Origin of the sequence: Lipingzhangella rawalii (genome assembly GCF_031628175.1) — a bacterium.
GTDB lineage: Bacteria > Actinomycetota > Actinomycetes > Streptosporangiales > Streptosporangiaceae > Lipingzhangella_A > Lipingzhangella_A rawalii.
Genome location: NZ_JAVLVT010000002.1, coordinates 57,672 through 115,342, shown reverse-complemented (window position 1 = coordinate 115,342; position 57,671 = coordinate 57,672). Strand labels below are relative to the sequence as shown.

Here is a 57,671-nt window from a genome sequence, read left to right as displayed (position 1 = left end):
CCAGCCAGCAGCCCCACGGTTGCGAGAAACCCCAGCGGAAGCTGACGCAGCCGACGGCCGCGAAACACCAGACCGGCCGGTTGGGGGGTGTGGCGGTCCGCGTGACGCAGGGTGCCGTGCAGCACCGCGGTCCGAAGGATCGAGACCTCCGACCGGCGTCGCATGTCGTACCGGATGTAGGCGAGACTGGCGCCGCATCCGCCCGCGACTGTGGCGATGGTCAGGCCCACCGCCGCGACCCGCGGTGGCAGCGCCGGATGTGCCAAGGACACCGCGGCAACGCCCAGCCCCAGCACAACGAAGAATGTGAAGGCCAGCACGTCTCCCAGGCTCCGCATGCCCGCACCGTAGCGGTCCGGCGCTCACGGCTGCCAGACGCGCGAGATACCTAGATGCCCTTACCCGCGCGGTGCAGTGCGTTGATCACCCACCGCGGTGGAAGCCCACAGCTCACGGCTAGAGCCAGGTAGGCGCGTGGCTCCACAGGCCGGGCCCACAGGGTCCGTGCGATCCAGCGCAGCGCCTTCAGGCGTCGCCGGGCCCCGGCCTCGGCGAAGGCCACCTGCCCGGTGATGCGAGCGTATCCGCGCGGCACCAACCGGAACTCGGGGTACTCGTTCAGCAGCCAGCGCAGCGCCTGGGAGATCATGCCCCACCGTCCGGAAAAGTGGGAGTTGCGGTGCCACAGCACCCGTGCCCCCACCTCCGGAAGGTTTCGGACCACCCCCATGCGAGCGGACCGCAGCAGCAACTCGTAGTCCTCCCCGTAGCTGCCGGGGATCGTCTCACTGACCAGGCCGATGTCGTGCACGAGCCGATCGGTGCGGAACAGGAACGTGGAGGGGTGCAGCTCGGTCAGCCGGGACTCCAACAGATCCCGCAGCTCCACCTGCCCCGTGTGCAGAACCCGGTCAATCTCGGTGTCCTCGTAGGCGACCTGCACGCCACAGCACACCAGGTCCGTGTTCGGATCCCGGTGGAGGAGCTCCACCTGGTGCCGCAGCTTATGCGGCAGCCACGTGTCGTCGTCATCGCAGAAAGCGACCAGTTCCGTGCCGCTGGCGAGGATGCCGGTGTTGCGGGCTCCGGCCAACCCCGGCTGTTGGGTGTTGCGCAGAACGCGAACCGGCCGTTCGGGGTCGTCGTCGGCAAGGCTGAGATCCGGGTCGTCGTGATCGAAGACGACCATGGTGCGCACGCGTCCCGGGTAGTCCTGACCCACGATCGAGCGCAGGGTGTGCCGAAGAAGCTCCGGACGGTCCCGGGTGGGGACCACCACGGTGACGTCGGGCCAGGGTTCCTCGGTCGTATGCACGGTGGCGGGCACCGTGGCCGGCGCGGGGGAGTGGTCGCTCCCGTCGGTTCCGGTGCCTCTGGCGCCGGGACGGAGCAGGTCGATGAGCTCACCGGCACGGCCGGCCGCCTCGACCGTGGCCGCACCTCCGGGGGGAACACGGAACTCGTCGGGCTGGGCCAGTGCCTTGTCCAGGACCGCGTGGAGTTGATCTTCGGTGGGGCAGGCGCGGGCGACACCGGCGGCATCCAGGCGTGCGACGAACCGGAACTGGTGGTCGTCGACATGTTCACCGAGCTCGGGGTCTCGTGCGACCACCAACGGTAGGTGCCCGGCGTGCCGGGCCTCCATGATCGTGGCGGGACCACCGTGGCACACCACCGCTGTGGCCTCGGCCATGGCGGCGCGTAGCTCGGTGTGGTCGAGAAACTCGACCCCGGAGGCGATATCCGGGGCGGGGGTCGCACCGTGCTGAAGCAGGACCCGGACCTCCGGATGCGCGGTGGCCCACGCGTCCAGCCAACGCACGAGCCGGGGAAAGGGGTGGTGGTCAGTTCCCAAGGACGCCAGGATCAGCGGTTGGTCTCTCACAGTAGTGGTCCCACGGTGATAGCGGTTGGCAGGAACGCGCGCTGCTCGGGCCACTGGGCCAGGAACAGCGTCGTGAGTGGACGGCACAGGCGCGTGGTGAGGGTGGGGGTGTCGATTCGGTCGTAGACCTCGATATAGACGGTCGGAATTCGACGCAGACGCGCCAGCAGGAAGAACGGGAACGCGACCCCCGCGCCGGTGGACACCACGACCTCGGGACGGTGCCGCGCGAGAACCCCGGCGGCCAGCCGGACGTTACGCAGGAGGTTGCGAAGGTTACGCGTGGTGGGATGGTGCGCCCAGTGCACCGTCTCCCCGGACAGCTGGGAACGTGCATCAGGGGTGGGGAAGGTCACCCACACCCGGCTGTTGTGTCGCCACCAGGGCCGTAGGGCGCGGAGCTGGGCCAGATGTCCCCCGCTGGAGGCGACGAACAGGACCGGGGCGGTGGCCTGACCATCGGGCTGGGAAGGCATGGTGCACATGCTTTCATGACTCAATGTGTTCGCAAAATCTCACACAGCAACTAAAGTCATGGTTCTCCGTGGCCGTGTGCAGACACGCAGCGTCGTGGGATCCTGGACAAGGTTCGGCTATCTTCGATAACGAGCCAAGTCCTGGCGCCGCAGCACGCATGGGCCCGGGGAACCTCGTCCGACTCCCCGGGGGTCATGGGCGCCGAGCTGGGCTGTGTTCGTGTTCACCCCGCTGTGCCCACCGATGCCCCCACCTCGTTCCCCCAGTTCCCCCACTACGGATCCCCGTCAAGGAGCCCCCATGGTGCCCAAGCTGCCCGGCCGGGCTGTGGCGACCGGTCTTGCGGCGATGCTGGTCCCGGCTCCTCTCGCGGCGCTGGTGTTGCCGGCGCATGCGGAGGAGGTCACGACGAGCTACGAATGTCACGGCCCCGGCGCCCCCGACGCCGCCGAGCTGTCCCTCGCCCCGCTTCGGGGGCTCGACTCCGTCCAGGTGGATGAGGAGGTGGATGTAGCCCTGCGGGTACGGGGCGCCGAATTTCCGGAGGAGGAATCCGAGGCGCTGGACGGCACCGTGTCCGCCATGGAAGTGCGCAGCGACCTGCTGATCGGGGGTGGAACCGAGGTTGTGCAGGTCAGCGGCAACCCGGACCCGGACCAGGACAGCTGGGTACTCGGCGGCGAACTCCGGGTCACCGAAGAGGGAACCTACACGGTCGAACCCGGGGATCTCCAGATCACCCAGGTGGTGATTCCCCCGGACACCCGCGCGGAGTCCGGCAGCACCGATCCACCAGCACAGCACCCCACCCCCAGCGACAGCCCCACGGCCACCCCCAGCGACAGCCCCACGGCCACCCCCAGCCCGCTCGACACCGGCGAACAGGCGGCCCTGTCCGCACCGGGCGACAGCGAGGCGGCGCACGAGACCGTCGTCACCGAATGTGTCGTGACGGAGACCTCCGCTGACCTCGGCGCGCTGGAGGTTGTCGACGCCGGGGACGCGGCGGATCCATCTCCGGGGGAAAGCCCCACCCCGCAGTCGGATCCCAGCCCCACCCCCCGCACGGACCCCGAGGTCACCACAGACGGCGGTTTCGTGTGGTTCGGCGATTGGGCCTGTACCAGCGACGCACCCGACCGTCTGGACAGTTTCACCGGCCCCGGATCGGCGAGCGCATCCCTGGAGACGGACCTTGTCGTGGGGGCGGCCAGCGAAGCGAACGCGGAGTTCTCCTTCGCGGACATGCCCGTGCGTGATGCGCGCATCGGGGCGGGGGACATGTCGGCCACACTCACGGTGGCCGTGTCCGGGGCGGCGGCCGCGGACACCGAGCTCGTGTTCACCACCACCAACAGCACCGATGTCACGGCCGCCGACGAGTGGATCGAGTTCGAGATTCTCGAACCGCGCCCAGTGACTCCACAACAGCCGGGCGAACTCCAGCTTGAGCTGGAACAGCTGGTGTTGACCACCGAACTGGACGACGGGGCAGGGGCCGTCACCCACATCTGCCTGCCCGACGGTGCGCTGCCGGCCCCGGACACCGAGTCCGGGAATACCGACGGCGAGGGTCAAGACCAGGACAACGGGGGGCTCGGGACCCCCGGCCCCGGGGATCGGCCCGAGCGTGACGACACGACCGGGGACACGGTGAGCCTGCCCTTGACCGGAAGTTCCATCGCCGGGCTGGCCACCGCCGCCATACTGGCACTCCTGGCTGGAAGCACCGCCGTGATGTTGGGGCGCCGCCGCGACAGCTCAGCGGATCTGCCCTAGGACGACGGCCCTGGGGCGAGTCCCCGGTGGGAGCTTCGGTATTGGGGCGTTGCCGGGGTCGCGCCCGGCCGGGGCCGTAGCGTCGTGTCGGGGTGGGAGTGTGGCAGGGACCGCCCCTGGGACACCCATGGGGCGGGAAGGGTCGATGGGGCGGCGGGTGCCGGATCCGGCCGCACGCCGTCTTGTGTGCGGCGGCAGCGACCCGGGACAATCCAGTGGATCCTGGTGCGCGTGGGCCGCCGAAACCAGGACGGCCCGGCCGCCCCCATACCCCCCGATCCCCCGCATTCCGGAGCACGACGTGACGATCCGACGCACGCTCGCCGCCACTTCTGTGGCCCTGTTCGGCCTCCCGCTGCTGCTGGTCACCCCGCTCGCCAGCCCCACCCACGCAGACACGGCGTCGGCCACGGCCACGCTGGCCTACGACTGTTCTGGTCCGGCCGGCCCCGACTCGACGGATGTTGACCTGACCGTTGCCCTGGATCCCGAGGAACCCGCCGGGGGCGAGGAGGCAGCCCTGACCGTCGATGTGGACGGAAGCGAGTTCGACCTGCGCCACACCCCACACTGGTACCTGCGGGTGACCAGCGCCCGGGTCGAACTACAGTTGTACTCCTCCCCGGACCAACAGGCAGCGGTGCCGCTGTCCACACGCCCCAGCCTCTTCGACGACACCTGGACCCTCACCGGCCAGACCACCGTCCCCGACACCGCCGACGAGTTCACCCTGGACGCGGGAGAGCTCGTCATCACCCAGAATCTCGTTGACGACACCGGAACCACCTCCGCACGTCCGACCCCGACTCCCGAACCCCTGGACGGTGCACGAACCGAGGAAACAACCTGCACCGTCGTGGGCGATGACACGCAGATCGCGGCCTGGCCGGTGGCCGGCGCCCCGGAACCCTCACCCACCCCGACCCCCAGCCCCACGCCGCCCCCCAGTCCGACCGGAAGCCCCGCGCCGAGCCCGACATCCGCGCCGCCGCAGGAGTCCCCCACGGATGACCCAACCCCGGAGGCCACCGCCAGCCCGTCCCCGGACGAGGCTGCGCCACCCCGGGACGGCGGGGACACCCTCCCGGTGTCGGGTACGGCCCTCACCGGGCTGATCATCGCCGCCGCACTGGTCGTTCTCGGTGGTGTGGGCGCGCTGTTCCTCGCTCGCCGCGGTCGCGGGTTCGGCCCCGACCCGGGCGTCGATCCCGACGGCCCCAGCGTGGGCGACAGCCGGCACCGGGTCGACTGACCCCGGGTGCGACGCTCGGTGTGGGGCTGCCGACCCGGTCGGCAGCCCCACACCGACGCGCGAACGCCCCCCCGTCGCCGGGCTGCTCACGCGGCGGGGGCCGGATCCCGCTCCCGCTCGTGGCGCCGCAGCACGTCCCGCAGACCCAGCGAGCTGCGCAACCGCCACACCGTCACCAGGTAGCCCAGCCCGCCGGCCAGCACCGAAACCACCAGTGCCGCCCAGCCCCCGACGAGTGCCCCGACCAGCGGAACCAGACCCATCCAGCCGCAGCTCGCGGCCGCGGCATTCACCGTGCCGCGACCCCAGGGGCGCAGCTCGTGCCAGTGCCAAAGCTGCACCAGGGCGGCCACGCAGCGGGTCAGGGTTCCCGCGACCCACGCCAGCGCGGCCCCGACCGCCCCCAGGACCGGGACCAGTGCCACGCACAAGGCCACATTGACCAGCAACGCCCCGAGATTGTTCACCAGGTTCCAGCCGGTGCGCCCCGTCATCGTCAACGCCAGGTCACTCATGCCGCAGGCGGCATTCAGCAGCATCCCGACCGCGACCACCACCAGCGCCACCGCCCCCACCGGGTAATCCGGACCGAACAGGCCCATCAGCACCGGCGCGTACACGATCACCGGAAGGTACAGCGGCCAGGTCAGCGCCACCAGCCACGCGGTACTGGCCTGGTAGAGCGTATTGGTTCCGGCCGTGTCCCGAACCGCGAGCAGTTCGGTCAGCCGTGGCTGCACCGCGAGCTGCACCGCCTGGGACGCGAACTGGCCGGCCACGACGAACCGGGTCACCGCCGTGAACACGGCCGCGTCGGCGGCACCCCGCAGCAGGGCCACCAGCACGATTCCGCTGCGCTGTATCCCGATCTGGGCAACATTGGCCACCGAACGCGGCAGAGCGAAGCCCCAGAACGTGCGCCCGTCCACGCGGGGCGCCGACGTGCCACCCGTCGCGGAGTGCCCCGGTACACCCGCCCTCGCGCTGTCGGCTGCGGACGGGGCCTGGTCCTGGCGGCGTAGGATCCAGCACAGCCACAGTGCGGCCACAACGGCCGCGGGAAGGTAGGGGCCGGCCCAGGCCACGGCCAGTGTCCCGGCCGCCCCGGTGGCCGCCGCCACCGCCAGCAGGGACAGTTGCGCCAGGGGGCGCGCCACCTTCTCCACCACCACGGTGGCCCGCATGTCGTGCAGCCCGCGCGTGGCTGCCAACAGTGTGTCCAGGAGCACCGCACACGGCAGGAACAGCGCCAGGATCCGCAGGTAGGCGCCCGCGGTGGGCTCGCCGAGCGCAGCGGCCAGGCTCGGTGCCGCAACCGCCAGCCCCAGCCCCAGCGCCACCGTGATCACCACCACCGGCCCGACGGCCAGGCGCAGCACCCGCGGCACGAGCTCCCCGGCGCCGAAGGCCCGCATCCGGGTCACGAAGTACACCATCGCGTTCGAGGTGCCGAGGTTGGCGACCGCGACCAGCATGATGAACAGTGAGGTGGCGAAGAAAAACACCCCGGCCTGCTCCGGTGCAAACCCTCGGGTGACCACCACCACCAGGGCGAGGTTCACGCCCGCGCCCACGAGGGCCCCCAGCAGGTTCAGCGCACCCCCGCGCGCCACCCGACGCAGGCCCATGGTGTCTCCGTCGCCGTCCCCGCCCCCGCGCGGTCCACGTTCCGTCACTGTCGCCAGGCCGGCGGGCGGCCCAGCCATTGGGCCAGCCGTTCGTCATGGGGTGCGAAGTACTCCCGGAGCTGGGCACGTAACCCGGGATCCATGGAGCAGCGCGGTTGGGCATTGTTCCGGGTGACCCGCGCTGCGGGGTGCGGCGGAAGCCCGAGGAACTCGAGCACGCCGGCCAGGGTCTGGTCGGGTTCGCGAAACAACAGTTCACTTTCCACGATGTGGATGCGCTCGCGTGGCACGTGCCGCGTCAACCGTTCCAGCTGCTCCACGTACTGGCCGCGGTGCAGGTAGGCATGGTGCTGGTGGGAGTGCAGTCGCAGATGCGGGTTCGCGACCAGCTGTTCCTCCTGGCCCGCCAGGCGTTGTTCCTCCAGTGCGATCGCCTCCGGGAAGTCCTCGGTTTCGAAACCGCGGGCGCGTTCGTGGCTGTGGGCGGAGTAGGCGCGTTCCACCGGATCCCGAAGGGCCACCAGCAGCCGCACCTGTGGCAGATCGCGGGCGATGCGTTCGGCCGCCAGCGGGTGGAACAGGTAGTAGGGGCTGGACTCGCCCACCTGCACCGCCGGTTCGTCGCTGGCGTCGAGGAGAGTGGCCCGGGTGCCGATCCGCAGCGGAAAGTGACCGCGGTACCAGTCCAAACCACGGTCGTAGGCAACGTCGAAGTAGTGCACGCCCTTGCGCAGCAGCGGACCGCGCACCTGGGGGTGCTGGGTGAGCGCCTTGAACAGCGAGGTGGTGCCGCACCGCTGGGCACCCACAATCAGGAAGGTCGGCAGCACCCGCCAGCTGCGCGTGGTCTGACCCAGCCGGTGGGCCAGCGACCGCCCGGTGTCCTTGAGGCCGGGCGGCAGGGACCGGGCGATCCGGTGCGCGGACACGCTTCGCAAGGCAACTCCTCACATGCCGAACATCGATCGAGGACCACCCCGCATCCCCACCCGCGGCGCCGGTATCCGGCGGGCCAGCTGGCCGCACCAGCACCGCGGGTGGGGATGCGGGCCGTGGGTCAGTCCGGTAGCGCCCGGACACTGTCGTGGGGGCGCGGACCGGGCACGGCCGCACCCGCCAGATGCGACAGCGCGGGCAGCAGCCACGTGTTCAGCTGGCCCAGCCGCCCACCCGCCTGGGCCTGCCCGTCATGCAGATAGCGGCTCGCCAACTCCACCAGGTACAGGGTCATCACCACCCGGGTGTGCTCCGGGCATACTCCCAGCCGTGCCAGCTCGGGCGCGTTGAGGAGCGACGCACCGGTGCGCAGCCACGCCATCGCACCGCGGCGGGCATCGCCACGCACCGCCTCGGTCAGGCTGAAGTGCAGCGCGTCGAATCCCACCGGCACATCCTCGGTGAGCCGCTCCCAGTCCCACACGAAATCCCGCCGCGGCGTACTCGCGATGTTCCACCGCGTGAGGTCGCCGTGCCAGGCTCCGAATGCCAGGGACACCGCCGGCAGCCGGGCCAGGGCCGACCGCAGCGCCTCGGTCTCCGGCAGGTCCGCCAGCCCCGAGAGCCGTTCGCACAGGCCCGCCAGATAGGGGCTGTTCGCGAGAGGCCGGTGCTTCACCCCGGACATTCCCGCGATCTGCGTCACGCAGCGCAGCAGCTGCCCCCGGTTGGGAACCTCGGTTTGGGAGCACACCGGAAGCGGTTCCTGGACCAGCAGGGGATGCCCGTTCCACATCCCCGCGTGCAGCACGCGGGGCACGGTGACATCCGGCAGGTCGGCACTGGCCAGCTGCCGCAGTGCCGCGGTTTCGGCGCGAACCAGCCGGTCCGTGAGACCGTTCACCCCGAGTTTGCCGAATCCGGCCGGACGCCCGTCCGGGGTCAGCAGCGCCAGCACCGGCTTGCGGTTGGCCCGCGGCGGGCCAAGATGCACCGCCAGCACCAGCTCCTGACCGAGAATCTGCGTCAGCATCCGCTCGATCCCGGCGTGCACCGAGAGCCGGCCCCGCAGCAGCCCGGTGCCGCCATAGTTGAGGGCGGCGCTCACCAGCCCGGCGCGCAGCCGGGTGTCGACACAGTGCCGGCCGGAGAACAGCTGTACGGCACGCGCGGCCGCGTGCCGATGACCCGCCGGCAGCAGCAGCCGCGGCTGACGTAACGACGGCAGCGCGACGTAGGCCCGCGGCCGGGGCGTGGCGCCGGTCTCCACCTCCGACACGGACGCGTCGGGCCACAGCACCGCCGCGGCCGCACCCAGCTGCGGCGGGCTGGCCGGTTGGATCCATCCAGGTAGCACGGTCGGTCACCTTTCCAAGGATGTGCGCTGCGGTGCCCGTGTGTCGGCACGCTCCGCGGCGCGGCGCCACAGCAGGGCGAGGGCGATCATCGTCGTGGCCAGAGGAGCGATCAGCGAGACGTAGAACAGCATGTACCAGAAGAACAGCAGGATCGTGAGTAGCGCGCCCCGTCCCACCAGCGAGGTGTCCCCGCGATACCGCCACGCCGCCTGGGCGAGGAAACCGAGAAACAGTGCGGCACCAACCCACCCGTGGGCGATCAGCAGCAGCCACAGCTGGCCGTTGTTGCCGATCGTGTTGTTGCCGCACTGTGGACAGTCGGGGGACTGGCCGATCGCGATCGAGGAGTTGCTGCCGCGGGCATCGCGGGTGGACCCCCACCCCACCAGCGGGGACTCGGTTGCGGCCGCAACGGCGGCGATACTGGCGGCGGCCCGCCCCTCGTCACTGTGTGGGTTCTCGGCGCGGTCGGAGATCGTGTCCCGCAGCGGCGACGCCAGCACAACCGTCGCCACCAACAGCAGCGCCAGACCGGTCCCCAGCACGGCGCGCAGGTGGCCGCGCCGGAGCAGCTGGTAGGCGGCGAAGGCCACCGACAGGGCCAGCCCCGCCCACAGGGCGCGGTTGAGCGAGTGCACCACCGGGATCACGGCCAAGCCCAGGGCGATCCCCGCAACCCAGCGCTGCCAGCCGGCCCCCAGGCACAGCCAGCCAACGACCAGCCAGATCAGCAGGAGTGACAGGTTGTTGCCCCAGGCGTTGGTGTACTCCCAGGGGGCCTTGGGGCGGGCCGCCTCGTAGCCCAGAACATCCATGATCTGCGCCGAGGCGGGACGGACCAGGGCCTGTACGTAGGAGTCGGCGGCGATGTGCGCCGGCAACAGCATCTCCATCGGGGAGGTGAACTCGAAACTGGGCGCGAAGGTGCCCAGTAGCCCACCGGCGACCGTGACAAGCCCGAGCCAGCCCAGCAGACCGGCCACCAGCCGGGTGGGTAGCTCCGTACTGCTGAGGTTGCCTACGTACAGCAGGAGGACGGTCAGGGTCAGGTAGTTGAGCAGGCGGGTGCCCGCGGCGACGTAGCCGGCGCCACCGGGCATGGCGCCGCTGGGGGTGAGCCCCAGCAGAGCGAGGCCAGCCACCGCCCACAGCACGAACAGCACCCACAGCCACATCCCCGGGGGGAGGCGCAGACCACCCGGGCGTTCCCGGTGAATGCGCACCAGGGCCCAGGCCATGGGAATCGCGAACAGCCAGTAGGCGAATTGGCCCACCCCCAGCGCCCACCACAGTGGATAGCCGACAAACAGGGCGATCAGGGGCCAGGCCGCGGGCATGCGCGCAGGCGCGACGGAGGGGCCCGACCGGGCCGCTGTGGGTGTACTCACCCCCGCGCCTCCGGGACACACGGGTCCGGCGCGCCGGGCACCGGGGTGGGAGCTGTCGGAACGTGGGTCATCGGTTCCTGGCCCTAGCGCTGCGGGGTGAGCTGCGTGGGGCTGGACTCGGCCGCACCGTCGAGCAGCTCCGGGCTCGCCTCGTCCCGGCTGCCCTGCGCGGGGACGGGAGCGGCGTTGTGTGGATCCGGGGCCGGGCGGCTCCGGTGCCGCGCGTAGCTCAACGCCAGCCCGGCGACCAGACCGAGCAGGCTACCGGCCACAAGCCACAGCTCGGCGCGGGGAGCACTGGGGCTGGGGGGTGCCGTGGCCTGGGTGAGGACACTGCCGGCGGACAGTTCCTCGTTGACCGCTGCCAGCGGTGTGCGCTGCTCGTGCAGGGTCTCGATCTCGGCGTGCAGGGTCTCCTCACGGGTCGGGGCGGGCGCGCCCGGGGCCGTGTCCGCGGGGCTGTCGTCGGTGGCCTCGTCCTGCTCGTCGGACAGCTGGGCGTATTTGGACTCCAGTTCCGCGTCCAGGCCAGCGAGGCGTTCTTCGACCCGTTCGGCCGTCCAGCTCGCGCGATGCTCCAGGTAGGCCTCGGCGAACGCCAACGAAATGTCGCGGGCCGTGCCCGGGTCCTCGGCGGCGTAGCTGATTTCCAGAACACTGCTGTTCGGGGGGACGGTCACCTCCAGCCGTTCGCGGGCCTGGTGCACGTCCGTGGCCGCGGGGTCGCGGTCCAGGAGCCGCAGCGCATCCGCGGTGACCGTCGCGGACCGGACCACCTGCGCCTCGGTGTCCAGGTTCACCTCGCCGTTGGTGCGACCGCCGGCCTCCCCGGTGAGGTTCTCCACCCCGGTGGGATGCACCTGGACGGCGGTGGTTGCCGTGTAGGTGCGTGGCACTACCAGGAGTGCGGCCCCGGCCAGCAGCAGGCCGGTGGTGGTGAGGACCGCGATGAGCCGCCAGTGCCGACGCAGGACGTCGGTGTACGCGGCGAGCGGATCTCCGGTGGCACTCTCCGGCACGGCTGTACCCCTGTCCTGTCCCAACCAAACGTGCTCGTGCAGGAACCCACAGTAGTACAACATGTTCGTAACGTGGCGGAGCCTGGGCTGCGGGTTGTGTACCGAACCCGGATTCAGATTGCTTCCGAGCGTCTCTGCACCGGGATGGGCCACTGGTGGGGGCGTGGGTGGCGCGTCGCTGTCGGCGCGTCGTGAGCCGAGCTGCGTCGCCAGGCGTGTTGCGGTGCGGCCGGGACGTCAGCGGCGGCTGATGCCCCTCCACTGGCCGGGCCGCGCCGAACCCCCAGGTCAGAACGCCCCACCCCGTGCAGCTCAGGCTAGGGCGCCGCGGGTGCGGCTACGGTTCTGCCAGGAACGACTGGCGATTCCGGAGGCGCGGATGCAGCGGACCGGGCGGGATTCGACGTTCGGTGCGGGTCACGTTCCCACGCGCCGCCGGTGCAGCTACGGTGCAGCGACGAACCGCCGGCCCGCCCTCGGGCGGCGTTCAGCACGGGCGGGCCGGTCCGCGCTGCCGGCGATGGCACGGTGGCCGCGATGGGAGTGAACTGGATCACCCGCGGCAGCCTGGGGTGGGGCACCACCCCGGCTCCGCACGCACCGTGTGACCGTGGTCTGGTTGCGCACTACCACGGTGAGAGCCGGCTGAACCTACGCAACCGGCCGCACACGGACTGTTGGCGAATCTGGCGGCAGGTGCGTTCCTGGCATGTCCACGGCAACGGCTGGCTGGACATCGGCTACAGCTACGGGGTGTGCCCGCACGCATACACCTTCGTGGGGCGTGGTTTCCAGCGCCGCCAGGCCGCCCAACCCGGAGGCAACACCAGCTGGACCTCGGTGTATCTGTTCGTGGGCGGTTCCGAGCCCCTGACCGCTGTCCAGCTCGCCCAGCTCGCCGCGCTGCGCAGCAACCTGGGTGGGCGCGGGATCGGGGCGGGCACCAGCATTCACAGCCGGTTCTCGGCAACCTCGTGTCCGGGGCCGACGATCACCGCGATGCACAATGACGGCTCACTGTGGGCCGGTGGTGACAACGGGGGAGGGGACCTCGACATGGCCGAAGCGCACTGGTACTCGACGTATCCGCTGGCGGACGGGTACTCCCCACAGCAGGTTCCGGCCGGGCAGACCCGGGCGGTGCTGTTCGACCGTTCCAACAACTCCAACGTGGATCGGAACAACCGCTACGCCAGCTACGCCTTCGCCAACCGTAAGGTGACCGGACACGTCACGGTGCGGGTTCGGAGGGCCGGTACCACGGGCGCGTTCGGCGACAATGAGCCGGGGCGCTGGTATCTGCACTACGGTCGGGTGGACGGTGCCCCGGCCGCGCACGCCGAACCGGACAGTGCCTATCTGGGCCACATGGGCACTACCTCCCACCTGACCCTGCCGGTGACGGGGCAGACCTTCACCGACCAGCGGATGCGTAGCTACGTCACCGCCTACGACCACGATCTGGAGATCACCGCGGCCCGCGTCTATACCTGGCAGGCCGAGCGGTAGCTTCCCGGCGCGCGAGGCCGGGGCCGGTCCGCAACGGCATCAGCGTCGGTGACGACGTCCTGATCGGGGCGGGGGCCGTGGTGATCACTCCGCGCGGGCACAACCTACGGATCGGTCCCGGAGCACAGATCGGCGCGAACGCGGTGGTCACCCGGGACGTGCCACCGGGGGCGACGGTAATCGGCGTGCCGGCAGGGGTGGTGTAGGCGTCCGCGACGCGGGATGGTCCCTGACCATCCTCCGCGGGGCGGCCGTGCCGTTCCCCCTCACGACTCCGCGTAGAGTACGGCGAATTCGGCCGCCGGCGTGATCGGGGTGATCACGTCCACAAGGACACCGTTGGGATCGGCCACGATGAAGTGTCGCTGTCCGAAGTCCTCATCGCGCAGCGGAAGTTCGGGGGTCAGCCCACCCGAGACCACGAGGCGATGCCACTCCGCGTCGACATCGTCGACCTCGAAGTTGAGTAGCAGCCCCCGGGCCGGGTGCCGGTAGGTCTCGGGAAGCGTGGGATGGGTGTGGTCGAGCAGCGCGAGCTCGAAGCTGGGTGTTCCCGAGCGGCGCAGGCTCACGTACCAGTCGATCTCGAAGATGACTTCGAAACTCAGCATGGTGGTGTAAAAGTCGCGGGATTCTTCCATGCGCGAGGTACAGAGCACTGGGTACATGCTGGCCAGGTTCATGATGACTCCATTTCGCGTACCAGCGGTATGTGAAGATAACCTATTCGCATACCACTGGTACGTCAATTGGGGGGTTGATGCCCGCACGAACCCGAGCGCAGCAGTGCGCGAACACCCGGGCGGCGCTGCTCCACGAGAGCCGCCGCCTGTTCGCCACCCGCGGCTACGCCGCCGTTGGGCTCGCCGAAATCGTCCGCGCGGCCGGGGTCACCAAGGGGGCGCTGTATCACCACTTCGCGGGCAAACTCGAGCTGTTCCGGGAGGTACTGGCGCAGGTACAGCAGGAGGTCGCGGACTCGGTGGCACGCACCGCCGACGCCGAAACGGACCCATGGGCGCGTCTGACCGCGGGCTGTCAGGCGTTTCTCGCAGCCAGCACCGCCCCGGAGATTCAGCGGATCATGCTGGTCGATGGGCCCGCCGTGCTCGGCTGGACGGAGTGGCGCGCCATGGACGAGGCCGGCTCCGCCCGTCACCTGGCCGAGGCACTGACCGAGCTGATCGAGGCCGGGATCATTCCGCCCCAGCCCGTCGCGCCCCTGACCCACCTACTGTCCGGCGCGATGAACGAGGCCGCCCTGTGGCTGGCGTCTTCGGCCGTCACGCCTGAGGACCTGACGGCGACCCAGACGGCGCTCATCCGCCTCCTGGACGGAATGCGCACCGACTGACGTCGACCCTCGCCCGTTTGGGTTGGGCCACCTCTACCCCATCAGCCGTTCCGTGTCCCCATCGGCTGTCAAGCGTTCTCATAGTTTGAGGGCGGCCCGCGACTACCACCCACCGGAACGTGGGGAAATCCCGCATCACCCAGCCCAGGGGTATGCGCCCACCAGCCGCACCCGTCCCCGCCCGCGGGTCGTGGTGGTGGCGGTGGTTGGTTAGCTGTGGGCGTCGTGGTAGCCGTTGGGCGGCATTGCGCCCTGGGGCACGCACTACTATCGCCAGGTCATCGCCGTCATCCGCGATCTATCCCTATTCGCGTAGGGTGCACCGACCCGCCCGGCGGGGGAAGGTCGCGCTCCGTAATCTCTGGAAAATGGCCACACCGGATACACCGGCGGTGAGGCCGAGGGCTGGTCCGGCACGTGATCCCGCGGCGCGGCGCGGTAGGCCGGACGGACACGACAACTTTCCTAGCTCATAATACTGTATACGTATCGTGATGAAGGGAAGGCTTAACAACTACATTCAGTAGTGGAGGTGGGTATGCTTGCGGCAGCTATCGTCATCATCACCGCAGCCCTGGTTTTCTACACCGCAGGGGTGTGGTCTGAGCGATTGCAGCGTACTTTGCGCTGGTGGCACGCGGGAGCGTTCGGTCTGGGACTGGCGTGTGACGCCACCGGAACCTTCTTGATGAGTCGGATCGCCGATGCGCGGGACGCTACCGGAGAGCATGCCGTGTCCGTGTTGGATCGGGTGATGGCGATCAGCGGCGGCCTGGCCCTGCTACTGATGGCGGTCCACCTGGTGTGGGCCATCGTGGTACTGGTGCGCAATCGGCCGCGAGAACGTGCCCAGTTCCACCGGTTCAGCATTGTGGTGTGGGTGATCTGGTTGGTGCCCTATATTGCCGGTGCCGCGGCAGCCATGTCTGGTACCGCCTGAGCGGCCCTGGCTAGGGGGTCACGGAGATTCCGGACAGAGATAGTTTAGGATACTGTTCGCAGTTTCTCGTCTTCGGGGTATATTTTCATTGGCGTGTTATATCCAAGCGCGACATAAAAACGTTGACGATTGTGCCAGAACTCGATGTGCTGGACGATATCTCTCCGTGTTCGTGCGCGTGGGGCAGGCAACCCGATTCATGCGTTCGATCTTCAGTGTCGCGAAGAACGACTCTGCTAATGCATTATTGCAACAGATTCAACTGCGTCCCACTGACCGGCGCATCCCGAAGGTCCCAAGGAATGCTCCGACCGTATCAGAAGTGTAGTTGCTTCCGCGGTCTGAGTGAAATATCGCTCTGGACTGGATTTTGTTCCTGCGTTGAGATTTTCTGATTTACTGGGCGAGCAGTTGTGTGCGGTGATGGTAGTCCATTGCAAATCCGATGACTCCCTTGGTGTAGCATTCGATCACGGCCGTGAGGTAGAGCCATCCGTACCATGTGGGCATGTGGGTGATGTCACCGACCCTTCACCCAAGGCTGATAGAGGTGAAGTCACGGCACACTAAGAGGCTTATGCAGAACGTAGTTTGAAGAAGTGGAGTGCTCGGACTGCACGAAAGGCAGTGGCGTAGCTGCGAAGTGGCCTCCGATAGTCTGTGAACATGCATCGCCACGTTTTGAAGTGCGCGATCGCCCGTTCGATGACATAGCGAATCTTGTTGATATTCGTGTTAAATTCGTCTTGCCAACCCAAGGGCTCGCCTCCCTGTGGCTTCCGGAACGGCGTTATTGGGCCAACACCGATGTATCCTTTATCGCCGATGGAGTTGCTTGAGTTCAGGATCGTGTTAAGTCCAGATTCGCCAAAGGCTCTAGCGTCATGTGCACTTCCGGGAGACGGGTCAGACACGTGGAGGAGTTCCCCGAACAGATCGCAGACGAACTGGTGGTTGTGGCCCGTGGTCTTGTGCTTGCCGGAGTAGAGCTCGGGTGCATCCGACCATGACCAGGAAGGACACAGAGACCAATCGACCACGCCAACCCGCCCGTCAACCTCATCGGCCGGATCAGGAACGAACTCGTGTAGCACATCGGCGATAGGTTCCTCGAGTTCACTGATCGCACGAGAAATTGTTGCCTGATCGACGAAGATCAGCTCTGCAATCAGTTCTTCGCTGACGTTCGTCTTGAAGTACATGACAGTGGCTTTTGTCGCCTGCCGAAGGGTGAGACCTCTTGGTCTTCCGGTGCCCTTGTCCCACAAGATTCGCCGACCAAGACGATCGACAAGTTCGTCGAACTGATCGGACGTCAAACCTGTGCTAGAATTGATGTGCAATGACCCTTCCGGGTGGCAAGATTTTTTGGTTGGAACCTTTCCATTATCCCGCAGGGGTCATTGCTTTTTCTGATGAATCCGAAATCTACGTCCACTTCAGTGGGACTTTTGCATAAGCCTCTAAGTCTGGGATCTGCGCATCGTGGACCGAGGCGGTAATCACCACCGGTTGGGAACGCACCTGGCAGGCCACCAGGTTCGTTCGGCCAATCAGTAGGCGCACCAGCTCGACTTCGACCTTCCCCCAGCGTTGGAGCTGGGAATGGACACGGCGGTGGCCCTAGGTCTCATCGGAACACTCAAGCGATTTCGCAATCAGGAGTTTCACGTAATCGCGACGCTGAACGGTTACTGATTCCGTTCGCGCTCGCCATTACTAGTAGTCCGAGCGAGACACTCCCAGGGGGTCACACATGAGATATGGCGAGATACGCGTACGTCGCATTGCCATCGAAGTGTATGGTTTCGATTAGCTCGTATATATCACTTACGGGAAATACTTCGGGAGGTGTGCTGTCGGTTTTTTTCGGGAACTCGATCTCCATTTCCTGCTGATGGTTGATGATTTCGAGATCTCTAAGCCGCGCGCGGTCCGACAGATTGAGGGAGGCGGGTTCGTCTGCGTGTTCACGACGATATTTCCGAACCCAGTCACGAAGGCTCTTCAGGGTTGATCTCAAATCCCTAGCAATCTGCCTAGTTGGACGCTGCGCCTAAATATCCCATTTTATTTCTTCCTTGCGAAAATTCGGCGAGTATTTATTTACTTTTCTCAAGCTCTCTTGTTTCCATTAAAGAGCATCCTGTGGGAGTCCTGTCCGGAAACCTCGGGGCGCCCCAAGTGCCCGACACCGCGCGCGGCCAACACCCGCCGGAAGATAGGAGAGCTCGAGCCCCGGATACTTCAGGAAACGCGGCACCAATGACTGCGGTGAACCACCCGCGCCGTCTTGGCCGCCGGCGGCGTCGGGCGCTGGGCGCCCTAGGGTGCACGCCCTGGCATCGCCAGGTCATCGCCGTCATCTGCGATCTATCCCTATTCGCGTGGGGCGCACAGGACGCTCGTCGTGGTCTTGCCCGTCCCGGGCGGTCCATCCCCACTCGCGTGGGGCGCACTCTGACCGCAAACGGCCAAAATAACCACCACAAGGTCCATCCCCACTCGCGTGGGGCGCACGCAAAAACCTGCTGCGGAAGCAGCGTAGGACAGGGCCCATCCCCACTCGCGTGGGGCGCACCCTATCCCGGGAGCGGGGAAGCTCAGAAGATCAGGCCCATCCCCACTCGCGTGGGGCGCACCCTGGCATGAACCGCAGGCGGGGGCTGGCGGACGGCCCATCCCCACTCGCGTGGGGCGCACCTATCCGACCTCCTCCCCACTGGGGACTACTACGGTCCATCCCCACTCGCGTGGGGCGCACTGCCCCACGAAGATCCGCAGCGCCTGGTTGGCCGGTCCATCCCCACTCGCGTGGGGCGCACCAGGGAGGCAGGACAGCGGGTGCACCAAAGTGGAGGTCCATCCCCACTCGCGTGGGGCGCACCCGATCACCGGACACAAGAACGCCCGTCGTGGCGGTCCATCCCCACTCGCGTGGGGCGCACCCCGTAAGGGTCGGGTGTCCTCACTCCACACATGGTCCATCCCCACTCGCGTGGGGCGCACCCCGTAAGGGTCGGGTGTCCTCACTCCACACATGGTCCATCCCCACTCGCGTGGGGCGCACCGGAGGCGGGAGGCGAGGCTGGGCGTCGGCGTAGGTCCATCCCCACTCGCGTGGGGCGCACCAGCATCATCGCCGCGGCGAGCCAGCATCTGACGGTCCATCCCCACTCGCGTGGGGCGCACGAGCTCGGCGAGTGGGCGGTCGGCCAGTGAGGCGGTCCATCCCCACTCGCGTGGGGCGCACCGGGCCGTCCTCGCAGTGGTACGTCCGAAGGACGGTCCATCCCCACTCGCGTGGGGCGCACCATGACAGCCGCCCCTCGGTGGTAGCGGTAGACGGTCCATCCCCACTCGCGTGGGGCGCACAGGGTACCGGCCGTTATCGAAGTCAAGTAAAACGGTCCATCCCCACTCGCGTGGGGCGCACCTGCCTGAAGTAATCAAGCGGTTCATTAAGGACGGTCCATCCCCACTCGCGTGGGGCGCACTGAGGGCTCACGACCGTCACCGCAGAACCGGGAGGTCCATCCCCACTCGCGTGGGGCGCACGAACCCCACGATCGTCTTTGATCCCCCAAATACGGTCCATCCCCACTCGCGTGGGGCGCACACCAGATTACCTGCACCAACGTAGCGTGTTATTCATTTGTAACCAGAATTCGCGGCGATCTGGCAGTGACTGTATCTGACACATGACTCACAGTTACTGGAGCTAGCTACCATCCCGGGGGCACAGGTGGTTTCAGGGAGTCGTCTGGGTCTTCCGGTTCCGCCGCTGGGTTCATCTGCACAAGCTGGAGCCCGTCGTAGTCAACGATCTCCCGCCGCTGCGGCCCGGCCGTGCGCATGTGGAAGCGCTGTTCGGTGTCGGTGGGATGAATACACACCGCGGAGCCTTCGCCGAGGGAGGCACACACCACGTCCCACAGGTGTTCCCGGACCCGCGCCGAGAGCGTGCCCACGTACAGCCCGGCCCGCGGTTCGACCATCCAGCGGCTCAGCGCCCCACGGACGTGCTCCGGAACGGCGGCTGTTGAGATCACCACCATGTTCGCCACGTCGACCTCCGCCTAGTCCACACCGTCGCCGTAGTTCACCCCGCCGGCCACACAGCCGTGCTCCGGGTCCCACAGTTCAACGATCCGTGCCGGCCCCTCCTCCTCGTCGTCCTCGCGTTCTTCCAGCCCGGGCTGATCCGGATCGAGGAGCCATTGCAGGTCGCCGACCATGCGGGGCAGCAGGCGATAGAGCCGGAAGTCTTCGCGGAGTCGGCGGCGCGCTTCCGCCTCCGGATTCGTCGAATCGTGCAGGGAGAACGCTAGCGGCACGGTGAACTCGGCCTTGTAGAGATCCGCCAAGTCATATACCAGCGCGTGGTGTTTTCCCGCGTGGATGAAGCCCAGGCCGGGGCTGCACCCCAGGTGAGCGATCACCGCGTGCGAAACGCCGTACATTGCCGCGCTCACCGCAGACAGTGCCCGGTTCACCGGGTCCTGGTCTTCCCAGTCGTCCGGGTTGTAGCTGCGTTTGAACCGTCCGATCGCGTGCCGCTGCGCCAGCGCGCGGTACAGCGCCTGCATCCGCTTGCCCTCGGTGCCGCGCATGCTCGCCACGGGGGTGCCGGGTTCGATGTCTTCCCGGAACCGCAGTTCGTACATCCGTCGCGCCACATCCAGCCGGCTGGTGGGGTCGGCCCAGGCGTGAGCCTGCCGTTCCAGCCACCGGGTGGTGCGGTCCGTGGGCTGGATTCCGCCGTAGCAGCGCACTCCGCCCGCGCCTACGGCGATCACGGTGGTGCCGTGCCGCATGAGGGTGGTCAAGGCCCGTTGGGTGATGGAGGTCCCCGGGCCGAGCAGCACGCAGGCGAGCGCGGCGGTGGGCAGGTGGGTGCGTTCCGGGTGGCCGTCCTGCGTCTCGATCGTGGCGCACACGCCGGTCTCGGTCTGTTCCACCCGGGCGATGTCGATGTAGAGGAACGACAGCCCGTCCGAGATTCGAGGCAGCATCGCCAGAGTCGGCGCGGCGAGTTTTCGGCGCGCCTCCGCTTCGCTCGGGGGACTCATTCCGGGCCGCCCGCGAGTGCGAGGCTGAGCAGCCCGCAGCCGTGCGACTTGCCGCGGCCGATGCCGTGCAGTACGGCTTCTCGTGCCGAGGCCGGATCTGTCACGGTGGCCACCCCCTGGAACTGGACCGCGGCGTGCCGGATGCGCCGACCGCGGGAACGGTCCACGGAGTCGTTCCGGTCCTGGGCCGTCACCGACCGCGGTTCCAGGCCGTGGTTGCGCGCGCGGCTGTACCACCATGCGTCGGCGTCCGGTCCACGCAGCGGGATGGTGGTCTCGCTGACACCGCGCTGTTTGGAGCGCCCGAGGCGTTTGGTGGGGCTGGCGACGATCCGGTAGCGCACCACGCGGCCCACCTCCAGTGCCTCCAATAGCGGGGTGAGTTCCCGGTGTTCCAGCTGTCCGTAGCCGTCCGGGAGCTGGTCCGCGACGAGGTGGTGGGTGCTCTGGGCGAGGATCGTGGTGCCCGAGCGGGACTCCTCCACACGAAACAGCAACCCGGCGGCCTGGCGGGGGCTGTCGCCGAGTTCCGTCGGCGGCAGGAGTTTCATGAGGCGCCGGTGCAGGTTGCCGGCCTGCGCCAGGTCGGCCCGGGCTTCGGCGGACCGGGGGTCGGGGGTAATCCTCGTCAGCCAGACGGCCATGTCCCCTCCGCGGCGTAGTTGTAGAGCTGGTCGAGGTACTTCTGGTGGTTCTGCCAGGTGCACAGCTCGGCCGGAAGCCGTTCGGGCAGCACGGTGACCGCCCGGGCCGCGTAGGAGCGGCGCTGGGAGTCGAAGCTGCGCGGGATGTCGTTGAGGGTGTGCCGGGCGCGCTGCCCGTCCGGCATGTTCGTGGCCTCCGGTTCGCCCTCGTGCACCACGTCCACGGAAACGCTGGTGGCGGTGGGGTCGCGTGGCCGTCGCGACACCGGCAGCGGTACGCGGCTGCGCAGCTCCGCCACCGGGTCATCGACTTGGTGGCGCAGCAGCAGCGGTGGGTCGGGGACGTGGCTGCGCCGCCCGAGGTAGGGCTGCCAGTGCGGCCGGCACAGCGCCCCGGTGATTTCCGCGCCGAGGTCGACGGGTGCCGTCACGGCCACGGTGAACACGGCCCCGGACAGGTAGCTGCGTTCGGTCACGATTGTGGCCACCTCCGCGCCTTTGCGTTTGCCTTCGGCGGTGGGGACCGTGCGGCTGGCCGGCATTCCGCCGCCCGCGGTGTGGAAGTCGACGAGCTGGGTTCCGGGCTGGTCGATCCGCACGGTGAACCGCAGCGGCGTGTAGCGGGACAGGTCAGCGCCGCGCTCCAGGCCCTGCGCGGCGGCGAACATGCCGATCAGCGCGGAGCGGCTGGGGAAGGCCAGTGTGTCCCGCACCCCGTAGGCGCTGTGTTCGCCCCAGCTTTGTAGCGGGCCGGCGAGCCGCAACAGGAACCCGCTCACTGCGCGGCTCCGAAGGCCGCGTCTACCGCTTCGGAACGCAGCACCGGATACGATTCCCGGCGCTGGCCCAGCCCCGGCAGTTTGTCGTCCTCAGTGTCCAAGCCGGCGTGCGCGCTGTAGTGCAGATCGTCGGTGCCCCACAGCCGGTGCAGCTGTGCGGCGTATCCGGACAGCTGTTCCCGGGCGGCCGCCGCGTAGCCGTGCGTGTTCGCGACCGGCTGCTCGAAGGCGGGAGCGAACGAGATCGGGCGGTCGCCGCGCACCGCGACGTGCACCAGCTCGGGAATGGTCATCGCGGCGGTGGCGGTCTGCTTCCCGCCGGGCACGGTCGCCAGGAACGCGGCGAGGAATTCGGTGACCAGCTCGCGGGCCGCGGCCGTGTCCTCCCCGAGGTTCTGGTACAGCGTGGCGAGGTTGATGTTGGCGTAGCGGTAGAAGGTGCCGGCGCTGAACTGGCCCACGTTCATGTGGGCGCTGCCGTGGTCGTCGACGGGGCTGTCGATATCGTCCACGGCGGTGAAGAAGTCGGTTTCCACCTCGGTGCCGTGCACGGTGAAGGCGTGTGCGAACTGCACCGCGCCGTCCACATCCGCGCCGGGGAGCTCGGCCAGCATGCGCCCGAACAGGTTGATCGTGGCGTTGCGGGACCGCAGGATCTCGGTGATCTCCGCGGAGGGCAGCACCGGCTTCGGGTCCTTCTTGCCGAGGAGCGGACGCAGCTGGCCCTCGTGGGCCGCGGCCAGCTCGGCCAGCTCGTCCAACCCGGGCGTGGGCAGATACAGCAGTACCGAGGTGCTGGGCGGCTGGCCCTCCTTGTCCTGCTCCAGCTTGATACCTTTGCCGGCGGCTGCCACCACCTGCCGGCCGGCCACCTCGGCGAGTTCGGTGTCCCAGCCGCGGGCGGTGAGCCGCTCGGCGACCGCCTGGATGATGCGGCGGGTGCGCACCGCGGGGTCGCCGAGTCGGGATTCCACCTGGTGGCGCACAGCGCGTTTCCAACTCTGGCTGGAGACTCGGGTGCGCTCTCGGCCGCCGTACTCCACAACCTTGGGCATGCCGAGGTCGTCGCGGTTCACGTTCGAGTAGGGCAGGGTCTGGAGTGCGTGAATGTCGAGGTAGGCCGGTGTGGTCATGTGGGCTCGCTTCCGGGGTTGTCGGAGGTACCGGACTCGGCGTTGGGGGTGCGTTCGCGGGCGCGCTGGATCTGTCCGCGGGTCCGGTGGTACTGCTGCACCCACTCCTTGGCGACCCGTTCGCGGTCCTGCTCCCAGCGGGCCAGGTCGCGTAGTAGGTAGCCCCAGTCGACCTGCACCAGCTGTCCCCGCAGGTAGGCGATGAGCTTGGGGAGTTCGCGGTGCAGCCGATTGGTGCGGTAGCGGGCGAGGACGTGCAGCCGGTCCCGGATCGGGTCGCGCTTGGGATTGTTGGTCAGGTGCCCGTGCTCCACGGCCCAGGCCAGGGTCTGGCCGAGGTTCGGGCGGTGCTTGCTGGCGGCTTGGCTGGCTGTGACGATTTCGGCGGCACTCTCGCCCGATGTGGTCGCCCCGGCGGAGTCCGGAGCAGGTTCCGGCTCCTCGCCCGCCTCGTCTGAGTCGGTCACCTGGTCTCGGGCGCTGCGGGGCTGTGCGGCCACCAGCGCGGCCACGGTGTAGAAGGCGCGTTCGGTCGCCTCGTCACAGGACGTGGGCAGGTAGGGCGCAACGACCGCGTGCGCGTGAAAGTTGGCGAGATCCTGCGGGGGGCGCCCCAGTCCGCGCCGTAACGCCGCGCGGGTGCCGGGGTCGTCGACGATGATCGTGTTCAGACGCGCGACCATGCGATCCGCGGTCGCCACGAGCTGGTTCGGGTTCACTGGGGCTCCTCGGGAGGCGGGGTGGGCGGGACCCATCCGGAATACAGGCCGCGGCGTACCTGCTCCAGGGCTTCGGCCACGCGGGGACGGCGGGCGTAGGGCTCGGTGACGTGCTCAAACACCTGCACTGCGAGATGGATGAAGGTGTTTCCGGGGCCAGAGGTGGACTCGGCAAAGGCGCTGCGCCAGAACTCCCGTTCGGCGCGTCGCCAGTATCGGGGGAGGCCGTGCCGCACCCATGGCCCCTCGCCTTCGCCAACCCCCATCGCCTTCTGCCAGCCGTTGACGAGCGCCTTGCGCAGTGCCCGCCCGGACTGTTCGGCGGCATCGCGCAGCTGGAGGATCTGGTTGGTGGCCTCGGGTTCGGCTCCGGCCTCCGCGTCGGTCAGCCAGTGCAGGACCGGCGGGGTGGCGGTGGCGAACCACTGCCGGTCCCGGGTCTGGCCGTCCTGCTCGAACCCGAAGGCCCGCAGCGTCAACTGGTCGCGGATATCCCGGGGCACGTCCATGCTCGGCCCACACAGGTCCAGAATCGCGGGGCGGCGGGCGCCCCCGTCCCGGCTGTTCGGGCGCAGGAGGGAGTCCAGGTCCCGCCACACCGCCCGGTCGGCGCTGGCCCGCCGGGCGTAGGGTGCACCGGCCTGGCTGGTGTCGTAGATGACGTAGGGGTCGGGCACGTCCGGTGCGGGCTGCCGCCACGCCCAGGTGATCCAGGCGTCGGTGACCTCGCTACCGTCGGCGCTGGGCTCGAGGAGCAGCGCATGCCGGTAGCGGGACACCAGCACCCCGGCCAGACCCTCCCCGCTGGGTGGAAGGCCCAGCGGGTCCGGCAGCTCCTGGGTTTCCCACGGGGCGGGAGTGTCCTCGGTCTCGTCTCCCGGGTAGGGGATGTTCAGCACCAGCGAGTGGAACAGGCTCGGCCCGGCCGGGTGGAAAGACACCACCCGCCGGATCGGGCCGGCCGTGACGTTGGACTTGCTGGTGTCGCCGACGACGCGGCGGGAACACAGGCCGGAGGCGCCGTAGTACAGCCAGGCCACCAGCGACCAGGCGGCCTCGGCGCTGGTGACCGGCGCCGGGTCGGCATCCACATGGTGGCCCAGCCACACCGCGTTGTTCCCGGCGGGGCGCCCCCACACCAGCTTGTTCACACCCGCGGCCTTGCCGCATTCGGCGCGTAGCCGCGGGTCCTGCATCCAGGGGCGCTCCGGGTGGAACAGATCAAAGCGCTGGTCATACCTGGAGAAATAGGTGTCGATGTCCGCTTCCGGTAACTGTCCGCGGCGGAGCAGCTGGCCGCGCCGCTCCAGCCACTCGTCCTGGTTCTCGGCGGTGTCCAGGCCGGTAACGCGGGCGGTGAGCATCGCCAGGAGACGCCACAACCCGGAGGTGGCCGGCGGGAGCGGCACCTCCACATCCGCCAGCTCGTGGGCGTGCGTGAGGACGTCGTGCAGCCCGAGCTGCTTCACCTCGGCTCCCACACCGAGCGGGCGTGTCAGCAGCCAGGGGCGGGTGCGAAGATCGAAGGAGGGGGCAGGCATTGGCGGGTGACTCCGTTCGATCGAGAAAATACGGAGAGGGCCGACAGTAACGGTCGGTGACGACAATCGCGGAAGAATCGGGAAATCTGACCGGACGTGGCCGCATCCGGCCAGAGCTGGCGGGGTGCACACCCCCAGCACGCGTCACGCCACAACCAACCCCACCCGCGCATCCAGGTGCAGGCACCGCCCACCCAGCGTGGGACCGTGCACGCTGCCGTCGTCCCTGACCTGGTGCACCACCAGCCGCACGTCGCGCAGGTGGGTGGCGCCCCGCCACGCCTCGGGCGGTGCGGTCCGTTCCTCGTACCCCTGGAGCCACACGCCGGGAACGGGCAGGCTACGCCGTAGCACCGTGCGCACCTGGGCGCTGCTGAACGCCCCGCTGGCCAGATCGCCGACCGTGGGTAGCGCCGTGGCCAGCTCCGCATCCAGCCACAGTCGGCCGGTGGTGTCGGCGTAGCAGCAGACCACGCGGGTGGTGTCGGCGCCGAACCGGGTGGCCACCTGCTCCTCACTGAGGTCGTGGTCGGTGAGGCGCAGCAGGTCCCGTTGCGCACTGCCCGGCGCCGGAATCGCAACATTGTCGCCGAGCTGGCGGTGCGCAAGGTCGCTGGCCCACCGGTCCAGATCCTGGTCGGGGCGATCCGGGTTGAGGTCCTCGTCGTCGATCAGGCCGTCCACAAGCTCCTGCACGTCCTCAGGGACACGCATCGGCCGTCCGGTCCACCGTCGCAGCAGGTTGTGGGTGCGCAGCAGCAGCGACGGGTGGTAGATGAACCGCCACCCGCGGGGAAGCGCCTCCTCGGCATTCGGCTGCTCGGGGGCGAGCACGGCCAGCCGCGGCCCGGATGCCCAACTTGGCCGGGGTATGACACCGCGGTGCGCGTGGCGCCAGCACCGGCCCGCACGTTGCACCAGCAGGTGCATCGGGGCGAGGTCACTGACCATCACGTCAACATCGATGTCGATGCTCTGCTCGATGATCGCGGTTGCCACCAGGATCGCTGCCCGGGGGCGCTGCCCCGCCCGCGCCCCGTCCAACCCGAAGCGGCGCATGACCTCCTCGGTGATCTCCTCTCGCTGGTGGGCCGGGAACCGCGCATGCAGCAGGAACATTTCCGGGGGCTCGGTCCCGGCCGCGTGGGCCTGCTCGGCGGTCCAGCCCGCCAGCTGGCGGAAGGTGTGCTGCGCCTCGGCCACGGTGGTGCGAATCACCGCCGCACACCCGCCGTGCGTCACGAGACCGGCCAGCTCCGCGCGCACAGCCTGGTCGTGCGCGGTCGTATCGTCACCGGTCAGTGGGATCTCGTGGGTAGACACGGCCAGCGGTTGACGTTCGGTGGTGGCCAACGGCTCCGGATTCACCGTCACCGGATGAGGCTCCTCGGCGCTGGCGTAGGCCCAACCGGGATAGCCCACCGCGGGGATGGGGGTGGAGCCGCGGCGGCGACGCCCCGCTCCCTTGAGGTAGGCCTCGATGAGGGTGTGCGCGGTGCTGTGGTGCAGCGTGGCCGAAAGCAACACCACCGGAACGTGCAGCCGCCCAAGCCAGGCCAGTAGCCGCGTGAGTAGCGCGAGCATGTAGGCATCCGCGGCGTGCACCTCGTCAATGAGCACGGTTTTCCCGGCGAGCCCGAGCATGCGCACCACGTTGTGCCGGCCGCGTAGCGCCGCCATCAGCGCCTGGTCGATGGTGCCCACGGCGAAGTCCGCGAGCAGGCCCCGCTTCCGGCCCAGCAGCCACTCGCTGGCTTCCACCAGGCGGCTGATCTCACTGGAGTCGTGCCCGGTTGTCGGGATCGGTGACTCGTCGGCGTGTTCGGGCTGGTATTCGGGGTTCAGCCAGGCCATGCCGTGGAGCAGCGTCATCGAGGACCGCTCGTCCAGGCGCTGGTCCAGGTAGCTGCGCACCCGGCGGTACATCTGGTCAGCCGTGGCCATCGTGGGCAGCGCGACGTAGAGCCCGTCGCGACCGGAGGCGCCCCCCATGATCTCGGCAGCATGCAGGGCGATCTCGGTCTTGCCCTCACCAGTGGGGGCCTGCACCAGCAGCAGGCCGGGACCGGTGCAGAGTTCCGGCAGATGGGTGCTCAGCGAGCGCTGGAGCCCGTTGGGTTTCTCGATGTGCGGGAAGGCGTCGGCGAAGGTTCCGGAGCGGGTGGCCGGGCGGGTCAGCCCAGCCTCATGCAGCAGCCGCGGAGCGGAGGCGCGGGAACGGCCCAGATGACACTCCAGATCAGCGTGCGTGTGGGGGATGCCGGCGTTGAGCTGCCGGCCGACGAAACTCAGCTGGCTGACCAGCCAGTCCGCCTGGATCACCAGGCCGCACACGAGCGTGGCCGTGGTTCCGGGCAGGCGTTCGGGCGGGGCTGGGGCACCGAGAAGCTGGTGGACAGTAGTGAGGTGGCGGCGCCGTTCCCGTTCCCAGGCGTCGTCGGCATAGCCCAGCCTCTGGGCGGAGCGCGCGTCGGCATGTGGAAAGAACGAGCCGTGGTGCCCCCCGAGGAGTTGGGCGACCATCCCGGTGACCAGCTGTTCTTCCGCATCCGGGTAGCCAAGTTCGGGCAGGGCGAAGCGCAGCCACTCGCTGGCCGCCCTGTCATGGCGGATGTCCATGCCGGCGGTCGGATAGTCCCGCAGCGGGGCGGTGGGGTCCCGGGCCTGGAAGCAGTGCATCGCCTTGCCGATGTCGTGCAGCCCAGCCCAGAGCGCGACCAGCCGGCCGGCGTGCTCCACAGTGGTGTCCAATCCCGCCGCGATGGTTTCGCGCAGGCCGGGGGAGAGGTGGTCCCGCCACAGCGCCTCCGCGGCAGCGGCGGCGTCCAGCAGATGGCAGACGAGCGGGTAGCGCACACCGTCCGGCAGGCCGGCCGACTTCGCCCACAGGCCAGAGTCCGGAAGTGGTGGCGGGGCGGGGGGATCGCTCGCGTGCACGGGGATTCCTTTCCGCGCGGGGGATTCTGTGGAGGAACCCTAACGCCACTCGGTCCCCGGATTCCGGAACATCACGAGCCTCCAGCCCCGGCGGTGACTCGGAACACCGGCAGGTGTCGTCAGCCCCGGGCCATGAGGTGTACCGCGCCTGCTCACCGCGCCACACCGGCCGGCGCCAAACTATTCAAACCCGCGTGCGTGGGGGCGTGGAACTTCAGGGGTGTGGTGTGGTTTTCACTGTCCGGTGGTCGTGGTGTGGAGGTGTTCCTCTTTGCTGAGGGGGCGTCTCACGACTACCGCAGCCGCCCTCCGTTGGCGGTCGTGTGGCGGAGGGTGCCCCGGTGCCCGACGTCGGTGGTGGCCGAGATGGTGCGGGTGGTTGAGCGCGGTTGTCAGCGCTTTATCTTCTGAGGTATCCGGGGTGCGGGTTTCTCCTGTATTCCGGTGGGTGTTGGCCGCCGGCGGCGTCGCGCCCTGGGGGCGCTCCCCCGCACGACGGCCAGCGGGTCGTGGTGGTGGCGGCGGTGGGGTTGCGGCTGGGGTGTGTCTTGGCGGCGTCAGGTGTTCGCCGTCATCTGCGATCTGTCCCTATTCGCGTTGGGCGCACAGCGGTTGTGTGCCACTCGCTACTGCTGCCTCCGGTCCATCCCCACTCGCGTGGGGCGCACCCGATGATCTCGGCGACGCGCTCCAGGGCCAGCGGTCCATCCCCACTCGCGTGGGGCGCACTGCATCGACATATGTCAGCCCTCCACATCCAGCGGTCCATCCCCACTCGCGTGGGGCGCACGCCATAACCTGCTCCTGGACGCGCTCATGGCACGGTCCATCCCCACTCGCGTGGGGCGCACGAGGGCTCGCAGCCGTCGCCGCAGAATCGAGAAGGTCCATCCCCACTCGCGTGGGGCGCACCTGCTTCATCATCGGTCGACTCGCCGGGCGTCCGGTCCATCCCCACTCGCGTGGGGCGCACTGACCCGGGACCAAGATGGAGTAGTTATAGAGCGGTCCATCCCCACTCGCGTGGGGCGCACTTAATATCGATATGGAAAGAGATTCCCGTGACCGGTCCATCCCCACTCGCGTGGGGCGCACGCGGCTCAATCCCGGCCATATCGGCAATCTCGAGGTCCATCCCCACTCGCGTGGGGCGCACACCAGATGGCCTGCACCGTTCAGGGCGCGTTATGGTTTTGTGACTGGGTGTTGGGGGTTCGCGGGAAGGTCTGTATCTGGATTGCTACTCTTCGTGGTTTTGGGTGTGGGTGGGAACGTGTAGGGATGTCTTACCGTGACGCGTGCCGCGGTGTCCAGCCGGGGTGCGGATCCGAGGCCTGGGGGCATGGCCTGGCCGTGGGGTCGGTCTTTCCCTATCCTCCGTCCCCAAGCGTCCTTCCGCGTTTCGCGGCCGCCATCATCTGGGGATGGCCCCGCGGTGCCAGCGCCGCCCAACTTCTGTCTGCCTCGCAGTGTCGTCGGGGAGTGGGCGGTGCCGGGCTGTTTGGGGCTGCGGGTGGTTGGCGTGGCCCGGTCAGGCGGTGATCACCGTGTCCGCGGTGTCGGCGAGTACCTCTAGGGCGTAGGCGAGGGGACGGCGGGTTGCGGCGCCGGCGCTGGTGACGGCCAGGACTCTGCGGGTGGGGGTGGGGTCGCCGCGTAGGGGGATCCGCACCACGGGATGATGGTCCGACCAGCGGGCCAGGCGGGACACCAGGCAGACCCCGAATCCCCGTGCCACCAGTGCGGTCCCCGTCTCCCACTCGTTGGCGTCGTGCACGATGTGTGGGGTGAAGCCGGCGCTGGCGCAGGCGGTCATGACCAGCTGGTGGTAGGTGGTGCCGGGCCGGGCGACGATCCAGGGTTCGGTGGCGGCCTCGGCGAGAGCCACCTCGGAGCGTCCGGCCAGGGCGTGGTCCAGGGGGACCAGCAGGTCGAGAGGGTCGTCGATGAGGTGGCGCTGGTCGAAGCGTGGATCGGACAGGGGCGGGGTGGTTGGGGTCACCACCACCACGGCCAGGTCCGCGGTCGAGGACAGCACCAGGTCGTAGCATTCGGTGGGTTCGGCTTCGATGACACGGGTGTGCAGTCGGGGGTACCTCTCGCCGAGAGCCGCCATGGTCGGGGGGAGGAGTGCGCTGGCGGCTGTGGAGAAACCGCAGAGGCCGAGAGTGCCGGTGATTTCGTCGGTGTGCGTGTCGAGCTCGGCGCGGGCCTGTTCCCACTGGGCGAAGAGCGTGTCGGCATGTCGGAGCAGGGTTCGGGCAGCCGGGGTGAGCCGGATTTCGCGGCCATGGTGGGTGAGTAGCGGCACCCCCAGCTCGCGGGAGAGCTGCTTGATCTGCTGGGACACCGTGGACGGGGTGTAGTTCAGCGCCTGGGCCGCCGCGGTGACTGTGCCGTGGTGGCCGATCATGCGCAGCATCTGTAGCCGATGGTCAATCATGTGGCACCACCGAACGAATTTGTTCAATAACGTGTGCTATTCAAACACGGTTTCGTCGCCGCATGCTGGAGCCATGCGCAACAAGGGTCAGCGTCCGCACGACGTCTCCTGGTTCCATCGTCCCGGATGGCAGATGACGGTGGCTGGTGTCGCCCTGGCCGTACTGTCCGCCGCGGCCAACATGGCCAGCCCGCTGTATCCCACCTACCAGCAGGTGCTGGGCATCTCCGCACTGACCATGACCGTGCTGTATGCGACCTTCGCTGCGACGGCCGTACCGTCGCTGCTGCTGTTCGGCCCCGCCGGCGACGCCCTGGGACGCAAACCCGTCCTCCTGGCCAGCCTGACCTGCGCGTTCGGGGGAACCGCCGTTTTCGCGGTCGGTGGGGACGTCTCCGCCCTGTTCCTGGGGCGCGTACTGGTGGGCGTCGGCCTGGGCATGGGTACCGGGGCCGGAATCGCGGCCATGGTGGAGTCCGCACCCGCGTGCCACCCCGCCCGCGGATCCACCCTCGCGACCGTGGCCTTCGTCGTCGGTAGTGGTGCGGGTCCACTGCTGGCAGGAGTCCTCGCCCAGTACCTGCCCCAGCCCACCACGCTGCCGTTCGGGGTGATGCTGGCCCTGCTGGGTGGCGCCGGCCTCCTGGCCCTGTCCCTGCGCGGGTCGATGCTGCCCGCCCGACGGGTGTGGCGCCCCACCCGGCCCACGGTCCCGAGGCCGGTACGGGTGGTCTTCGCGGTGGCCGCGGTCGGTGGTTTCCTCGGCTGGGCCGTGGTGGGGGTCTTCCTGGCCCTGCTGCCGTCGGTGGCCGAATCCAGTACCGACACACCGAACTATGCGCTCTCCGGCGCGGTGGTGGGCGCGGTGTTGTTCTGCTCGGCGCTGAGCCAGTTCGTCGCGCCCCGGCTGGCTCCCCGCGCGGCACAGACTCTGGGACTGACTGGACTGGCGATCGGGATGACCCTCCTGGTCAGTTCCTATCTTCCGCTATTCGCCGACGGTGGCTCCCTGGCGGTGCTGGCGATCGCGGCCGTCGTGTGTGGCTGCGGGCATGGCCTCGGGTATTGGGGGGCTGCCCGGGAGATCGACATTCGCGCCCCACACCGATACCGCGCGGGCGTGTCCGCCGCTCTGTACCTCGGGTTCTACGCGGGTGCCGGGATTCCCGCGCTGGCGGTTGGCCTCCTGTCCCTGGCCGGGTCCCTCCAGACGGCGATCCAGAGCGTCGGCATGGTCATCGTGCTGGTCACCGTCGCGTTCCTGCCGGTGCCCAGCCTGATCCAGACGCCGATCCTGCACCGCCCGGCGGGTGGAGCCCACCCGCCGGTAGCGCCTTCATCCCCCGCCTCGCAGCCTGGGGCGCCGCCGCGCGCAGGTCGGACGGAGCCGGTGCCGCGTTCCATGGTCTGAGCCCGAGTTCGAGTACTGGAGCAGGGGCCGGAGGTGCTTGCCCGTGGGCTGAGCTCGGCCTGAAGAGGAGGCTCACGTCCGGTGTTGGCGACGCGTTAACGGGCAGCATTCTGGTGACTACCCAATGCGGTTCGCGGTGGGGAGTGTGGTGCGCGTGCCAGGTCATACTCCCCGCGGTGCGATCCGCGTCGCACATTCGCATTCGCCCCGGCAGCATGCCCCGTCACATTCGTGGAGGTAGCTATGAGCACCCCTCCGGATCGCGCCGACCTCGTCGTTATTGGTGCCGGGATTGTCGGGAGCTCGGTGGCCTACCACGCGGCAGAGCTGGGGTGGCGCTCCATCGTGCTGCTCGACAAGGGGCCGCTGCCGGACCCGGGCGGCTCCACCGGGCACGCCTCCAACTTCATCTTCCCCGTGGACCATTCCAAAGAGATCACCGGGTTGACGCTGGACTCGATGCGCCAGTACGAGGAGTTCGGCACCCTCACCACCAGTGGCGGGATCGAGGTGGCGCGCACCGAGCAGCGGGTGGAGGAACTGCGGCGGCGGATGTCCTCCGCCATCTCCTGGGGAGTACACGCGGAGCTGATCGGCGCGGACCGGGCGACCGAACTGATGCCTTTCGTCGAGCGGAGCATTGTCCGGGCGGGGTTCTGGACCCCGTCGGTGGCCGTCGTCGATCCCCTGCGGACCGGAACGCTGATGCGGGAGCGGGCCGGCGCGTCCGGCGCACTCACGGTGGTTCCGAACACCGAGGTGACGGGCATCGAGACCGTGGATGGTCGCGTGTCGACGGTGCGCACCGACCGCGGGGAGATCGAAACGGACACGGTGGTGGTGGCCTGCGGGGTGTGGAGCCCCCGGATCGCGCGGATGGCCGGCGCCACCATCCCGCTCACCCCTGGCGTGCACCAGATGGCCGACGTCGGTCCGATCCCGGAGCTCGCGGCCACCAACAGCGAGATCGCCTACCCGATCATCCGCGATATGGACACACTGATGTACGAACGCCAGAGCGGCGCCGATCTGGAGATTGGTTCGTACGCGCACCGGCCGATCCTGCACGACCCCGAGGACATCCCCTCTGCGGCGACCGCCCAGCTGTCCCCGACACAGCTGCCGTTCACCGCCGACGACTTCGACCAGCAGATGCAGGACGCCTTGGAGCTGTTCCCAGAGATCCTCACCAGAGCCGGGGCCGGCATCCGCCACGCGATCAACGGGCTGCTGTCGCTCACCCCGGACGGCAGCCCGCTGCTGGGGGAGACCCCGCAGGTGCGCGGTCTGTGGTCCGCCGCGTCCGTCTGGATCAAGGAAGGCCCCGGCGTGGGCCGGGCCCTGGCGCAGTGGATGACCGAGGGCACCAGCGAGATCGACCTGCACGGGGCGGATATCGCCCGGTTCTACCCGAGCCAGCGCACCCGCCACCACGTGCGGGAGCGCGCTGCGGAGGGATTCAACAAGATCTACGGGATCGTGCATCCGCGGGAGCAGTGGGAGTCGGACCGGGACCAGCGGCTCTCCCCGTTTTACACCCGTGAGGCGAAGCTGGATGCGCGGTTCTTCCAGGTGGGTGGCTGGGAGCGTCCGCAGTGGTACGAGTCGAACCGGTCGCTGCTGGAGGAATTCGCCGGCCAGATTGAGGACCGGCCGCACGAGTGGGATGCGCGCTGGTGGTCGCCGATCATCAATGCCGAGCATCTGGCGATGCGCCAACGCGTCGCCATGATCGATCTGACCGCCTTCGCGCAGTTCGAGGTTTGGGGTCCCGGCGCACTCGACTATATGCAGCGGATGGTTGTCGCGCAGGTGGACCGCCCGGTGGGGCGGCTCATCTATACCCCGGTGCTCGCACCGAACGGCGGGTTCCGCAGCGACCTCACCGTGGTTCGGCTCGACCGGGACCACTTCCGGGTGATCACCGGTGGCGCGGACGGCGCGCGGGACCATATGTGGTTCACCCGCCACCTGCCCGCGGACGGCTCGGTCGCCCTCGCCGACATTACCTCCGCGGTGTGCACGATCGGCCTGTGGGGGCCGCGGGCCCGGGACCTGCTCGCCTCGGTCACCGCGGACGACGTGTCCAACGCGGGGTTCCCGTTCGGTGCCGCCCGGTGGATCAGTGTGGCCAGTGTCCCGGTGCTGGCGCTGCGGCTGTCCTACGTGGGGGATCTCGGTTGGGAACTGCACGCGCCCTTCGAGCAGGGCGCGCGACTGTGGGACACGCTGTGGCAGGCCGGGCAGCCGTTCGGGGTGGTGCCGGCGGGCATCGGTGTGTACGGCAGCACCGGACGTCTGGAGAAGGGCTACCGGCTGATGGGCGCCGAGCTGGACTCCGAGTACGGGCCGGTGGAGGCGGATCTGGCGCTGCCCTCGGTGAAGTCTGCACACTTCATCGGTAAGGAAGCCTACCTCCGGGCTCGCGAGCACGAGCCGGTGGCGCTGATGTGCACGCTCACGCTGGACGAGAACACCGACCCGCAGGGGGTGCGGCGGTTCCCGCAGGGCGGTGAGCCCATCCTGACGCCGGCTGGGGAGCGACTCGAGGACGCCCAGGGCCGCCCCTCCTACGTCACCACCGCGGGCTCCGCGCCCACACTCGGGGCCTACCTGCTGATGGCCTACCTGCCGTCGGAGTATGCGGTGGAAGGAACCCGCCTGTCCGTGCAGTACATGGGCGTCCACTACCCCGTCTCGGTAGCACGGGCCGGACGCACGCCCCTGTTCGACCCGGAGAACGCACGAATGAAGTCCTGAACCACAGGGGGAGGCAGCGATGGACGTCCTCGTCTGCGTGAAGCGCGTTCCGGCCACCGGCGGGACGATCCCACTCACCCCGGACGGCACGGACGTGGACACACGCAACCTCGGGTTCACGATCGGCCCGCACGAGGAGTGTGCCGTCGAGGAGGCCGCGCAGATCGTCGAACACCACGGCGGCAGCGCCACCGTGCTCACGGTCGGGCCTCCGCAGGCCGACGAGCAGCTGCGCTACGCCATGTCCATGGGGATCCAGCACGGCGTTCGAGTGGGGACCCAGGAGGGGGAGACAGCCCCGGAGGCGACCGCAGCCGCCATCGTGCAGGCGGTCCGCACGCTGGAGTCCGAGCACCGGCGTTTCGATCTGATGCTGTTCGGCACCGAGTCGGCGGACGCGGGCAACGCCCAGGTGGGGATCCGCGTCGCCCACTCCCTGGCTCGGCCCATTGTGGGCGGCATCAAGGGCATCGAACTGCATCCCGAGGACGCGACCGCGCGGCTACGTCGCGAACTGCCGGAGGGGATCGAGGTGTACGAGGTGCCGCTGCCCGCGGCGGTGGGGGTGCGTGAAGGGATCAACCTGCCCCGCTACCCGCCGGTCACCGGCCGGCTGCGCGCTAAGCGGGCCCAGATCCGCACGATCGAACCGGAACTGGAACCGGGCGGGCTGCGCAGGCTGCGGCTGCGTCCACCGCCGGAAGCCGCGCAGGATCCGGTGGTTCTCGGCCACGGCGCCGAGGCGGCCAAGCCTGTCGTCGACAAACTGACCGAGCTCGGGATGGTGTGATCATGCTGCTGACGCTGGTCGAAACCACGGACGGGAGCATCGCGGCGGGCTCTGGGGCCGCGCTCGCCCACACCCGTGAGCTGGCCGAGGCCCTGGGGGCGGCCGTAGGGGCGGTCGCGTTCACCTCCGCGCCTGGTCTTGGGGAGGATCTCGCCGCGTACGGGGTGTCGCAGCTGTACGTTATCGAGCATGCGGAGTGTGCCGAGTACGCTCCGGAACGGTGGGGCGAGGCGCTCGCGCAGCTGCTGCGGGATAGCCAGCCGGGTGGGGTCATCGCCGCGGCCACCGACCGCGGGAACGAGGTGATGGCACACGCCGCCGCCCGCAGCGGCCTGCCGCTGGCCACGAACTGTCTCACCGTCTCCATCGGGGATTCCGCCGCCAGCGCGCCCTGGTCGCTCACCCGGCAGCGCGGTGGTGGCGTGCTGTTGGAGGATGCGGAGCTGACCGCGCCCATCAAGCTGGTCACTGTCCTCTCCGGCGCTGCTGGGGCCGCCGAACAGCCCGCGGCCGAGGCCTCGTCTGGGGTTGAGGTGCACACCGTCACGCCACGGTTTGACGACGAACCGGAACCCAGCAGGATCGTGGACCGCACCGCGGGAACAACCGGCGTCACCCTCGCCACGGCCCCGGTGGTGGTGTCCGGCGGGCGGGGGCTCGGCAGCGCGGAGGCGTTCGGCATGCTGGATGAGCTCGCCGAGCTGCTGGGCGGGGCCGTGGGCTGTTCCCGGGTGGCGACGAACGACGGCTGGCGTCCACACAGTGACCAGGTTGGGTTGACCGGAACGAAGATCGCCCCGGAGCTGTACATCGCCTGCGGGATCAGTGGCGCCACCCAGCACTGGGTGGGCTGCCGGGACGCTCGACGCATCCTCGCGATCAACACGGACCCCCAGGCGCCGATCATGACCCGCGCCACCTATGCGGTGATCGGGGATGTGCACGAGGTGGTTCCCGCGATCATTGCCGAGATCAGGCGGCGCCGCGCCGGGTAGCGCCGGCCCGGTCGGCAGGCCCTGGGGTGGGTGGCGGGTGGATCTGGTGCCCCAGTGGCTGTGGCCGGACGCGACGGCGGGGCCGATTCCGGTGGGCGATCCCTGGCGGGAACTCGGCAGCTGGGGTGGCCGTGAGTGCGCGCGTGCGTAGGGATGCTGGGTGGCCCCCATCCGCGCTGTTGCTCCCCCATCGGCCTTTTACCACCCCCATGGACTGGGGGGCCACCCCCAGATGCCAGCACCTCCTCAATCTCACTCCCATAGGGCGCCCGGTGCTGGTCGCGGCGGTCGGCAGGCACCGCCGCCCAGCCCAATAATCGCCGGATTTCCACTGATCCGGCTTGCGCTCCGAGTGGTTGCCGGGGTTCGGCGCCGTTGTGGGCTGCTCCGCGACAGGGCTGGGGAGCTGGGGTGTGTTCGCGGGTGGTGGTGGCTGTTTCTGTTCGGCTGGCGGTGTTTCGGCTGTGTGGGGGCTGCACTGTCGACATCAATATTGTTGAATGAATGTTCAAATAGGACTATCGTTCAACTTGTTGGTTGGGAGGGACCCGACCACACCCACCGAACAGGACTCCCGCATGCGCACCGACACCATCCGCCGCGCCGGCCCCCGCGAATGGGCCGGGCTCGCGGTCCTGGCCCTACCCACCGTGCTGCTCGGCCTGGACGTCACCGTGCTGTACCTGGCCCTGCCCACCCTGGCGGCCGACCTCCAGCCCAGCGGCACCCAAGAGCTCTGGATCATGGACATCTACGGCTTCCTCATCGCCGGCCTGCTGATCACCATGGGCTCCCTCGGTGACCGCATCGGCCGCCGACGGCTCCTGATGATCGGCGCAATCGCCTTCGCCGCCGCCTCCGTGATGGCCGCCTATTCCACCAGCGCCGAAATGCTCATCGCCGCCCGGGCCGCGCTCGGTATTGCCGGAGCCACCCTCATGCCCTCCACCCTGGCGCTGATCAGCACCCTGTTCCCCGACGCCCGACAGCGCGCCCTCGCCATCGGCGTATGGGCAACCATGTTCTCCCTAGGAATGGCCGCCGGTCCCCTCGTCGGGGGAGTGCTGCTCCACTACTTCTGGTGGGGCGCGGCCTTCCTCGTGGCCCTGCCCCTGCTCGGGCTCGTACTCCTCACCGGCCCGTTCCTGCTGCCCGAGTACCGGGCCGCACAGAGCGCCCGCCTGGACCTGCCCAGCGTCCTGCTATCCCTCGCCGCGATCCTGCCCGTCGTCTACGCCGTGAAAGATGTCGCCGCCTACGGACCGAACCTCGGTGCTCTGCTCGCCCTCGTCACCGGAACCGCATTCGGGATCGTGTTCGTACGCCGGCAGCGCCAGCTGGCCGATCCACTGCTGGACCTGCGCCTATTCGCCAGCCGCGCATTCAGCGCCGCCCTGGCCATCCTGCTGGTGGGGCTTGTGGGGGTGGGCGGAACCATGTTCCTCGTCACCCAGCATTTGCAGTTTGTGGAAGGCTTGTCCCCGCTGGTTGCCGGGGCCTGGATGGGTCCCCCGGCGCTGGCGATGTTCCTCGCCGCGATCGTCGCGCCGCTGATGGCCCGACACATCCGCCCCGGCATGGTCATGGCCGCCACCCTTGCCCTGTCCACGGTGGGATACCTGCTGCTGGGGCGGGTCGACGGCGCTGACAACATCGCGCTGGTGGTGGCTGGATACGCCCTCGTCTACCTCGGGCTGGGGGCGATCGCGGCCCTGGGCACCGATCTGGTGATCGGGGCGGCACCTGCCGACAAAGCCGGGTCCGCCTCGGCCACCTCCGAGACTGTGCAGGAACTCGGCATCGCCGTGGGCGTGGCTGTTCTCGGCAGCCTCACCAGCCTGGTCTACCGCAGCCAGATTGCGGGCACCGTGCCATCCGAAGTGGCACCGAAGGTGGCCGACACGGCCGAGGAAAGCCTGGCCGGGGCCAGCTCCGTGGCCGACGAGCTGCCCGCCAGGGTGTTGGAACAGACCACCGCCGCCTTCACCAGCGGACTCAATCTGGCCGCCCAGGTGACCGGGGTGGTGATCCTGGTGCTGGCGGTCGTGTGCGCCCTCCTACTCCGCAACATCGGGAGAGTCGGCACCTCCGAATCGCCGTAGGCCGTGTCGATGTCCATTCCACCGTCGCGCCGCTTCGCATCCCAGTGTCCGCACTCACGCCATCAAGATCCGAGATCGACAAGCTTTAGCTGAGTCGATGTCCAGGGCGTCGGGCTGATCCGGCGCCCTGTCGGTGTGGTTAGTGTCTGCGAGTTGGGGGAGGAGGGAAGAGGCACGTGAGCGGGGGCGGTTTCCGGACTCAGGTTGTCCCCCGGTGTATGCATACTGTGGACGGTGCACCGACTGAGCTCCGGGGTGGTGGGTACTGGGACAGCCACGTGTGACACTGACTCGACGATCATCCCGGAGGGGTGGGAGGGACGCTCGTGGGACACGATGCCGCGGCGGGTGCGGCCCCGGAGAGCAGCGACGGGCGTCGCGCCCGTGGCCAGCGTCGCCGCGCGGAGATCATCGAGGCCACCCTCCGCGTCGTGCAGCGCGACGGTGCCGGCGGTGTCACCCACCGCACGGTTGCGCGGGAGGCCGGCGTTCCCCCCAGCCTCACCACCTACTACTTCGCGACCCTGGACGATTTGTTGGTGGCTGCCCTGTCCTCGGTGGCCGAAGAGTACACCACCTGCCTACGCGAAATCCTGGACCAGGGCGGCGACGAACTGACCGGCCTGGCCGAACTCATCGCCTGCACCGCGACCGAAGGGCGCCGGCGGGCGCTGGCTGAACGGGAACTGTCCACGCTTGCCGCCCGCCGTCCGGCACTGCGTTCCGTCGCCCACCGCTGGCGGGACGCGGTCGCCGAAATTGCCCAGCGCCGCAACGCCGACCCGGTGGCCACCGAATCCATGGTGGCCACCGCGGACGGCCTGTGTGCGGCCATTCTGCTCGACAACCAGCCCGCCGATGCCCGCCACATCCGCGCGGTACTCGCCCGCAGCCTCGGCGAGAGCGACGAATCGACCCCCCACAGCTGACCGGTGCCGGAGAGTCGTTCCAGGGCATGTGTAGTCGGAGTATAGGTTCCCTGTAGTGCCCCCTGGCGCTCCCCGAAGCACTGGCATGGGTGGGATAGGGGTGGTTGTGGCATCTGGGGGCAACCCCCCAGACAATCGGGTGCGGGAAAGGCTGATGGGGGCCAGGGCCAGCCGATGGGGGAGTTGTAGCTGTTGGGAGGTGACACCAAGCCAGCGCCCCCGTCTCGCACCGGAGCGGCTGGCGCCGTACGGCCCCGGTGGATTCGGGCGTGCGGGTTAGCGGCCGTTGACCTGGGCTCGCCGGTGACCCTCGTAGTAGTGGGCCATCTGCTGCCAATACACCAGCGTGAGGCCCATCTGTACGGCAGTCGCGGTGGCCGTGGGCCAAAATCGGCGCTTTCGCGCCGCGACCACCGCGGCCAGCCCCGCCAGACCGGCCGCCGAGTTGACCACCAGAGCCCTATCCCGGGGGCGTTCACTGATCCAGAGTTCCTCGCCCAGCATCGCCCGCGTGGACCAGGCATGGGTCTGTTCCGGCCTCGGGAACACCACCGGGTTGACCGCGAACCACACGCCAACGAACGCCGCGTGCGACCACCTGCGGGTCCACACCGGCACGTACAACAGCGGGGTCGTTGCCCACCGACTCCAGGCACTCCATGGGTTGGCGTGACGTGCGAACACGGCCCGTCGAAGCTGGGCGAGGGGACCGTTGGAACTAGCCACGGCAGGCTCCCTTCCAGAACCGGAAACTAGGCCCAGTCTGCCGGAGTCGTCGCGACCCCGGCCGTCACCGGAAACCCGACACGTCCATCCCCACTCGCGTGGGGCGTACACACGGCGCTTCTCCGCGATCGGGGTGGAAGGCGGTCCATCCCCACTCGCGTGGGGCGTACGATCTGGGCGGCGGTCAGCTGCATGGTTTCTCCGGTCCATCCCCACTCGCGTGGGGCGTACCCGTGGAGGCCCGCGTCTGGCTCGGCGAGCAGCGGTCCATCCCCACTCGCGTGGGGCGTACGCGCGTGTGATGCCCCTGTGCGGGCTACCCTGCGGTCCATCCCCACTCGCGTGGGGCGTACACCAGCCGCGGATACCAGATCGAGCGCGACGACGGTCCATCCCCACTCGCGTGGGGCGTACCAGATCAGATCCGCGGGACATGTACGCACGCCAGGTCCATCCCCACTCGCGTGGGGCGTACTCGAAGCCCATTTCCCTAATCTCAGGACCGGACGGTCCATCCCCACTCGCGTGGGGCGTACAAGGTGTGCTGGTTGCGGGGGTCGACTGCCAGCGGTCCATCCCCACTCGCGTGGGGCGTACTAGAAGTCACTGGGCTGTAGGATCTCGGCTACCGGTCCATCCCCACTCGCGTGGGGCGTACTCCGAGCCATGGCTTGAGTGCGTCAGCCTCGGAGGTCCATCCCCACTCGCGTGGGGCGTACCGCGGGACCTTATTGGCCCACACGAAAGCTGTAGGTCCATCCCCACTCGCGTGGGGCGTACCGCTGCACCTCCAGGGCGAGGTCGCCGAGGATCGGTCCATCCCCACTCGCGTGGGGCGTACGAGTACCACTGGGACCAGCGCACCGCGCGCGAAGGTCCATCCCCACTCGCGTGGGGCGTACGCCGCCTGGTCCTGGCGGTCGACGCCGTGGTCCGGTCCATCCCCACTCGCGTGGGGCGTACTTAGTATTCAGCTGGTCTACTTGCTTCGTGAGCGGTCCATCCCCACTCGCGTGGGGCGTACACGAACGCGTTCTGGTCCCCGCCGAAGGTCTGAGGTCCATCCCCACTCGCGTGGGGCGTACGCATAAATGCGATCATATCGGATACCTAGTGCAGGTCCATCCCCACTCGCGTGGGGCGTACACCAGATGACCTGCGGTGTTCAGGTCGCGTTATTGGTTTGTGACGTCTGGCGAGGTGGTTTCCGGAGAACTGGTAGCCACGTGAACACGTCTGGTAGCGGCCAGGTCATCGGCTCTCCTCTCCCCGGTAGTCGTACCGTGGACGCGGTCCGGCTGTCCACCGGTCACGCCCCGTTGTCTTCCGGGAGCCACCCCTCGGCGTGTAGTCGGGACAGGACCTGGTCGGTGGCCTCCTCCACGGTGATTTCGCTGGTATCCAGCCGCAGCTGAGCGTCGGTGGGCTCCTCGTATGGATCCGAGATCCCGGTGAACTCGCTGATCTCCCCGGCGCGCGCCTTGGCGTACAGCCCCTTGCGGTCCCGGGCCTCGCACACCTCCAGTGGGGTGGACACATGCACCAGGAACATGTCCCCGTACTCCTCGACCATCGCCCGCACCTCCGCCCGTGTGGCGGCGTACGGTGCGATCGGCGCGCAGATCGCCACACCGCCGTGCCGGTTGATCTCGGAGGCCACATAGCCGATCCGGCGAATGTTCAGGTCCCGGTCGGCCTTGCTGAAGGTCAGCCCCGCCGACAGCATGCGGCGCACCACATCCCCGTCCAGCAGGGTCACCGCGCGCCCCGACTCCCGGACCCGCTCGGCCACCGCCCGCGCCACCGTCGACTTCCCCGAGCCGGACAGTCCCGTGAAGAACAGGGTCAGCCCGCGGCGGGTCCGTGGCGGATACTGGGCGGCCAGCTCGTCGGCCACCTCCGGCGGGGTGAACCACGCGGGCAGGCGCTCTCCCCGCGCCAACAGCTCCGCCACCTCGTCCGGGGCCAGGTCCGCGCGTGCGTGTGTGTCCCGGACCGTGCTGGCCGGGCGCCACGCCCCAACACCGGTGTCGTAGCACCACGCGCGTGTGGGCACCACCGGGATCGGGGTGCCCGCTGCCGAACGCAGCGCCTGCGCGGAATCCGCGAGCAGGTGGGTGGCACCGTGCGCCGCGGCCACGTGCGCCGTCAGGGCCTCGCGCCGTTCCGTCGGGTAGGGCTCACCGGTGTCCGGGTCGCGCCGGGGCAGGGTCACCACCTGCACCCGGCTGCCCTCCGGTAGGTAGTGCCTGGCCGCCCGCACGGCCCGCACCGGCCGCTCGTCGTGAAATCCGGTGTCCACCAGCACCAAAACCGGAGCCGGAGTCTCCGGCGTGCCGTGTTCCGTGTCGGCGAGTTCGGTGGCCGCGTGGTTCAGCTGCGCCAGTGCCCGCTGATGCAGGGCGGTCTCGGTGACCACCGCGAGTAGCGGCCCGTCCGGGGCCGGGGGTGCCGTGGCTGCGGTGCCGTCACGTGCCGGCAGCCGCAGCCGACGAAACACCCCGTGGGCCGGGTGGTCCACCAGGGTCACCGGGCCGGCGAGCCGGTGTTCCCCCCCGGCCCACCAGCGTTCCGTGACCTCCAGCTCCGCCAGCGGCGCCCCTTCCGGGTCCGTGAGGCGTAGCCGCGCGACGTCGGCCAGGTCCGCCGGCACCGGCAGGGTCACCGGTATCGGCCAGGAGCGCCCGTCGGGGAGCTGCCCGTGTCTGCGGACCGAGGCGCTCTCGCTGGCGGTCATGAAGCCCGGCAGGGGGTAGCAGCCGTTGAGGAGAAGCTCCAGGTGGGCCAGGGTGTCGGTATCGGGGGTGTGGCTGGGAACGGAATCCTGAGCCGCCGTGGAAACGGTGTCGCGCATGTCCACCACCCTAGGGTGTTCGGCCGTCTCCACCGGGTGGTGACCTGTCGCTGTCCAGCGGCGCGGGGCGTCCGGAACTCAGTCCGGCTTGCGAAGCACGAACGCCAGGTTGTTGTGCTCGGCGGTGAGACGGCCCAGAGAAGCCACGGCGACACCCCGTAGGGCCAGGTCCACCAGTCGGGCATAGCGACCGAAGAACAACAGGTGGAAGTTTGAGGAGTACTGGGCCGTGACCTCCAGCCCGGCGCGGGCACAGTAGTCAAGCATGCCCCGGTGCGAGACCACGCGGTCATAGACCGTTGGGAACGGGCCGTAGCCGGGCCTGCCCGCGTTCGGGCGGCGCCGCACGTAGCGCTTATAGGCCACATGGAGCGGGAACGGGGTGCACCGGGTCGCGAACCCGTACACCGAGTCCCGGTCCGGAATACGCAGCAGCAGGTAGCCGCCGGGCCGCAGCGTGGATACGAGCCGATCCAGTACCTGCTCCGCACCGGAGACGTGTTCCAGCACCCAGGAGCAGAACACCACGTCGTAGGACTCTGTCGGCAGTTCCACGCTGCGCAGATCCCCAACGATGGCCTCGTCCAGGTCGCCGTGCTCCTCCAGCCGCATCCGAAGGCTCTCGGCGTTCGTGTCCACCCCGGTGACGTGGGGACGCATCCCCGGGACGTGCACCTCCCCGAGGCTCCAGCGTCGCCCGCACCCGGCCTCCAGGATGCGCAGCTCACCCGGCCCGTACTGTGCGTGCCGATGCTCGGCAATCTCGTGGATGCGTTCAAGGAACATCGCCGAGTCGTAGTAGGGCGTGGGCTGTGTGACCAGGTCGGGAACAGCCGAGGGAGAATGTGTGTTGGTCATAGTGACCCATGATGCCGGTTACTCAGGGTGAGTGCTGGAGAATTGCGGTGGCTGTGGTGTGGCGCGCCGCGTAGGCTGGAGGGTGGGGAGTCATCGCCGCACCTTCGTCGCCAGCGCGGCGAGGCCGCCACTTCGGTCTGATCTAGCACGCCCCGTTTTGGTGATATGAGCCTTTCTGGACTTCTCTCCGTCATCGCCGACGATTCCGCGCTCGAGCGCGCGTTGTCTGAGGCGCGTAGCAGCAGCGCGCCGAACGTGGATCTCGTCGCGCCCACCGCCCTACGTCCACTTCTGGTGTCCGCGCTCGCCGCCGACGAGCCGACCGGCGCCGGGCGCCCCATCCTGGCGGTCACGGCCACGGAACGGGCCGCGGCCGACCTCGCCGAGGGGCTCGGTGACCTGCTGTCCCCACAGGATGTGGCGCTGTTTCCCGCATGGGAGACGCTGCCGCACGAGCGGCTGTCCCCGCGGGCGGACACGGTTGGCCAACGCTTGGCCGTGCTGCGGCGGCTGGCGCACCCCGACCCGTCGGATCCGCTGACCCGAGCCCCGCGGGTGGTGGTCGCGCCGATCCGTAGCGTCCTTCAGCCCATCGTGGCCGGACTGGGGGACCTGCGGCCGGTGCGGCTGCGACCCGGAGACGAGGCGGATCTGGAACAGGTGGTTACCGACCTCGTCGACGCCGGCTACGCCCGGGTGGACCTGGTGGAGAAGCGCGGCGAGCTGGCGGTGCGCGGCGGCATCCTCGACGTATTCCCCCCCACCGAGGAGCACCCGCTTCGCCTGGAGTTCTGGGGCGACACCGTCGAGGAGATCCGCTACTTCCAGGTCGCCGACCAGCGCTCCCTCACCCCCGCCGCCACCGGCCACGACCAGCCCAACGCCGCGGAGGCCGCGGGCCTGTTCGCTCCGCCCTGCCGGGAGCTGCTGCTCACCCCGCAGGTACGCGAACGCGCCCGCCAGCTCGCCAAAGAACACCCGTCCCTCGCCGACATTCTGGACAAGCTCGCCGAGGGCGTGGTGGTCGAAGGCATGGAAGCCTTCGCCCCGGTCCTGGCCGACCGCATGGAGCTGTTGTTCGACCTGCTGCCGAGCAACGCCATGATCGTGGGCTGCGACCCCGAGCGCATCCGCAGCCGCGCCCTGGAACTCGCCGAAACCAGCCAAGAGTTCCTCGACGCCTCCTGGGTCAACGCCGCCTCCGGCGGGGAAGCCCCCATCGACCTGGGCGGCTCCGCCTACCGCAGCATCGCCGAGGTGCGCGCCGCGGCCCGCGCGGCGGGGCTATCGTGGTGGGGCATCAGCCCGTTCGACTCCGGCGTGGGCGGGGACGGGGACACCACCCCCGAGGAAGCTGCCGAGGGAGACACGGCGATCGTCGTCGGTGCCAACGCCGCCGACGAGTACCGCGGAGACACCGAGCGGGCCCTCGCCGATGTGAAGAGCTGGCTGCACGACGAGTGGCGCGTGGTGCTGCTGTCCCAGGGGCAGGGCCCCGCCGAACGCATGGTGTCCATGCTGCGTGACGCCGGCCTGGGTGCCCAGCTGCTGCCCGAACTCAACGAGCCACCCCGGAACGCGGTCGCGTCGGTGACCACGGGCATGCTGGAGCGTGGCTTCGTTTGGCGCGAGCTGCGGCTGGTCGTGCTCACCGAAACGGACCTCGCCGGGCAACGCTCCTCCACTCGGGATATGCGGCGTATGCCCAGCCGGCGCCGCGGCACCATCGACCCGCTGCAACTGCGCGCGGGCGACTACGTAGTGCACGAACAGCACGGTATCGGCCGCTACGTCGAGATGGTCAGCCGCACCATCCAGGGCGCTACCCGCGAGTATCTGGTGCTGGAGTACGCCCCGTCCAAGCGGGGGCAGCCCGGTGACCGGCTGTTCGTGCCCACCGACCAGCTGGACGAGGTCACCCGGTATGTCGGGGGCGAATCGCCCACCCTCAGCAAGATGGGTGGCGCCGACTGGGCCAAAACCAAGAGCCGTGCCCGCAAGGTGGTCCGTGAGATCGCCGGGGACCTGATCCGGTTGTACTCGGCGCGGCAGGCCTCCCCGGGCCACGCCTTCAGCCCGGACACGCCCTGGCAACGCGAGCTGGAGGACGCCTTCCCCTACCCCGAGACACCGGACCAGCTCGCGGCGATCGAGGAGGTCAAGAAGGACATGGCCAAGCCGGTTCCCATGGACCGGCTCATCTGCGGGGATGTGGGCTACGGCAAGACCGAGGTGGCGGTGCGTGCCGCGTTCAAGGCCGTGCAGGACGGGAAGCAGGTCGCCGTACTCGTGCCCACGACGCTGCTGGTGCAACAGCACCTGTCCACCTTCACCGAGCGGTACGCCTCCTTCCCTGTGAACGTGAAGCCGATGTCGCGCTTCCAAACCGACAGCGAGATCGAAGCGACCCGGGAAGGGATGCGCACCGGCGAGGTGGACGTGGTGATCGGTACGCACCGGCTCCTGTCCACCGACACCCGATTCAAGTCTCTCGGGCTGGTCATCATCGACGAGGAACAGCGGTTCGGGGTCGAGCACAAGGAATACCTCAAGCGGCTGCGCACCCAGGTGGACGTGCTGGCCATGTCCGCCACCCCGATCCCGCGCACCCTGGAGATGGGCATGACCGGGATTCGGGAGATGACCACGATCCTCACCCCGCCCGAGGAGCGCCATCCGGTGCTGACCTTCGTGGGTCCCTACGACGAGAAACAGATCGCCGCGGCGATCCGCCGGGAGCTGCTGCGTGAGGGGCAGGTCTTCTTCGTGCATAACCGGGTCGCCTCCATCGACCGGGTTGCCGCCTCCATCAGCGAACTGGTGCCCGAGGCCCGGGTTGCCCACGCACACGGGCAGATGAACGAACACCAGCTGGAACGCGTCATGGTGGACTTCTGGGAGAAGAACTACGACGTGCTGGTGTGCACCACCATCGTCGAGTCCGGCCTGGACGTGCCCAACGCCAACACGCTGATCGTGGACCGGGCCGACACCTACGGGCTGTCCCAGCTGCACCAGTTGCGTGGGCGGGTGGGCCGCGGGCGGGAACGCGCCTACGCCTACTTCCTGTACCCGCCGGAGCGGCCCCTGTCCGAAACCGCGCACGAACGCCTCTCCACGGTCGCCCAGCACACCGAGATGGGCGCCGGCATGTACGTGGCGATGAAGGACCTGGAGATCCGCGGGGCCGGAAACATCCTCGGTGGGGAACAGTCCGGCAGCATCGCCGGGGTCGGCTTCGACCTGTACGTGCGTATGGTCGGTGAAGCCGTCGCGGAACTCAAGGGCGACGGGAGCGGCACCGAGGAGCCGGAAACCAAGGTCGAGCTGCCGATTGACGCACACATTCCGCACGACTACGTGCCCGGGGAACGGCTGCGGCTGGAGGCCTATAAGCGTATTGCCAGCATCGGCGCGGAACCGTCCGCGGATGCCGGGGAGAAGGCAGCCACCGGGGTGCTGGAGGAACTCACCGACCGCTACGGGGAGCCGCCGGAGCCGGTGCGCAACCTCCTGGCCGTGGCCCGGTTCCGGGCTCTGGCCCGCAGTGCCGGGCTCACCGACGTGGTGCTCCAGGGTAGCCAGATCCGGTTCGCCCCCGTGGAGCTGCGGGAGTCGCAGCAACTGCGGGTGAAGCGGCTACAGCCCAAAGCCGTGTACAAGGAGGCCACCAACACGCTGCTCGTGCCGCAGCCCAAGCAGGGCGGCCTCGGCGGCAAACCACTGCGGGACCTGGAGCTGCTGGCCTGGTGCACGGAGTTCGTCACCGCCGTGTTCCAGCCGGACGGGGCCACGTCCGCGGCGGCCACATCTTGACCCCGTCGAGACGACCTGGGAGTTTGGCGTGCGGTGGCGCTCCGTCCCCGCAGCGGCAAATCACAGCACGGCCGTAGCGACCACGCGCGGCCGGGACCACACGACGACAGAAGAGGTGTTTGCGGGTGCCCACAGGTTCCTCGCGGCCGGGGCCATGGTCCGTGCTGGCGGTCGGGTCCGCGGCCGCCGTGCTGCTTGCCGGCTGCGGACCGCAGCAGGCCGGCGCTGCGGCGATCGTCGGTGACCAGCGGGTCACGGACGCCGAAATCCTGGACACGGCCGCCGACGTGGAGGCCATGGCCCAGACCGGCGACGAGGCCGAGCTCGCCGCGGATCTCGTCCTGTACCGGGTCGTCCTCGCGCTGATCGACCACATTGCCGAAGATCGGGACGTCACCGCCGCGCAAGGCGAGATCGACTCGCGCACCGGCGAGATCCAGCGACAGCAGGAGCTGGCCGGCCAGGAAATGCCCGACAGCCTGGTCGAAGCCGAGGCGCGCGCCGCTGTTCTCGCCGAGGGGATCGCCGAGACCGCCCCGGCCGAGGACCTCACCGAGCTTCGGGAAGCCACCCTGGAAGGCGCCGACGAAGAGCTGGCGATGCGGGGCGAGCTCATGCAGGACCTCAGCGGCGACGAACTGGACGCCTTCGTCGAGGAGCAGCTGGCCGAGCAGGAGGAGCTCCTCGAGCAGCAGCTGCCGCAGCTCTACCTCAACGAAGTGGTGATCCCGCAGTACCTCGACGACACCGAGATCGACGTCAGCCCGCGCTACGGCACCTTCGACCAGGACACGCTGCACCTGGATGCCGGCGCGAGCGCCCTCTCGGCCGAGGAGCCCGGGGAGGACCTCATGCCCGGCTTCCCCGAGCAGCCGGGGGCACCCGGTCAGCCGCAGGCTCCCGACGCCCAGCCGGAGATGGGGGAGTGACCGCGATGTCGGCGCAGCCAGAGCCCGGCCGGGGCGTCCAGCGGCTCGTGGAGGTCATGGACACCCTGCGCCGCGAATGCCCCTGGGATGCCGAACAGACCCACGAGAGTCTGGCCAGGTTCCTCATCGAGGAAGCCTACGAGGCCGTGGAGACCATCGAGACGGGGCGGCTGGACCAGCTGTGTGGGGAACTCGGTGACGTACTGCTCCAGGTGGTGTTCCACGCCCGGGTTTCCCAGGAAAACCAGGACACCGCCTTCGACCTCGACGACGTGGCCACCGCCGTCGCCGATAAGCTCGTGCGCCGCCACCCCCACGTCTTCGCCGACACCCGGGTGGACGGGGTCGGCGACGTTCGCGCCAACTGGGAGACCATCAAAGCCACCGAACGTGCCGACTCCGGAGCGGAAGACACCTCGGTGGTGGCGGGCGTGCCGTTCGGGCAGCCCGCCGCACTGCTGGCCTATGCCCTACAGAAACGCGCCGTGCGCAACGGGGTGCCCGAGGATCTGCTGGTGGAGGACACCGCCGAGCCCGGATCCGCCCTGTTCGCGGCCGTGGCCGAACAGCGCCGCGCCGGCGCGGATCCAGAGCAGGATCTGCGCTCGGCCGCCCGCCGGTTCGACGCGCGCCTCCGCGCCGCGGAGGCGGCCGCCCAGGCCGATGGTCTGGACCCGCGAGAACTCAGCCCCGAGCAGTGGCGCAAGTACTGGGACACTCCCACCCGCTGACCACCGTCGCCCCCGCCCCGGCACCAGCTACCCCCTATCGGCTCCTTTTTTGGCCCCACGCCACGGCCAACGCAAACAGGGCCGGGGCGGGCGGTCCAGGCGTCTCCGCCCACACTCGTCCATACGGCACGGTCTGGCCCTGTGGGGGTGCCGGATCACCGATGAACGGAAGGTGGGTGGCATGCACGCGGCCTAGCGACGGTGGGAGCCGGCGACCTGCCGGGTGGTCACCCCAATCCGGTTCCAGGCGTTGATCTGCGCGATCGCGATCACCAGGGCGGCGAGCGTCTCCTCGTCGTAGTGATGGGCCGCCTCGTCCCACACCTCGGCGGGTACCGCCTGACCGTCCCGGTCGGCGAGCCGGGTCGCCTCCTCGGCCAATGCCAGGGTGGCGCGTTCCGCCGCAGTGAAGTACGGGGCCTCCCGCCAGGCGGCCACCGAGAACAGTCGCTCGTCGGTTTCCGCGTCCCCGCGCGCCTCGTGGCTGTGCATGTCGACGCAGAAGCCGCAGCCGTTGATCTGGCTGACGCGCAGTTTCACCAGATGCAGCGTGGTCGCCGGCAGCTGGCTGGAGGCCAGCCACCGCTCCACGCCCGCCATGTGGGTGTAGGCGGTGGGGGCGAGGTCGACGATGTTGATTCGTGGGCTCATGTCACGGTCCTCAGCTTCTCCGGGTTCAGGATGACGTGGATCTCGATGACTCGGCGGTGGGCGACGACGAAACTCACCACGGCGTCGGCCTGACCGTTGTGGTAGCGCAACAGTCCGGGCAGGCCATTGACCGTGGCGGGGCCGTAGCTGGTGCCCTGGTTGAACCGTTGGGTCACGCCGCCCAGGAACCGCAGTACGCGTTCGCTCCCGTGGATCGGGTTGAGCGCGGCCCGCACCTGGCCCCCACCGTCGGTGCGTAGCACCACATCGGGGTCCAGCAGTCGGGTGAGTGAGGTTAGGTCCCCCGCTGTGGCGGCGGTGACAAAGGCGTCCACTGCCCGCCGGTGGGTTGTGGAGTCCACCTCGAATCGCGGGGTGCGTGCCGCCACGTGCCGGCGGGCCCGGCGGGCCATCTGTCGGCAGGCCGCGGGGGTGCGGCCCACCGCGGTTGCGACCTCGTCGAACGGCACCCCGAACACCTCGTGCAGGACGAATACCGCTCGCTCGGCCGGGCTGAGGGTTTCCAGGACCACCAGCACGGCCAGGTTGAGGGTGTCGTTCCGGGCGACGTGGTCGCCGGGGTCGGCGTCCTGGACCACCGGCTCCGGCAGCCAGGGTCCGACGTAGGTTTCCCGGCGGGCGCGCGCCGAACGCAGCACGTCGAGTGCGAGGCGGGAGACCGTGGTCACCAGCCAGCCCTCGATGTCGGTGATCGTGTCCGTCTGGCTGCGGCTGAGCCGCAGCCAGGCGTCCTGGACCACGTCTTCGGCCTCCTGGACGCTGCCGGTCAGCGCGTAGGCGGCGCCGATCAGACGGGGGCGCAGTTCCTGGAACCGGGTGCCGAGCTCATCGTTGTTCACACCCTGAGGACGAGACATCCTCCGATTGTGTGACACGGGCCGGAGCGGGTGCACGGCCGGCGCGGGGCAGCGGTCCCGAAACGCCGGTGCGCCCTGCGGCGGGCGGCGACGACCGGCACACGAAGGCAGCGGGTGATTCCGGGGCTGCGTGGGCAGGGAAATGCGCTCAGCGGCCAGGGACTTCGGGACGTGTCCACGCGAGGTGACGCGCGGGTCGCACAGGCGCCGCCCCTGTGGGTCCTGTGCGCGGGGCGCCGCTCCGGACCGGATCCGGGGGTAGCGTCAGCCGCTGTCTCCGCTACCCCCGGACGTATCCGGTTCGTGGTGCTGCTCAGACCAGTGGCCGCCCTTCGGCGAAGTGGCAGGCGCTGGCATGCCCCTGGCCCCGGTCCATCAGCTCCGGCTCCTGGGTGATGCACTGTTGCTGCTCGTCCGGGGAGAGCTGGTTGGCGAACTTCGGGCAGCGGGTGCGGAACCGGCACCCCGACGGTGGATCGGCCGGACTGGGCACGTCGCCGGTGATCATGATCCGTTCCCGGGAGCGCTCCTTGATGGGATCCGGAATCGGGATCGCCGATCCCAGCACCTGCGTGTAGGGATGTGCGGCGTTCGTGAACAGCGCCTCGGTGGTTCCCGTCTCCACCACCTTGCCGAGGTACATCACCGCCACCCGGTGCGAGATGTGTCGCACCACCGACAGGTCGTGCGACACGAACACGTAGGCAAGGTCCAGCTGCTCCTGGAGGTCCTCCAGCAGGTTGATCACACCCGCCTGGATGGACACGTCCAGCGCCGAGACTGGCTCGTCCAGCACCAGGGCCCGAGGCCGGAGGGCCAAGGCCCGGGCGATCCCGATCCGCTGACGCTGACCACCGGAGAACTCGTGCGGATACCGGTTGGCGTGCTCGGGGTTGAGCCCGACCGTGCTCAGGAGTTCCCGCACCTGGCTGCGCCCGCCCCGGCTGTAGCGGCCGTGGATCCGCAGCGGCTCGGCGATGATCTCGGCGATGTTCATCCGTGGATCCAGCGAGGCCAGGGGATCCTGGAACACGATTTGCAGGTCGGCCCGCAGCGGGGCCAGTTGCGTACGGGACAGCCCGGACAGCGGGCGGTCCTCGTAGTACACCTCGCCCGCGGTGGGTGACAGCAGCTGGAGCAGCAGGCGGGCGGTGGTGGACTTGCCGCAGCCGGACTCACCCACCAGCGCCAGCGTTTCCCCCTGGCTGACCTCCAGCGACACGTCACACACCGCGTGCGTGTCGCCGACCTTGCGCCGCAGAATCCCCTTGGACCGGACCGGGAAGTGTTTCACCAGCCCCTCGGCCCGCAGGATCGGCGGGGCCTCGCCCGGCCCCTGCACGCCGCGCGTGTCCGTGTCCTGCCCCGTGACGTTCGCCAGGGCCTGCATGGCCTCCACATCTACGGTGCTGCTGGTGAACAGGTCGTCGGCGGTCTTGCCCTCCAGCTGGTCGCTGTAGTGGCAGGCCGCCGCGTGGCTGTCGCCCAGTTGGGGGAACAGCAGTGGTTCCTCCCGGTGGCACAGGTCCGTGGCCATGGGGCAGCGTGGCGCGAACGGGCAGCCCGGCGGCAGGTTCACCAGGGACGGCGGGGTGCCGTTGATCGGGGTGAGCCGGTGGCCCCGCTCCTCGTCGGTGCGGGGCAGGCTTCCGATCAGGCCCAGGGTGTAGGGCATGCGGGACTCGTAGAAGACCTCCTGCACGGTCCCGGACTCCACCATCGTCCCCGCGTACATGACCCCGACCCGGTCCACGTGCCCCGCGATCACGCCCAGGTCGTGGGTGATCAGCATCAGGGCGGCGTTGGTGCGCTTCCGCGCCAACTCCAGCGCTTCCATGACCTGGGCCTGCACGGTCACGTCCAGGGCCGTGGTGGGTTCGTCGGCGATGATGACGTCCGGATCGTTGGCCATCGCGATTCCGATGACCACCCGCTGGCGCATGCCCCCGGACAGTTCGTGCGGATAGGCGTCCGCGCGCTGCCGCGGGTTGGGGATCCCCACGATGTCCAGCAGCTCCACGGCACGTTCGTGCGCCGCCCGCTTGCTCATCTTGTGGTGCGCGAGGACCGCCTCCGCCAGCTGGTAGCCGACAGTGTACACGGGGTTCAGCGAGGTCAGCGGGTCCTGGAAGATCATGGCGATCCGGTTGCCGCGGACCTTGCTGAGCTCGGAGTCGTCCAGCCCCACCATCTCCTGGCCCAAGACTTTGGCCGAGCCGGTGACCTTGGCCGAGCCGGGCAGCAGCCCCATCACGGCCATCGAGGTCACCGACTTCCCGGAGCCGGACTCTCCGACGATGCCCAGCGCCTCACCACGCTGGAGGCTCAGGGACACGCCGCGCACCGCCTGCGCGACACCATCGTCGGTCGGAAAGCCCACGTGTAGGTTCTCGATCTCCAGCACCGGGCCCTGACCCGTGGTGGAGTCGATCGGGTTCGTCTCGGTCGTACTCATTGCTGGCTATCTCCGAACCATCGTCTGGCGGGGGTCGAGCGCGTCCCGCAGCCCGTCCCCGATGAAGTTGATCGTCAGGCAGATCAGGATGATCAACACCCCGGGGGGATAGAACAGCCACGGTCGGGTGAAGGCCGCGGTGCGGGCGTTCTCGACCATGAGACCGAGTGAGATGTCCGGCGGGCGGATCCCGAAGGCCAGGAAGGACAGGGTCGCTTCGACGAGAATCGCCACCGCGACCAGCAGGGTGGCCGCGACGATGATCGGTCCCGCCGCGTTCGGCAGCAGATGCCGCAGCACGATCCGCCGGGTGGAGGCGCCCATCGCCTTCGCGGCCTCGATGAACTCCTGTTCCCGCAGCGACAGGACGACGCCGCGCACCACACGGGAGATCGGAGCCCAGGAGAACGCGGCGATGATCAGGGCGATGTTGTACCAGGTGGCGCCGACCCGCGGGCTGCCACCGATGGCGGCGACCGCGACGAACAGCGGAACGATCAGGGCCAGATCGGCGATGCGCATCATGATGGTGTCCACCCAGCCACCGAGATAGCCCGCCACCGCGCCCCACAGGGAGCCGATGGCGGTGGCGACCAGCGACACCGTGATCGCGATTCGTAGCGACTGCTGGGCACCACGCATCAGCTGTCCCACCAGGTCCTGACCACTGCGGGTCGTGCCCAGGGGGTGGTCCCAGCTGGGCCGGGCGTGGGACGGGATGTCGCCGTGGATGCGGTGGTCCCACTGCCACAGGTAGGGGCCGAGGAACGCGAACGCGACGAGCAGGAGCAGGGTGAACAGGCTGATCACGGCCAGTTTGTGCCGTCGGAACCGCAGCCACACCATCTCCAGCTGGCCGCGTTCCTTGGTGGTGATGGCCTCGGCGTCCGGGGGTGGGTCTCCCGCCGAACCGGAGGCGGTGAGCTGTGGGTCACTCATAGCGGATCCTCGGGTCGAGCACGGCGTAGAGCAGATCGGCGATCAGGTTCGCGACGATGACGATGACCCCGCTGAGCATGAGCCAGCCCATGAGTGCGTAGGCGTCGCGTTCGTTGATCGCGGAGATGAAGAAGGTGCCCAGACCGCGCCACTGGAAGATGGACTCGATCACGACCACGCCGTCGATCAGGCCGGCGATACCAACGGCCACGACGCTGGTCAGCGGGATGAGCGCTGTCCGTAGGGCGTGTCGTCGCATCACCACCCGGTTGGGTAGGCCCTTGGCGCGGGCGAGTCGAACGTAGTCGCTGTTGAGGACCTCGAGCATCGAGGCGCGCTGATACCGGCTCCACTGGGCGTAGGCGGTGAGCATCAGCGCGACGGTGGGCAGGAACAGATGGGCGGCGATGTCCGCGACGTTCTCCAGGGGGGTGAAGTCCTGGGCGATGTGCGGACTGGTGCTGTCCCCGTAGGTGGCCAGGTTGGTTCCGAGCTCCTCGTTGGACCAGACCCCACCGCGTTGCAGGAGTGCAGCCAGCCAGAAGGTGGGCATGGCCAGGGCGAGGAAGCCAATGAAGGTCAGTACGTAGTCGACCTTGGAGTACTGACGTATGGCGCTGATCACACCGGAGAGGATGGCGAGTCCCAGCGCGAACACCATCGCGACTCCGATGAGCCGCAGGGTGAGGAGAAACCGCTCGCCGATCTCCTCGCCGATCTGGTAGACCTCACCGCGGACGGAGGGCCCGAACTCGCCGCGCAGCAGGCCGATGTCACCGTCGCCGTGTACGACACCGACCCCGGTACTGCTGAACTCGACGGCACTTCCGGTGACCCAGAGCTGGTAGCGCACATGGCGCTCCTGATCCAGGTAGAGCCGCTCCTCCTCGGCCGCGATCGATTCCTGCGGGATGTTGGGGTCTTCCCGCAGTTCACTCAGTGGATCTCCCGAGATGTCGATCAGCAGGAAAGCCAGGAGGGATGCGGCAATCAGGATGGGGATCGCCCAGAGCAATCGCCGCACGATGAAGACGAACATGGATGCGTCCTTCGCTACTGCGCATCGTTGGGTCCGGCCCGCGGGCCCCCGCGGGCCGGACCCAACGTGGATCCGTTAGCGGAACAGGCCGCTACTCGGCCAGCACTCCCCACTCACCGACGTTGTAGCTCGCGCGGGAGCTGGAGGCGAGGTGGTCACGGATGTTGACGTACTCCTCGCTCACGAAGACGTAGTCCGGCTGCTCCAGCAGCGGCAGGATGTAGGCCTCCTCGGTCACGATCTGGGCCGCCTCGTTGGCCCGTTCGGCCGCGGTGTCCAGGTCCGGTGCCGTGGCAACCGCCTCGGTCAGCTCATCGACCTCGTCGTTGGCGTAGCCACCGAAGTTGCTGGGGCTGTCACTGTGCCACTGCTGCTGCGGGGCGGCGGTGAAGAACGGGTTGGTGTTCCACCCGAACTGCATCAGGTCGTAGTCGCCCTCGGCCAGGGTCTCGCCCAGGTCCTCGGTCGGCTCGATCTGGATCTCGATGCCGATCTCGTTCAGGTGCGCCTGGATCAGCTCCATCGAGGTGTCCCGGATGTCGGTGGAGGTGGACCGCAGGGTGAACGGTCCGATCTCGTCCCCGTCCAGGGTGAGCGTGTCCCCGTCCAGCTCGTAGCCCTCGTCCTCCAGCATCTCGAGGGCCGCCTCGGCGTCGCCACTGCCGTGGCCGGTCTCGGAGACGTGGTCCTCGTGGTACTCGGAGTCGTTGAAGAACGACAGGTTGGTCTTGGGCTCCGCCTCCGGGAAGATATCGCCGAAGTTCCGGTTCACGATGTCCTCGACGTCGATCGCGGTGAACATCGCCCGGCGCAGGGTCTCGTCCTGGAACTCGGGCACGTCGAAGTTGATGTCCACGTGCTCCCAGGCCGGTCCGGGGGCGATGTCCATGTCGACCCCGTCCATGCCCTCGAGTTCCTCGATGACATCCGTGTTGATTTGGGCGGGCGAGGCGCCGTGGATCTCGTCGTTGGCCAGGGCCGGAACCCAGCCACCCTCGTCGTCGTGGAAGTCCACGACAATGGTGTCCAGGTTCGCTGCCTCGCCGTAGTAGTTCTCGTTGGGCTGCTTCACAACCTGGTTCTCCAGGTCGCCGTCGGTGATCTCGAAGGGGCCACCGGAGTATTCGGGCCGGTTGGAGTCCAGCCACTCGAAGTACTCGCCGACGTCCTCCGGGTCGTCCAGGTCAAAGCCCTCTTCCTCGGCAACGTGTGCCGGGTAGAAGCCGCCGCCAACCGCGTGCTGGCTGAACAGGCCGAACCACTCGGGGTACTGGTCCTCGTAGGTGACGGTGAACGTCTTGTCGTCGTCATCGTCACTGGAGATGTCCTCGATGATCTCCGTGGAGGCGGTGCTGCGGGCGGCACAGCCCTGGCACAGCTCCTCGTCGTTCGAGGCCATCATCCAGGAGACCTCGAAGTCGCGGTAGGTGATGGGGGTGCCGTCGTTCCACACGGCGTCCTCGGCGATGGCCCAGTCGACCTCGTACTGGTCAGCATCCTCGTCGCGGAGCTCGGGCTCCTCGGCGAGCAGGTCCATGTTGTACTCGTAGGTCTCGCCGTCGGGGAGAAAACGGCCGGTGAAGGGGATGACCCCCTCCAGCATCTGGAGCGTGTAGACGCTGCCGCCCGCGGCGGACTGGGACGACCAGGCGCCGGGCTGAGCGTTCACCACCCAGGTGATGTCTCCGCCGTCAGCGGCCTCGCCGGAATTGCACTCGTTGGGGTTCTCGGCGCACCCCTCCAGCCCGGGCGCACCATCGGCCGTGTCCTCCTCGGGATCACCGGGAGCACAGGCCGCGGCGACCAGGAGCGCACCTGCTGCCCCCAGCGCAGTGAGGCCAGTGATGCCTCGTCTTGTACGCACAGTTCCTCCTGAAGTTCGTGTCTCGAGCACGGCCGATCGGGCCGGCTACGGAGCGGAGCTGCTGGACATGACAGCATCCAGCGCGAGCTTTGACCAGATTCCGTTTCCAGATGAATCCCAGTCGTAATCGGCCTGCTGCCCCGCCGTCACA

42 protein-coding genes and 3 CRISPR repeat arrays (1 of these 45 only partly in view) are annotated in these 57,671 nt (G+C 68.9%); of the genes, 14 read left to right on the top strand and 28 right to left on the bottom strand.

From position 1 onward, the window contains the following. The 3 genes in view from RIF23_RS05795 to RIF23_RS05785 are tightly spaced (at most 50 nt apart) and all read right to left on the bottom strand, a layout consistent with a single transcriptional unit that may run on beyond the window. Window positions 1-338, bottom strand: the beginning of a protein-coding gene (locus tag RIF23_RS05795; protein ID WP_310911345.1) for a hypothetical protein. Its footprint begins 535 nt before the window's first position; only the first 338 of its 873 coding nucleotides appear in the window; the start codon lies at window positions 336-338; its stop codon lies beyond the left edge, outside the window. Between the two features lie 50 nt (window positions 339-388). After that, window positions 389-1,885, bottom strand: coding sequence for a glycosyltransferase (locus RIF23_RS05790; RefSeq protein WP_310911344.1), 1,497 nt, complete (start codon window positions 1,883-1,885; stop codon window positions 389-391). Next, on the bottom strand, window positions 1,882-2,361 hold the full coding sequence (locus tag RIF23_RS05785) for a UDP-N-acetylglucosamine--LPS N-acetylglucosamine transferase (protein WP_310911343.1): 480 nt from the start codon (window positions 2,359-2,361) through the stop codon (window positions 1,882-1,884). Before RIF23_RS05785 ends, RIF23_RS05790 begins: the two co-directional genes overlap by 4 nt. Before the next feature lie 301 nt (window positions 2,362-2,662). Here RIF23_RS05785 and RIF23_RS05780 point away from each other — a divergent pair, with 301 nt between their 5' ends. Next, window positions 2,663-4,141, top strand: a complete 1,479-nt coding sequence (locus tag RIF23_RS05780; RefSeq protein WP_310911342.1) for an LPXTG cell wall anchor domain-containing protein — start codon at window positions 2,663-2,665, stop codon at window positions 4,139-4,141. Between the two features lie 301 nt (window positions 4,142-4,442). Next, on the top strand, window positions 4,443-5,393 hold the full coding sequence (locus RIF23_RS05775) for a hypothetical protein (protein WP_310911341.1): 951 nt from the start codon (window positions 4,443-4,445) through the stop codon (window positions 5,391-5,393). Window positions 5,394-5,479: 86 nt separating this feature from the next. Here RIF23_RS05775 and RIF23_RS05770 read toward each other — a convergent pair whose 3' ends face one another. The 5 genes from RIF23_RS05770 to RIF23_RS05750 form a co-directional block, all read right to left on the bottom strand. Next, window positions 5,480-7,099: an oligosaccharide flippase family protein gene (locus tag RIF23_RS05770; protein ID WP_310911340.1), complete on the bottom strand. Its 1,620-nt coding sequence runs from the start codon at window positions 7,097-7,099 to the stop codon at window positions 5,480-5,482. After that, window positions 7,066-7,950, bottom strand: a complete 885-nt coding sequence (locus RIF23_RS05765) for a sulfotransferase family protein (protein WP_310911531.1) — start codon at window positions 7,948-7,950, stop codon at window positions 7,066-7,068. Before RIF23_RS05765 ends, RIF23_RS05770 begins: the two co-directional genes overlap by 34 nt. Before the next feature lie 128 nt (window positions 7,951-8,078). Further along, a complete protein-coding gene (locus RIF23_RS05760) occupies window positions 8,079-9,314 on the bottom strand; it encodes a phosphotransferase (RefSeq protein ID WP_310911339.1) in 1,236 nt (411 codons plus the stop codon). 6 nt (window positions 9,315-9,320) lie between these two features. Then, window positions 9,321-10,652: an O-antigen ligase family protein gene (locus tag RIF23_RS05755; RefSeq protein ID WP_310911530.1), complete on the bottom strand. Its 1,332-nt coding sequence runs from the start codon at window positions 10,650-10,652 to the stop codon at window positions 9,321-9,323. 134 nt (window positions 10,653-10,786) lie between these two features. After that, window positions 10,787-11,722 (bottom strand): Wzz/FepE/Etk N-terminal domain-containing protein, encoded by a 936-nt coding sequence (locus RIF23_RS05750; protein ID WP_310911338.1) that lies wholly within the window; start codon window positions 11,720-11,722, stop codon window positions 10,787-10,789. A gap of 537 nt (window positions 11,723-12,259) precedes the next feature. On the opposite strand from RIF23_RS05750, the gene RIF23_RS05745 reads away from it, so the two are divergent. Beyond that, a complete protein-coding gene (locus tag RIF23_RS05745; RefSeq protein WP_310911337.1) occupies window positions 12,260-13,231 on the top strand; it encodes a peptidoglycan recognition protein family protein in 972 nt (323 codons plus the stop codon). 266 nt (window positions 13,232-13,497) lie between these two features. Here RIF23_RS05745 and RIF23_RS05740 read toward each other — a convergent pair whose 3' ends face one another. Then, window positions 13,498-13,914 (bottom strand): VOC family protein, encoded by a 417-nt coding sequence (locus RIF23_RS05740; RefSeq protein ID WP_310911336.1) that lies wholly within the window; start codon window positions 13,912-13,914, stop codon window positions 13,498-13,500. Window positions 13,915-13,991: 77 nt separating this feature from the next. On the opposite strand from RIF23_RS05740, the gene RIF23_RS05735 reads away from it, so the two are divergent. Then, window positions 13,992-14,585, top strand: a complete 594-nt coding sequence (locus tag RIF23_RS05735) for a TetR/AcrR family transcriptional regulator (protein ID WP_310911335.1) — start codon at window positions 13,992-13,994, stop codon at window positions 14,583-14,585. A 538-nt stretch (window positions 14,586-15,123) separates the two neighbouring features. After that, window positions 15,124-15,525: an HsmA family protein gene (locus RIF23_RS05730; RefSeq protein WP_310911334.1), complete on the top strand. Its 402-nt coding sequence runs from the start codon at window positions 15,124-15,126 to the stop codon at window positions 15,523-15,525. A gap of 575 nt (window positions 15,526-16,100) precedes the next feature. On the opposite strand, the gene RIF23_RS05725 is transcribed toward RIF23_RS05730, so the two are convergent. The 10 genes from RIF23_RS05725 to RIF23_RS05680 form a co-directional block, all read right to left on the bottom strand. After that, entirely contained in the window at window positions 16,101-16,727 is a 627-nt protein-coding gene (locus RIF23_RS05725) for a transposase family protein (protein WP_310911333.1), read from the bottom strand. A gap of 1,168 nt (window positions 16,728-17,895) precedes the next feature. Further along, window positions 17,896-19,144: a CRISPR direct-repeat array (repeat unit 28 nt; unit sequence GGTCCATCCCCACTCGCGTGGGGCGCAC). A 106-nt stretch (window positions 19,145-19,250) separates the two neighbouring features. Beyond that, window positions 19,251-19,583: a type I-E CRISPR-associated endoribonuclease Cas2e gene (gene cas2e / locus RIF23_RS05720; protein WP_310911529.1), complete on the bottom strand. Its 333-nt coding sequence runs from the start codon at window positions 19,581-19,583 to the stop codon at window positions 19,251-19,253. 21 nt (window positions 19,584-19,604) lie between these two features. Beyond that, window positions 19,605-20,597 carry a type I-E CRISPR-associated endonuclease Cas1e gene (gene cas1e, locus RIF23_RS05715; protein ID WP_310911332.1) on the bottom strand — a complete coding sequence of 331 codons (993 nt, stop codon included), beginning with the start codon at window positions 20,595-20,597 and terminating at the stop codon, window positions 19,605-19,607. Beyond that, complete coding sequence (gene cas6e / locus RIF23_RS05710) at window positions 20,594-21,241, bottom strand: type I-E CRISPR-associated protein Cas6/Cse3/CasE (protein WP_310911331.1); 648 nt, start codon at window positions 21,239-21,241, stop codon at window positions 20,594-20,596. The genes cas1e and cas6e overlap by 4 nt, the downstream gene beginning before the upstream one ends. Next, on the bottom strand, window positions 21,226-22,020 hold the full coding sequence (cas5e, locus tag RIF23_RS05705) for a type I-E CRISPR-associated protein Cas5/CasD (protein WP_310911330.1): 795 nt from the start codon (window positions 22,018-22,020) through the stop codon (window positions 21,226-21,228). The genes cas6e and cas5e overlap by 16 nt, the downstream gene beginning before the upstream one ends. Next, complete coding sequence (cas7e, locus tag RIF23_RS05700; protein WP_310911329.1) at window positions 22,017-23,153, bottom strand: type I-E CRISPR-associated protein Cas7/Cse4/CasC; 1,137 nt, start codon at window positions 23,151-23,153, stop codon at window positions 22,017-22,019. The genes cas5e and cas7e overlap by 4 nt, the downstream gene beginning before the upstream one ends. Continuing rightward, a complete protein-coding gene (gene casB / locus RIF23_RS05695) occupies window positions 23,150-23,872 on the bottom strand; it encodes a type I-E CRISPR-associated protein Cse2/CasB (protein ID WP_310911328.1) in 723 nt (240 codons plus the stop codon). Before casB ends, cas7e begins: the two co-directional genes overlap by 4 nt. Next, a complete protein-coding gene (gene casA / locus RIF23_RS05690; protein WP_310911327.1) occupies window positions 23,869-25,413 on the bottom strand; it encodes a type I-E CRISPR-associated protein Cse1/CasA in 1,545 nt (514 codons plus the stop codon). Before casA ends, casB begins: the two co-directional genes overlap by 4 nt. A 144-nt stretch (window positions 25,414-25,557) precedes the next feature. After that, a complete protein-coding gene (gene cas3, locus RIF23_RS05685) occupies window positions 25,558-28,350 on the bottom strand; it encodes a CRISPR-associated helicase Cas3' (RefSeq protein ID WP_310911326.1) in 2,793 nt (930 codons plus the stop codon). Between the two features lie 640 nt (window positions 28,351-28,990). Continuing rightward, window positions 28,991-29,506: a CRISPR direct-repeat array (repeat unit 28 nt; unit sequence GGTCCATCCCCACTCGCGTGGGGCGCAC). A gap of 375 nt (window positions 29,507-29,881) precedes the next feature. Beyond that, a complete protein-coding gene (locus RIF23_RS05680) occupies window positions 29,882-30,793 on the bottom strand; it encodes a LysR substrate-binding domain-containing protein (RefSeq protein WP_310911325.1) in 912 nt (303 codons plus the stop codon). A 73-nt stretch (window positions 30,794-30,866) separates the two neighbouring features. Between RIF23_RS05680 and RIF23_RS05675 the strand changes: the two genes are divergently transcribed. The 6 genes from RIF23_RS05675 to RIF23_RS05650 all read left to right on the top strand — a co-directional run bounded on the left by RIF23_RS05675 (window position 30,867) and on the right by RIF23_RS05650 (window position 39,780). After that, a complete protein-coding gene (locus RIF23_RS05675; RefSeq protein WP_310911324.1) occupies window positions 30,867-32,204 on the top strand; it encodes an MFS transporter in 1,338 nt (445 codons plus the stop codon). 243 nt (window positions 32,205-32,447) lie between these two features. After that, window positions 32,448-34,964, top strand: a complete 2,517-nt coding sequence (locus tag RIF23_RS05670; RefSeq protein ID WP_310911323.1) for a GcvT family protein — start codon at window positions 32,448-32,450, stop codon at window positions 34,962-34,964. 19 nt (window positions 34,965-34,983) lie between these two features. Next, window positions 34,984-35,754: an electron transfer flavoprotein subunit beta/FixA family protein gene (locus tag RIF23_RS05665; RefSeq protein ID WP_310911322.1), complete on the top strand. Its 771-nt coding sequence runs from the start codon at window positions 34,984-34,986 to the stop codon at window positions 35,752-35,754. Between the two features lie 2 nt (window positions 35,755-35,756). Continuing rightward, entirely contained in the window at window positions 35,757-36,749 is a 993-nt protein-coding gene (locus RIF23_RS05660) for an electron transfer flavoprotein subunit alpha/FixB family protein (RefSeq protein ID WP_310911321.1), read from the top strand. 578 nt (window positions 36,750-37,327) lie between these two features. Continuing rightward, the gene (locus RIF23_RS05655) at window positions 37,328-38,851 is read left to right on the top strand and encodes an MFS transporter (protein WP_310911320.1); all 1,524 of its coding nucleotides are present in this window, start codon (window positions 37,328-37,330) and stop codon (window positions 38,849-38,851) included. Between the two features lie 326 nt (window positions 38,852-39,177). After that, a complete protein-coding gene (locus tag RIF23_RS05650; RefSeq protein WP_310911319.1) occupies window positions 39,178-39,780 on the top strand; it encodes a TetR/AcrR family transcriptional regulator in 603 nt (200 codons plus the stop codon). Window positions 39,781-40,056: 276 nt separating this feature from the next. Here RIF23_RS05650 and RIF23_RS05645 read toward each other — a convergent pair whose 3' ends face one another. From RIF23_RS05645 to RIF23_RS05635, 3 genes are all read right to left on the bottom strand, one after another. Next, on the bottom strand, window positions 40,057-40,506 hold the full coding sequence (locus tag RIF23_RS05645; RefSeq protein WP_310911318.1) for a DUF6653 family protein: 450 nt from the start codon (window positions 40,504-40,506) through the stop codon (window positions 40,057-40,059). An 81-nt stretch (window positions 40,507-40,587) separates the two neighbouring features. Further along, window positions 40,588-41,652: direct repeats of the CRISPR family, unit length 28 nt; unit sequence GGTCCATCCCCACTCGCGTGGGGCGTAC. Window positions 41,653-41,815: 163 nt separating this feature from the next. Then, on the bottom strand, window positions 41,816-43,360 hold the full coding sequence (gene cysC, locus RIF23_RS05640; protein WP_310911317.1) for an adenylyl-sulfate kinase: 1,545 nt from the start codon (window positions 43,358-43,360) through the stop codon (window positions 41,816-41,818). Window positions 43,361-43,438: 78 nt separating this feature from the next. After that, window positions 43,439-44,218 carry a class I SAM-dependent methyltransferase gene (locus RIF23_RS05635; RefSeq protein WP_310911316.1) on the bottom strand — a complete coding sequence of 260 codons (780 nt, stop codon included), beginning with the start codon at window positions 44,216-44,218 and terminating at the stop codon, window positions 43,439-43,441. Window positions 44,219-44,383: 165 nt separating this feature from the next. Between RIF23_RS05635 and mfd the strand changes: the two genes are divergently transcribed. From mfd to mazG, 3 genes are all read left to right on the top strand, one after another. Further along, window positions 44,384-48,034, top strand: coding sequence for a transcription-repair coupling factor (gene mfd / locus RIF23_RS05630; RefSeq protein WP_310911315.1), 3,651 nt, complete (start codon window positions 44,384-44,386; stop codon window positions 48,032-48,034). Window positions 48,035-48,159: 125 nt separating this feature from the next. After that, window positions 48,160-48,963: a hypothetical protein gene (locus tag RIF23_RS05625; RefSeq protein ID WP_310911314.1), complete on the top strand. Its 804-nt coding sequence runs from the start codon at window positions 48,160-48,162 to the stop codon at window positions 48,961-48,963. 5 nt (window positions 48,964-48,968) lie between these two features. After that, a complete protein-coding gene (gene mazG / locus RIF23_RS05620) occupies window positions 48,969-49,694 on the top strand; it encodes a nucleoside triphosphate pyrophosphohydrolase (protein ID WP_310911313.1) in 726 nt (241 codons plus the stop codon). Window positions 49,695-49,886: 192 nt separating this feature from the next. On the opposite strand, the gene RIF23_RS05615 is transcribed toward mazG, so the two are convergent. The 6 genes from RIF23_RS05615 to RIF23_RS05590 form a co-directional block, all read right to left on the bottom strand. Further along, window positions 49,887-50,345, bottom strand: a complete 459-nt coding sequence (locus RIF23_RS05615) for a carboxymuconolactone decarboxylase family protein (RefSeq protein ID WP_310911312.1) — start codon at window positions 50,343-50,345, stop codon at window positions 49,887-49,889. Beyond that, the gene (gene sigJ / locus RIF23_RS05610) at window positions 50,342-51,223 is read right to left on the bottom strand and encodes an RNA polymerase sigma factor SigJ (RefSeq protein WP_310911311.1); all 882 of its coding nucleotides are present in this window, start codon (window positions 51,221-51,223) and stop codon (window positions 50,342-50,344) included. The genes RIF23_RS05615 and sigJ overlap by 4 nt, the downstream gene beginning before the upstream one ends. A 313-nt stretch (window positions 51,224-51,536) precedes the next feature. Next, window positions 51,537-53,678, bottom strand: coding sequence for an ABC transporter ATP-binding protein (locus RIF23_RS05605; protein WP_310911310.1), 2,142 nt, complete (start codon window positions 53,676-53,678; stop codon window positions 51,537-51,539). 6 nt (window positions 53,679-53,684) lie between these two features. Further along, window positions 53,685-54,617: an ABC transporter permease gene (locus tag RIF23_RS05600; protein ID WP_407659400.1), complete on the bottom strand. Its 933-nt coding sequence runs from the start codon at window positions 54,615-54,617 to the stop codon at window positions 53,685-53,687. Continuing rightward, window positions 54,610-55,656 (bottom strand): ABC transporter permease, encoded by a 1,047-nt coding sequence (locus RIF23_RS05595; protein ID WP_310911309.1) that lies wholly within the window; start codon window positions 55,654-55,656, stop codon window positions 54,610-54,612. The genes RIF23_RS05600 and RIF23_RS05595 overlap by 8 nt, the downstream gene beginning before the upstream one ends. A gap of 91 nt (window positions 55,657-55,747) precedes the next feature. After that, window positions 55,748-57,520 carry an ABC transporter family substrate-binding protein gene (locus tag RIF23_RS05590; RefSeq protein ID WP_310911308.1) on the bottom strand — a complete coding sequence of 591 codons (1,773 nt, stop codon included), beginning with the start codon at window positions 57,518-57,520 and terminating at the stop codon, window positions 55,748-55,750. Between the last annotated feature and the right edge of the window lie 151 nt (window positions 57,521-57,671).

What these genes read in the sequence shown, in the direction of transcription:
- RIF23_RS05785 (WP_310911343.1), bottom strand. Translation starts at nt 2,361, where the DNA reads ATGCCTTCCCAGCCCGATGGTCAGGCCACCGCCCCGGTCCTGTTCGTC.
- RIF23_RS05780 (WP_310911342.1), top strand. Translation starts at nt 2,663, where the DNA reads ATGGTGCCCAAGCTGCCCGGCCGGGCTGTGGCGACCGGTCTTGCGGCG.
- RIF23_RS05770 (WP_310911340.1), bottom strand. Translation starts at nt 7,099, where the DNA reads ATGGCTGGGCCGCCCGCCGGCCTGGCGACAGTGACGGAACGTGGACCG.
- RIF23_RS05755 (WP_310911530.1), bottom strand. Translation starts at nt 10,652, where the DNA reads ATGCCCGCGGCCTGGCCCCTGATCGCCCTGTTTGTCGGCTATCCACTG.
- RIF23_RS05745 (WP_310911337.1), top strand. Translation starts at nt 12,260, where the DNA reads ATGGGAGTGAACTGGATCACCCGCGGCAGCCTGGGGTGGGGCACCACC.
- RIF23_RS05740 (WP_310911336.1), bottom strand. Translation starts at nt 13,914, where the DNA reads ATGAACCTGGCCAGCATGTACCCAGTGCTCTGTACCTCGCGCATGGAA.
- RIF23_RS05735 (WP_310911335.1), top strand. Translation starts at nt 13,992, where the DNA reads ATGCCCGCACGAACCCGAGCGCAGCAGTGCGCGAACACCCGGGCGGCG.
- RIF23_RS05730 (WP_310911334.1), top strand. Translation starts at nt 15,124, where the DNA reads ATGCTTGCGGCAGCTATCGTCATCATCACCGCAGCCCTGGTTTTCTAC.
- RIF23_RS05725 (WP_310911333.1), bottom strand. Translation starts at nt 16,727, where the DNA reads ATGTACTTCAAGACGAACGTCAGCGAAGAACTGATTGCAGAGCTGATC.
- cas2e (WP_310911529.1), bottom strand. Translation starts at nt 19,583, where the DNA reads ATGGTGGTGATCTCAACAGCCGCCGTTCCGGAGCACGTCCGTGGGGCG.
- cas1e (WP_310911332.1), bottom strand. Translation starts at nt 20,597, where the DNA reads ATGAGTCCCCCGAGCGAAGCGGAGGCGCGCCGAAAACTCGCCGCGCCG.
- cas6e (WP_310911331.1), bottom strand. Translation starts at nt 21,241, where the DNA reads ATGGCCGTCTGGCTGACGAGGATTACCCCCGACCCCCGGTCCGCCGAA.
- cas7e (WP_310911329.1), bottom strand. Translation starts at nt 23,153, where the DNA reads ATGACCACACCGGCCTACCTCGACATTCACGCACTCCAGACCCTGCCC.
- casA (WP_310911327.1), bottom strand. Translation starts at nt 25,413, where the DNA reads ATGCCTGCCCCCTCCTTCGATCTTCGCACCCGCCCCTGGCTGCTGACA.
- RIF23_RS05680 (WP_310911325.1), bottom strand. Translation starts at nt 30,793, where the DNA reads ATGATTGACCATCGGCTACAGATGCTGCGCATGATCGGCCACCACGGC.
- RIF23_RS05675 (WP_310911324.1), top strand. Translation starts at nt 30,867, where the DNA reads ATGCGCAACAAGGGTCAGCGTCCGCACGACGTCTCCTGGTTCCATCGT.
- RIF23_RS05670 (WP_310911323.1), top strand. Translation starts at nt 32,448, where the DNA reads ATGAGCACCCCTCCGGATCGCGCCGACCTCGTCGTTATTGGTGCCGGG.
- RIF23_RS05665 (WP_310911322.1), top strand. Translation starts at nt 34,984, where the DNA reads ATGGACGTCCTCGTCTGCGTGAAGCGCGTTCCGGCCACCGGCGGGACG.
- RIF23_RS05660 (WP_310911321.1), top strand. Translation starts at nt 35,757, where the DNA reads ATGCTGCTGACGCTGGTCGAAACCACGGACGGGAGCATCGCGGCGGGC.
- RIF23_RS05655 (WP_310911320.1), top strand. Translation starts at nt 37,328, where the DNA reads ATGCGCACCGACACCATCCGCCGCGCCGGCCCCCGCGAATGGGCCGGG.
- cysC (WP_310911317.1), bottom strand. Translation starts at nt 43,360, where the DNA reads ATGCGCGACACCGTTTCCACGGCGGCTCAGGATTCCGTTCCCAGCCAC.
- RIF23_RS05635 (WP_310911316.1), bottom strand. Translation starts at nt 44,218, where the DNA reads ATGACCAACACACATTCTCCCTCGGCTGTTCCCGACCTGGTCACACAG.
- mfd (WP_310911315.1), top strand. Translation starts at nt 44,384, where the DNA reads ATGAGCCTTTCTGGACTTCTCTCCGTCATCGCCGACGATTCCGCGCTC.
- mazG (WP_310911313.1), top strand. Translation starts at nt 48,969, where the DNA reads ATGTCGGCGCAGCCAGAGCCCGGCCGGGGCGTCCAGCGGCTCGTGGAG.
- RIF23_RS05615 (WP_310911312.1), bottom strand. Translation starts at nt 50,345, where the DNA reads ATGAGCCCACGAATCAACATCGTCGACCTCGCCCCCACCGCCTACACC.
- sigJ (WP_310911311.1), bottom strand. Translation starts at nt 51,223, where the DNA reads ATGTCTCGTCCTCAGGGTGTGAACAACGATGAGCTCGGCACCCGGTTC.
- RIF23_RS05605 (WP_310911310.1), bottom strand. Translation starts at nt 53,678, where the DNA reads ATGAGTACGACCGAGACGAACCCGATCGACTCCACCACGGGTCAGGGC.
- RIF23_RS05600 (WP_407659400.1), bottom strand. Translation starts at nt 54,617, where the DNA reads ATGAGTGACCCACAGCTCACCGCCTCCGGTTCGGCGGGAGACCCACCC.
- RIF23_RS05595 (WP_310911309.1), bottom strand. Translation starts at nt 55,656, where the DNA reads ATGTTCGTCTTCATCGTGCGGCGATTGCTCTGGGCGATCCCCATCCTG.